The organism is Veillonella parvula, assembly GCF_018378075.1.
GTDB classification, from domain to species: domain Bacteria; phylum Bacillota; class Negativicutes; order Veillonellales; family Veillonellaceae; genus Veillonella; species Veillonella parvula_K.
In genome coordinates this window covers 461,374-519,044 of record NZ_JAGZYE010000001.1, presented here as the reverse complement: position 1 = coordinate 519,044, position 57,671 = coordinate 461,374, and the positions used below count along the sequence as shown (strand labels likewise).

The 57,671-nt window shown below is 38.6% G+C and carries 57 protein-coding genes and 1 tRNA gene (3 of these 58 cut by a window edge); 56 read left to right on the top strand and 2 right to left on the bottom strand.

What is annotated here, in order from left to right; translation table 11 throughout:
* The 30 genes from glyA to KH286_RS02325 form a co-directional block, all read left to right on the top strand.
* Positions 1 to 1,072, top strand: partial view of a serine hydroxymethyltransferase gene (gene glyA, locus KH286_RS02470; protein WP_004697326.1) — the 3' portion only. The gene continues 161 nt to the left of window position 1, outside the view; the window shows 1,072 of its 1,233 coding nt (coding positions 162-1,233); its start codon lies off the left edge, out of view; its stop codon occupies positions 1,070 to 1,072.
* Positions 1,073 to 1,256: 184 nt separating this feature from the next.
* Entirely contained in the window at positions 1,257 to 1,883 is a 627-nt protein-coding gene (gene upp, locus KH286_RS02465) for a uracil phosphoribosyltransferase (RefSeq protein WP_004697164.1), read from the top strand.
* A gap of 239 nt (positions 1,884 to 2,122) precedes the next feature.
* Positions 2,123 to 3,148, top strand: a complete 1,026-nt coding sequence (locus KH286_RS02460) for a sugar-binding transcriptional regulator (RefSeq protein WP_004697235.1) — start codon at positions 2,123 to 2,125, stop codon at positions 3,146 to 3,148.
* A gap of 67 nt (positions 3,149 to 3,215) precedes the next feature.
* The gene (gene gap / locus KH286_RS02455; protein WP_004697289.1) at positions 3,216 to 4,226 is read left to right on the top strand and encodes a type I glyceraldehyde-3-phosphate dehydrogenase; all 1,011 of its coding nucleotides are present in this window, start codon (positions 3,216 to 3,218) and stop codon (positions 4,224 to 4,226) included.
* Positions 4,227 to 4,239: 13 nt separating this feature from the next.
* Positions 4,240 to 5,418, top strand: coding sequence for a phosphoglycerate kinase (locus KH286_RS02450; RefSeq protein WP_278471682.1), 1,179 nt, complete (start codon positions 4,240 to 4,242; stop codon positions 5,416 to 5,418).
* A 1-nt stretch (position 5,419) separates the two neighbouring features.
* Positions 5,420 to 6,190: a triose-phosphate isomerase gene (tpiA, locus tag KH286_RS02445; RefSeq protein WP_278471680.1), complete on the top strand. Its 771-nt coding sequence runs from the start codon at positions 5,420 to 5,422 to the stop codon at positions 6,188 to 6,190.
* A gap of 13 nt (positions 6,191 to 6,203) precedes the next feature.
* Positions 6,204 to 7,730, top strand: coding sequence for a 2,3-bisphosphoglycerate-independent phosphoglycerate mutase (gpmI, locus tag KH286_RS02440; RefSeq protein ID WP_278471678.1), 1,527 nt, complete (start codon positions 6,204 to 6,206; stop codon positions 7,728 to 7,730).
* Positions 7,731 to 7,849: 119 nt separating this feature from the next.
* Positions 7,850 to 9,133: a phosphopyruvate hydratase gene (gene eno, locus KH286_RS02435; RefSeq protein WP_008601191.1), complete on the top strand. Its 1,284-nt coding sequence runs from the start codon at positions 7,850 to 7,852 to the stop codon at positions 9,131 to 9,133.
* Positions 9,134 to 9,321: 188 nt separating this feature from the next.
* Positions 9,322 to 10,332 (top strand): GspE/PulE family protein, encoded by a 1,011-nt coding sequence (locus KH286_RS02430; protein ID WP_004697265.1) that lies wholly within the window; start codon positions 9,322 to 9,324, stop codon positions 10,330 to 10,332.
* Complete coding sequence (locus KH286_RS02425; protein WP_004697309.1) at positions 10,316 to 11,335, top strand: type IV pilus twitching motility protein PilT; 1,020 nt, start codon at positions 10,316 to 10,318, stop codon at positions 11,333 to 11,335. Before KH286_RS02430 ends, KH286_RS02425 begins: the two co-directional genes overlap by 17 nt.
* A gap of 8 nt (positions 11,336 to 11,343) precedes the next feature.
* Positions 11,344 to 12,519, top strand: coding sequence for a type II secretion system F family protein (locus KH286_RS02420; RefSeq protein ID WP_004697121.1), 1,176 nt, complete (start codon positions 11,344 to 11,346; stop codon positions 12,517 to 12,519).
* A gap of 36 nt (positions 12,520 to 12,555) precedes the next feature.
* On the top strand, positions 12,556 to 13,002 hold the full coding sequence (locus KH286_RS02415) for a competence type IV pilus major pilin ComGC (RefSeq protein WP_004697182.1): 447 nt from the start codon (positions 12,556 to 12,558) through the stop codon (positions 13,000 to 13,002).
* A 53-nt stretch (positions 13,003 to 13,055) separates the two neighbouring features.
* Positions 13,056 to 13,598, top strand: a complete 543-nt coding sequence (locus tag KH286_RS02410; RefSeq protein ID WP_004697033.1) for a prepilin peptidase — start codon at positions 13,056 to 13,058, stop codon at positions 13,596 to 13,598.
* Positions 13,577 to 14,038 (top strand): hypothetical protein, encoded by a 462-nt coding sequence (locus KH286_RS02405; protein ID WP_004697487.1) that lies wholly within the window; start codon positions 13,577 to 13,579, stop codon positions 14,036 to 14,038. Before KH286_RS02410 ends, KH286_RS02405 begins: the two co-directional genes overlap by 22 nt.
* 7 nt (positions 14,039 to 14,045) lie before the next feature.
* Entirely contained in the window at positions 14,046 to 14,402 is a 357-nt protein-coding gene (locus tag KH286_RS02400) for a hypothetical protein (protein WP_004697191.1), read from the top strand.
* On the top strand, positions 14,399 to 15,043 hold the full coding sequence (locus KH286_RS02395; protein WP_278471674.1) for a hypothetical protein: 645 nt from the start codon (positions 14,399 to 14,401) through the stop codon (positions 15,041 to 15,043). The genes KH286_RS02400 and KH286_RS02395 overlap by 4 nt, the downstream gene beginning before the upstream one ends.
* Positions 15,024 to 15,431, top strand: a complete 408-nt coding sequence (locus KH286_RS02390; RefSeq protein WP_021148255.1) for a hypothetical protein — start codon at positions 15,024 to 15,026, stop codon at positions 15,429 to 15,431. Before KH286_RS02395 ends, KH286_RS02390 begins: the two co-directional genes overlap by 20 nt.
* 9 nt (positions 15,432 to 15,440) lie before the next feature.
* Positions 15,441 to 16,295: a hypothetical protein gene (locus KH286_RS02385; RefSeq protein WP_278471671.1), complete on the top strand. Its 855-nt coding sequence runs from the start codon at positions 15,441 to 15,443 to the stop codon at positions 16,293 to 16,295.
* A gap of 322 nt (positions 16,296 to 16,617) precedes the next feature.
* Positions 16,618 to 16,875: a hypothetical protein gene (locus KH286_RS02380; protein ID WP_232055008.1), complete on the top strand. Its 258-nt coding sequence runs from the start codon at positions 16,618 to 16,620 to the stop codon at positions 16,873 to 16,875.
* A complete protein-coding gene (locus tag KH286_RS02375) occupies positions 16,865 to 17,272 on the top strand; it encodes a hypothetical protein (RefSeq protein WP_042986426.1) in 408 nt (135 codons plus the stop codon). Before KH286_RS02380 ends, KH286_RS02375 begins: the two co-directional genes overlap by 11 nt.
* 119 nt (positions 17,273 to 17,391) lie before the next feature.
* Positions 17,392 to 18,234 (top strand): shikimate kinase, encoded by an 843-nt coding sequence (locus tag KH286_RS02370; RefSeq protein ID WP_004696128.1) that lies wholly within the window; start codon positions 17,392 to 17,394, stop codon positions 18,232 to 18,234.
* Complete coding sequence (locus KH286_RS02365; RefSeq protein WP_278471923.1) at positions 18,206 to 19,120, top strand: ATP-dependent 6-phosphofructokinase; 915 nt, start codon at positions 18,206 to 18,208, stop codon at positions 19,118 to 19,120. Before KH286_RS02370 ends, KH286_RS02365 begins: the two co-directional genes overlap by 29 nt.
* Before the next feature lie 159 nt (positions 19,121 to 19,279).
* A complete protein-coding gene (locus KH286_RS02360) occupies positions 19,280 to 20,362 on the top strand; it encodes an efflux RND transporter periplasmic adaptor subunit (RefSeq protein ID WP_004696124.1) in 1,083 nt (360 codons plus the stop codon).
* Between the two features lie 12 nt (positions 20,363 to 20,374).
* Positions 20,375 to 21,097, top strand: coding sequence for an ABC transporter ATP-binding protein (locus KH286_RS02355; RefSeq protein ID WP_278471667.1), 723 nt, complete (start codon positions 20,375 to 20,377; stop codon positions 21,095 to 21,097).
* Positions 21,090 to 22,301: an ABC transporter permease gene (locus tag KH286_RS02350; protein WP_021148250.1), complete on the top strand. Its 1,212-nt coding sequence runs from the start codon at positions 21,090 to 21,092 to the stop codon at positions 22,299 to 22,301. The genes KH286_RS02355 and KH286_RS02350 overlap by 8 nt, the downstream gene beginning before the upstream one ends.
* 225 nt (positions 22,302 to 22,526) lie before the next feature.
* Positions 22,527 to 22,991, top strand: a complete 465-nt coding sequence (locus KH286_RS02345) for a PaaI family thioesterase (protein WP_004696117.1) — start codon at positions 22,527 to 22,529, stop codon at positions 22,989 to 22,991.
* Positions 22,992 to 23,027: 36 nt separating this feature from the next.
* Positions 23,028 to 24,050, top strand: coding sequence for a phenylalanine--tRNA ligase subunit alpha (gene pheS, locus KH286_RS02340; RefSeq protein ID WP_008601159.1), 1,023 nt, complete (start codon positions 23,028 to 23,030; stop codon positions 24,048 to 24,050).
* A 9-nt stretch (positions 24,051 to 24,059) separates the two neighbouring features.
* Positions 24,060 to 26,504, top strand: a complete 2,445-nt coding sequence (gene pheT / locus KH286_RS02335; protein ID WP_278617558.1) for a phenylalanine--tRNA ligase subunit beta — start codon at positions 24,060 to 24,062, stop codon at positions 26,502 to 26,504.
* An 88-nt stretch (positions 26,505 to 26,592) separates the two neighbouring features.
* Positions 26,593 to 29,016 (top strand): DUF3656 domain-containing U32 family peptidase, encoded by a 2,424-nt coding sequence (locus KH286_RS02330; RefSeq protein ID WP_278617557.1) that lies wholly within the window; start codon positions 26,593 to 26,595, stop codon positions 29,014 to 29,016.
* A gap of 13 nt (positions 29,017 to 29,029) precedes the next feature.
* Positions 29,030 to 31,408: an endonuclease MutS2 gene (locus KH286_RS02325; protein ID WP_278617556.1), complete on the top strand. Its 2,379-nt coding sequence runs from the start codon at positions 29,030 to 29,032 to the stop codon at positions 31,406 to 31,408.
* A gap of 185 nt (positions 31,409 to 31,593) precedes the next feature.
* Here KH286_RS02325 and KH286_RS02320 read toward each other — a convergent pair whose 3' ends face one another.
* Positions 31,594 to 33,684 carry a transglycosylase domain-containing protein gene (locus KH286_RS02320; protein ID WP_278617555.1) on the bottom strand — a complete coding sequence of 697 codons (2,091 nt, stop codon included), beginning with the start codon at positions 33,682 to 33,684 and terminating at the stop codon, positions 31,594 to 31,596.
* 160 nt (positions 33,685 to 33,844) lie between these two features.
* Here KH286_RS02320 and tyrS point away from each other — a divergent pair, with 160 nt between their 5' ends.
* From tyrS to KH286_RS02280, 8 genes are all read left to right on the top strand, one after another.
* Entirely contained in the window at positions 33,845 to 35,053 is a 1,209-nt protein-coding gene (tyrS, locus tag KH286_RS02315) for a tyrosine--tRNA ligase (RefSeq protein ID WP_105086757.1), read from the top strand.
* 234 nt (positions 35,054 to 35,287) lie between these two features.
* Positions 35,288 to 35,905 (top strand): NUDIX hydrolase, encoded by a 618-nt coding sequence (locus KH286_RS02310; RefSeq protein ID WP_105086756.1) that lies wholly within the window; start codon positions 35,288 to 35,290, stop codon positions 35,903 to 35,905.
* Positions 35,902 to 36,144, top strand: coding sequence for a Zn-dependent protease with chaperone function (locus KH286_RS02305; RefSeq protein ID WP_278617554.1), 243 nt, complete (start codon positions 35,902 to 35,904; stop codon positions 36,142 to 36,144). The genes KH286_RS02310 and KH286_RS02305 overlap by 4 nt, the downstream gene beginning before the upstream one ends.
* Positions 36,145 to 36,147: 3 nt before the next feature.
* The gene (locus KH286_RS02300; protein WP_278617553.1) at positions 36,148 to 36,594 is read left to right on the top strand and encodes a hypothetical protein; all 447 of its coding nucleotides are present in this window, start codon (positions 36,148 to 36,150) and stop codon (positions 36,592 to 36,594) included.
* 175 nt (positions 36,595 to 36,769) lie between these two features.
* Positions 36,770 to 39,151 (top strand): phosphoenolpyruvate synthase, encoded by a 2,382-nt coding sequence (gene ppsA / locus KH286_RS02295; protein WP_105086754.1) that lies wholly within the window; start codon positions 36,770 to 36,772, stop codon positions 39,149 to 39,151.
* A gap of 98 nt (positions 39,152 to 39,249) precedes the next feature.
* A complete protein-coding gene (locus KH286_RS02290; RefSeq protein ID WP_233189877.1) occupies positions 39,250 to 39,879 on the top strand; it encodes a helix-turn-helix transcriptional regulator in 630 nt (209 codons plus the stop codon).
* 10 nt (positions 39,880 to 39,889) lie between these two features.
* The gene (locus KH286_RS02285) at positions 39,890 to 40,711 is read left to right on the top strand and encodes a pyruvate, water dikinase regulatory protein (RefSeq protein ID WP_105086752.1); all 822 of its coding nucleotides are present in this window, start codon (positions 39,890 to 39,892) and stop codon (positions 40,709 to 40,711) included.
* Positions 40,708 to 41,697, top strand: a complete 990-nt coding sequence (locus tag KH286_RS02280; protein WP_105086751.1) for a deoxyguanosinetriphosphate triphosphohydrolase — start codon at positions 40,708 to 40,710, stop codon at positions 41,695 to 41,697. The genes KH286_RS02285 and KH286_RS02280 overlap by 4 nt, the downstream gene beginning before the upstream one ends.
* An 85-nt stretch (positions 41,698 to 41,782) precedes the next feature.
* On the opposite strand, the gene rpmB is transcribed toward KH286_RS02280, so the two are convergent.
* Positions 41,783 to 41,971, bottom strand: a complete 189-nt coding sequence (rpmB, locus tag KH286_RS02275) for a 50S ribosomal protein L28 (protein WP_008601135.1) — start codon at positions 41,969 to 41,971, stop codon at positions 41,783 to 41,785.
* Positions 41,972 to 42,194: 223 nt separating this feature from the next.
* Here rpmB and recG point away from each other — a divergent pair, with 223 nt between their 5' ends.
* Positions 42,195 to 44,237: an ATP-dependent DNA helicase RecG gene (gene recG, locus KH286_RS02270; protein WP_105086750.1), complete on the top strand. Its 2,043-nt coding sequence runs from the start codon at positions 42,195 to 42,197 to the stop codon at positions 44,235 to 44,237.
* A gap of 132 nt (positions 44,238 to 44,369) precedes the next feature.
* On the top strand, positions 44,370 to 44,555 hold the full coding sequence (locus KH286_RS02265; RefSeq protein ID WP_004696087.1) for a 4-oxalocrotonate tautomerase: 186 nt from the start codon (positions 44,370 to 44,372) through the stop codon (positions 44,553 to 44,555).
* Between the two features lie 76 nt (positions 44,556 to 44,631).
* A complete protein-coding gene (guaB, locus tag KH286_RS02260; RefSeq protein ID WP_004696085.1) occupies positions 44,632 to 46,086 on the top strand; it encodes an IMP dehydrogenase in 1,455 nt (484 codons plus the stop codon).
* Between the two features lie 15 nt (positions 46,087 to 46,101).
* Positions 46,102 to 46,824: a WecB/TagA/CpsF family glycosyltransferase gene (locus tag KH286_RS02255; RefSeq protein WP_101928340.1), complete on the top strand. Its 723-nt coding sequence runs from the start codon at positions 46,102 to 46,104 to the stop codon at positions 46,822 to 46,824.
* A 14-nt stretch (positions 46,825 to 46,838) separates the two neighbouring features.
* Positions 46,839 to 47,480 (top strand): phosphatidylserine decarboxylase family protein, encoded by a 642-nt coding sequence (locus KH286_RS02250; RefSeq protein ID WP_004696080.1) that lies wholly within the window; start codon positions 46,839 to 46,841, stop codon positions 47,478 to 47,480.
* Positions 47,473 to 48,144 (top strand): CDP-diacylglycerol--serine O-phosphatidyltransferase, encoded by a 672-nt coding sequence (gene pssA, locus KH286_RS02245; RefSeq protein ID WP_105086749.1) that lies wholly within the window; start codon positions 47,473 to 47,475, stop codon positions 48,142 to 48,144. The genes KH286_RS02250 and pssA overlap by 8 nt, the downstream gene beginning before the upstream one ends.
* A 19-nt stretch (positions 48,145 to 48,163) precedes the next feature.
* Complete coding sequence (locus KH286_RS02240; protein ID WP_004697272.1) at positions 48,164 to 49,426, top strand: glycosyltransferase family 2 protein; 1,263 nt, start codon at positions 48,164 to 48,166, stop codon at positions 49,424 to 49,426.
* A gap of 17 nt (positions 49,427 to 49,443) precedes the next feature.
* Positions 49,444 to 50,205, top strand: coding sequence for a 5'/3'-nucleotidase SurE (surE, locus tag KH286_RS02235; RefSeq protein ID WP_004697320.1), 762 nt, complete (start codon positions 49,444 to 49,446; stop codon positions 50,203 to 50,205).
* Between the two features lie 54 nt (positions 50,206 to 50,259).
* Positions 50,260 to 50,343: transfer RNA gene (locus KH286_RS02230), tRNA-Leu, on the top strand.
* 94 nt (positions 50,344 to 50,437) lie between these two features.
* Complete coding sequence (locus KH286_RS02225) at positions 50,438 to 51,229, top strand: hypothetical protein (protein ID WP_105086748.1); 792 nt, start codon at positions 50,438 to 50,440, stop codon at positions 51,227 to 51,229.
* A 68-nt stretch (positions 51,230 to 51,297) separates the two neighbouring features.
* Entirely contained in the window at positions 51,298 to 51,669 is a 372-nt protein-coding gene (gene acpS / locus KH286_RS02220) for a holo-ACP synthase (RefSeq protein ID WP_105086747.1), read from the top strand.
* Position 51,670: 1 nt separating this feature from the next.
* Complete coding sequence (locus tag KH286_RS02215; protein WP_105086746.1) at positions 51,671 to 53,248, top strand: NAD(P)H-hydrate dehydratase; 1,578 nt, start codon at positions 51,671 to 51,673, stop codon at positions 53,246 to 53,248.
* On the top strand, positions 53,245 to 54,189 hold the full coding sequence (locus tag KH286_RS02210; RefSeq protein ID WP_105086745.1) for a ComEC/Rec2 family competence protein: 945 nt from the start codon (positions 53,245 to 53,247) through the stop codon (positions 54,187 to 54,189). The genes KH286_RS02215 and KH286_RS02210 overlap by 4 nt, the downstream gene beginning before the upstream one ends.
* 245 nt (positions 54,190 to 54,434) lie before the next feature.
* Positions 54,435 to 55,532, top strand: a complete 1,098-nt coding sequence (locus tag KH286_RS02205; protein ID WP_278471640.1) for an N-acetylmuramoyl-L-alanine amidase family protein — start codon at positions 54,435 to 54,437, stop codon at positions 55,530 to 55,532.
* Between the two features lie 3 nt (positions 55,533 to 55,535).
* Positions 55,536 to 56,096 carry a GerMN domain-containing protein gene (locus KH286_RS02200; RefSeq protein WP_105086743.1) on the top strand — a complete coding sequence of 187 codons (561 nt, stop codon included), beginning with the start codon at positions 55,536 to 55,538 and terminating at the stop codon, positions 56,094 to 56,096.
* Positions 56,097 to 56,208: 112 nt separating this feature from the next.
* Positions 56,209 to 57,189, top strand: a complete 981-nt coding sequence (gene thiL, locus KH286_RS02195) for a thiamine-phosphate kinase (RefSeq protein WP_278471637.1) — start codon at positions 56,209 to 56,211, stop codon at positions 57,187 to 57,189.
* Positions 57,179 to 57,671 carry the 5' portion of a tRNA (adenosine(37)-N6)-threonylcarbamoyltransferase complex ATPase subunit type 1 TsaE gene (gene tsaE / locus KH286_RS02190; RefSeq protein ID WP_278617552.1) on the top strand. 2 nt of this gene lie beyond the right edge of the window, so only the first 493 of its 495 coding nucleotides appear in the window; it begins with the start codon at positions 57,179 to 57,181; the stop codon is cut by the window's right edge — 1 of its three bases falls inside, at position 57,671. The genes thiL and tsaE overlap by 11 nt, the downstream gene beginning before the upstream one ends.
* Positions 57,657 to 57,671 carry the beginning of a tRNA (adenosine(37)-N6)-threonylcarbamoyltransferase complex dimerization subunit type 1 TsaB gene (tsaB, locus tag KH286_RS02185; RefSeq protein ID WP_105086741.1) on the top strand. 744 nt of this gene lie beyond the right edge of the window, so only the first 15 of its 759 coding nucleotides appear in the window; it begins with the start codon at positions 57,657 to 57,659; its stop codon lies off the right edge, out of view. Before tsaE ends, tsaB begins: the two co-directional genes overlap by 17 nt.

Here is a 57,671-nt window from a genome sequence, read left to right as displayed (position 1 = left end):
GTATCCTGGTAAACGCTATTATGGCGGTTGTGAAAATGTTGATGTTATTGAAACATTGGCTATCGAACGTGCAAAACGCCTGTTCGGTGCAGAACATGCTAATGTACAACCTCACTCTGGTTCTCAAGCAAACTTTGGCGTGTATTTCGCATTATTACAACCAGGTGATACTATTGTGGGTATGAACTTGTCCCATGGCGGTCATTTGACTCATGGTTCTCCAGTTAACGTATCTGGTACATATTTCAATGTAGTACCTTATGGTGTAGATGCTGAAACACAACAAATCGACTACGATGAGTTCCGTAAAATTGTATTGGAAGCAAAACCTAAGTTGATTATCGCTGGTGGTAGTGCTTATAGCCGTCAAATCGACTTTAAGAAAATGGCTGAAGTGGCACACGAAGTAGATGCTATTTTCATGGTAGATATGGCTCACTTTGCTGGACTTGTAGCAGCTGGTTTACATCCAAACCCTGTGGAATATGCAGATATCGTTACTACAACAACTCATAAAACATTGCGTGGCCCTCGTGGTGGTATGATTCTTTGCAAAGAAAAGTATGCTAAAGCAATCGATAAAGCCATCTTCCCTGGCATCCAAGGTGGTCCTTTGATGCATGTTATCGCTGCTAAAGCTGTAGCATTTGGTGAAGCTTTACAACCTGAGTTCAAAGTGTATGCACAACAAGTTATCGACAATGCAAAAGCGTTGGCTGCAGCATTACAAGAAAAGGGCTTAACAATTGTTTCTGGCGGTACAGATACTCATGTTATGCTTGTAGATGTTCGTAATACTGGTTTAACTGGTAAAGAAGCTGAACACTTACTCGATGAAGTAGGTATTACATGTAATAAAAATACAATTCCATTTGATCCCGCTAGCCCATTTGTAACAAGTGGTATTCGCCTTGGTACGCCAGCTCTTACAACACGTGGTTTGCAAGTGAAAGATATGGAAGAAATTGCTGATATTATTGCAGTGGTTCTTAAAAATCCTGAGGATAAATCGGTCCATGAAGAAGCTAGTAAACGTGTTGCTGCACTTTGTGAAGCGTATCCATTGTACTAATCGATTGTACTAATATTAAATATATATTTATAGTCCTATAAGTTTATAGGTAGTGTAAAAGGGGTGTGCCATTGGCACATCCCTTTCAATATTTTTATGGCATGATTTTCTAATCTGTGATAGAGTAAATATAATAGTTAATCGCTAGAATGGGATATGTATATTGTTTTATAGGAGGACAGTCATGAAAGTTAATGTTATGACACATCCATTGATTCAACACAAAGTTACATTGATGCGTGACGTACAAACAGGCTCTAAAGATTTCAGAGAACTACTTGATGAAATTACTATGTTGATGGGGTATGAAATTACACGCAACTTACCACTTGAGGATGTGGATGTAGAAACACCACTAACTAAAATGACTGGCAAACGAATTGCAGGTAAAAAACTGGGTATTATCCCAATTCTTCGCGCTGGTCTAGGTATGGTAAATGGTATGCTTAGTTTAATTCCAACTGCAAAAGTTGGTCATATCGGTTTGTACCGTGACCCTGAAACTTTGAAACCAGTAGAATACTACTGTAAACTACCATCCGACGTAGGGGAACGCGACTTCATCGTAACTGATCCAATGCTTGCTACTGGTGGTAGTGCAGCCGCAGCAATTACATTGCTAAAAGAAAAAGGTGCTAAACATATTAAATTAATGTGCTTAGTAGCTGCTCCTGAAGGGGTAGAAGCAGTAAATAAAGAACATCCAGATGTTCCTATTTATGTAGCAGCACTTGATGAAAAGCTTAATGATCATGGTTACATCTTGCCTGGCTTAGGGGATGCAGGTGACCGTATCTTCGGTACAAAATAAAATACAATAAAACGACATATTAGAATATAATAAGGGGACATGACGACATATTATTAGATTTGAAATAATAACAAATTATCTAAGGCGTATGTCGTTTTCTCTTATTTAGGGTTGAATAAAAATTACATAAGGTATACAATACAAGTGTAAAAGTATTTTTTTATTTTAGGTGGGACGGATTTTGTTCACATGGGACGAAAAACGATTCATGTAATCTCAACGGGTAAAGGAGGGACCCGATGAACGAATTTCTAATGATATGTGAACGTATTGTTCCTGAAATTGTTAGCGTATTGAAGGAGCGATACAAAATACTAAACCACCTTGTTTATGAAGAGCCTATAGGCCGTAGAACATTAGCTACCGCAACGGATCTTCCAGAGCGAACCGTAAGAAGTCATATTGAGTTAATGCGTGCTAATGGTCTTGTAGACATTTATAAACCAGGGATTTTTCTCACTGATGAGGGACATGCAATTGTTCCAAAGTTACGAAATTTTTTAAATGAGCTAGATCGTATTAACGAGTTAGAACATCGATTGACTGAAGCACTTCATATCGATAGAGTTGTTATTACACCTACAGAAGGAACCTTGATGGTTAAAAAGTTAGGCTTTACAGCGGCAAAGTTATTGCAAGACCTATTGAAACCTAATGCAGTAGTAGCCATCAGTGGCGGTAGCACCATGGCAGCAATAGCTGAAGAAATACCTATCTTACCTTTCAATCCTACTGTGGTACCAGCCCGTGGTGGCGTTGGTGAAGTAGTGGAATACCAAGCTAATGTAATTGCTTCGGTGCTTGCTGAACGACTAAGTGGTTCCTATAAGATGCTCCATTTACCTGATGGACTTTCACAAGACTCATTACATATGCTCATGACTTGTGAACCACAAATTAAAGAAATTGGAGACCTCATTAGTAGGACTGACGTACTATTATTTGGTATTGGTACTGCAATGCGCATGGCGGATCAGCGCCATATTGCCGATGATGTGCGTAAGCAGTTGGTAGATAATCATGCGGTAGGTGAAGCACTTGGCCAATATTGTGACATTGAGGGTAAGTTAATTTATTCTACTAATAATATTGGTTTATCACTTCCCGATGTAGTAAAGGTTCCCAATGTTATTGCTGTAGCTGGCGGACAAGAAAAAGCGAGCGCTATTATAGGTGTGATGCGAGCTTGCCAGAAAGGGATACTTATCATTGATGAGCAAGCAGCCGAAGGTATGCGTCAATTGTTACAAATTTCTGCCTTATAGGCGAATTAGTAGTTATAAATTTTAGTTTGAATATGGTTAGAATTTTTGTTATTAGGAGGATCTAACAATGGCAGTAAAAGTTGGTATTAACGGTTTTGGTCGTATCGGTAAATGTGTAGTTCGCGCAGCGATTAATAATCCTGATGTGGATGTAGTGGCAATTAATGCAACTGGTGATAATGAAGGTACTGCATTATTGTTAAAATACGATTCCGTACACGGTACAATTCCTAATGAAGTAACATTTGATGAAGAAAATATCTATGTTGATGGTAAAAAAATCCGTGTATTCCATGACCGCGACGCTTCTAAATTACCTTGGTCTGAAGAAGGCGTAGAAATTGTTATGGAATGTACTGGTAAATACCGTGATGCAGAGGAAGCAAAGGTTCATTTGAATCAACCTACTGTAAAAAAAGTATTAATCTCTGCACCTGGTAAAAACGAAGACTTAACTATGGTTATGGGCGTTAACCAAGATATGTATGATCCTGCAAAACATCACATTATCTCTAATGCATCTTGTACAACAAATTGCTTGGCTCCATTTGCTAAAGTATTATGTGATGAATTCGGTATCAAACGCGGTATGATGACTACAATTCATTCCTACACAAATGACCAAAAAATTCTTGATGCACGTCATAAAGACCCTCGCCGTGCTCGTGCTGCAGCAATGTCTATCATTCCTACAACAACTGGTGCAGCGAAAGCTGTTGCTAAAGTATTGCCTCAATTAAAAGGTAAATTAGATGGTTTTGCATTGCGCGTTCCTACTCCAGACGTATCTGCTACAGATCTTGTTTGCGAACTTGAAAAACCGGCTACTAAAGAAGAAATCAACGAAGCATTTCGCAAAGCAGCAGCCGGTGAATTAAAAGGTATTCTTGGTGTATCTGATGTACCATTGGTATCCTGTGATTTCAGCTCTGATCCTCGTAGCTCCATTGTTGATGCTGATTTGACAATGGTTATGGATGGCAACATGGTAAAAGTTGTTTCTTGGTATGACAACGAATGGGGTTACTCCGAACGTCTTATCGACATGGCCGCATTTGTAGCAAGCAAAGGCTTATAATCAGGAGGCTTTGATGAAACAAACAATTGAAGGTTTACAAGTAGCTAATAAAATAGTATTTGTTCGTGTTGATTTTAATGTTCCTATGAAAGACGGTGTCATCACTGATGACACTCGTATTCGTAGTGCATTACCTACTATCAATTACTTAATCGAAAAAGGGGCAAAGGTTATCCTTGCTTCTCACTTTGGTCGTCCTAAGGGAGAACGCAAACCAGAAATGTCTTTGGCACCATGTGCTAAGCATTTATCTGACCTTATCAACAAGCCTGTAGCATTCGTAGATGACTGTATTGGTCCTAAAGTTGAAGAAGCTGTAAAAGCATTACAATCTGGTGATGTATTGATGCTTGAAAATTTGCGTTACCACAATGAAGAAACTAAAAATGACCCTGAGTTTGCTAAGCAATTGGCATCTCTTGCAGATGTTGCTATCAATGATGCGTTTGGTGTATCTCACCGTAATGCGGCATCTGTAGTCGGTATTGCTGATTATATCCCTATGGCAGCAGGTTTCTTGCTCAAAAAAGAAATTGACGCATTAAGTGCAGCTATAGTACATCCCAAAACACCTATGGCAGCTATTATTGGTGGCGCGAAAGTTACAGATAAAATCTCCGTTATTTCTAACTTATTGCCTAAAGTTGATGTAATGATCATCGGCGGTGGTATGGCTAATGCGTTCATTAAAGCGCAAGGTTGCAATATTGGTAGCTCCTTATTTGAAGAAGGTCAAGAAGTTATCGCTACAGACCTTGTTATGGAAGCTCGTGTAGCAGGTGCTAAATTACTAACACCTATTGATGCTGTAGTAGCAGATGCTTTCAGCAACGATGCTAATACTAAAATCGCTGATGTTGATCAAATCGAAGATGGCTGGATGATATTAGATATTGGGCCTAAAACCCGCGAACTTTATGTAGAAGCATTGGCGCCAATGAAGACTATTATTTGGAATGGTCCTATGGGCGTATTTGAAATGGAAAACTTTGCAGCTGGTACAAATGCAGTAGCGAAAGCTGTAGCTGAATCTGATGCGATGACTATCGTTGGTGGTGGCGACTCTGTAGCAGCCATTGAAAAAAGTGGTTTAGCAGATAAAATTAGCCACATCTCCACAGGTGGCGGTGCATCTTTAGAATTCTTAGAAGGCAAAATCCTACCGGGTATTGCTGCATTGTCCGAGGCATAATATGAGAAAACCCATTATTGCAGGGAATTGGAAAATGAATGGCACCATTGCATCTGGATCAATTCTGATCGAAGCGTTTAACGGCGTGTTACAAGATATGGAATTGTCCTGTGATGTAGTTGTATGTCCGCCTTTTACAGCTATCGAACGTGCTGTAGTATTGACGAAAAATACAGCTATTGAAGTAGGTGCACAAACTATGGATTATCATGATGCTGGTGCGTTTACTGGTGAGATTTCACCACTTATGCTTACAGAAGTAGGCGTTAATTATGTAATCATCGGTCACTCTGAGCGCCGTGAATATTATGGCGAAACAGATGAGACCGTTAATGCAAAAATTAAAAGTGCATTTCATCATAATTTGAATCCTATTGTCTGTGTTGGTGAAAGTTTAGAACATCGTGAAACGGGTCATACACTTGATTGGATTACGTCTCAACTAAAAGGGGCTTTGGCTGATATTCCGAAAGAACAAGTCAGTCAATTAATCATTGCGTACGAACCAATTTGGGCTATCGGTACGGGCAAGACAGCAACGGCTGATCAAGCTGAAGAGGTATGCAAAGAAATCCGCAATTACATTCGATCTTTATATGATAATGAAACTGCCGATGCAGTACGCATCCAGTATGGTGGTAGCGTTAAATCAGAAAATGCACTAGAAATCCTTGGAGAGCCTAATATTGACGGTGCTCTCGTAGGTGGTGCATCACTTGTGGTCGATGAATTTATTGATATTATTAAAGCTGCAAACCAAGTAAGCGCTTAATATGAGGTTACAAATGGCTAAATTAGAGGCTCCCGTAATGCTAGTCATCCTAGATGGCTTTGGCTTGGGGGATAAATCAGACACAACCAATGCTGTAGTACAGGCGAAGCCGCTCTGTTTTAATCGATTATGGGATATGTATCCACATACAACATTAGAAGCATCAGGGCTTGCGGTAGGCCTTCCAGAAGGTCAAATGGGAAATTCTGAAGTTGGCCATTTAAATCTTGGCTCTGGTCGCATAGTGTATCAAGATTTGACTCGTATTACTAAAGATGTCGAGTCTGGTGAGTTTTATAATCGCCCTGTTATGAAGGAACTATACGAAGTAGCTAAGAAGCAAAGCTTACATCTTATAGGCCTAGTTTCAGATGGCAATGTGCATTGCTCCTTAGATCATATTAAGGCAGTCATCAAGGGGGCTCATGATAATGGAATCGAGCATGTGTATGTCCATGCTTTGCTCGATGGTCGTGATGTAGCTCCACAATGTGCACAAGGCTATTTAAAGGACTTAGAAACGTATATGGCTGATCTAAATTGTGGCAAAATTGCTACAGTTAGTGGCCGCTATTATGCAATGGACCGTGATAATCGTTGGGACCGCGTTGAATTGGCATATAATGCCATTGTGCATGGTCAAGGTGAAATAGCTACATCTGCATGTGAAGCGGTGCAACAGTCCTATGATAGAGATGCGACAGACGAATTTGTACTTCCTACGGTGATTGATGCTACAGGGACTATCAAAGATGGAGATGCGGTTATATTCTGTAATTTCCGCCCAGACCGTGGTCGTGAACTTACAAAGGCACTAGTGTTACCTGATTTTGATGGTTTTAAACGGAAGCCACTATCTATATATATGGCAACTATGACAAAATACGAGGATGGTTTGCCCGTACATATTGTGTATGAAAAGGATACATTATCTGAAACATTAGGTGAAGTTCTAAGTGCAGGCGGTTATCGCCAATTGCGCATCGCAGAAACAGAAAAGTATGCTCATGTTACATATTTCTTCAATGGCGGTGAAGAGGAACCCTTTGAAGGTGAGGATCGCATTCTCGTAAAATCCCCTCAAGTGGCGACCTATGATTTACAACCAGAAATGAGTGCTTATGAAGTGACCGATAAGGTTGTACAAGCGATACAAGATGAAACATATGACATGATTATCTTGAATTTTGCAAATCCAGATATGGTTGGTCATACTGGTAGCTTTGAAGCTGCCGTTAAAGCGGTTCAAGCAGTAGATACTTGTTTAGGTCGTATCGTGGAGGCTATTCGTAGCAAGAAAGGTCATCTGTTAGTTACAGCAGATCATGGTAATGCAGAGCTTATGGTTAATCATGAAACAGGTAAGGTACATACGGCACATACAACGAACTTGGTTCCTTTAATTTTAATGAGCGACAGTTTAAAAACAGCTACATTAGAAGCTGGTAAATTATGTGACATTGCTCCTACATTATTAGACTTAGCTGGGATACAACAACCAAAAGCTATGACAGGTCATAGCTTGGTACATAAAGCATAATATGGAGCTTTCACTATATTAGTAGTTAATTAGAGTTATAAGCCTATAAGGTTTAGCTCAATATATATATAATGGCTGTCAGATGGCAGTTATTCCATTAGATTATATGAGGTGAAGAAATGGCAGTAATTGAACAAGTCATTGCAAGAGAGATTTTAGATTCCCGCGGTAATCCAACAGTTGAAGTTGAAGTATGTTTAGAAGATGGCACTATTGCTACAGCAGCTGTTCCATCTGGTGCATCCACAGGTATGTTTGAAGCCGTAGAATTACGGGATGGAGATAAATCCCGTTATTCCGGTAAAGGTGTTTTAAAAGCTATCGATAATGTAAATGCTAAAATCGGTCCTGCACTTATCGGTTATGATGCGACAGAACAAGTGGCAATCGATAACTTAATGTTGCAATTGGATGGTACCGATAATAAATCTAACCTTGGTGCAAATGCAATCCTTGGTGTATCCATGGCAGTAGCTCGTGCTGCAGCTGAATCTTTGGACTTGCCATTATTTGTATACCTTGGTGGCTTTAATGCAAAAGAGTTGCCAGTTCCTATGATGAACATCTTGAACGGTGGCGCACATGCTGATAATAACGTAGACATTCAAGAATTTATGATCATGCCTGTAGGCGCTAAATCTTTTGCAGAAGCTCTTCGTAGCTGTGCAGAAGTATACCATACATTGAAATCCGTACTTCACAATAAAGGCCTTAGTACTGCAGTAGGTGATGAAGGTGGTTTCGCACCTAACTTATCATCTAATGAAGAAGCATTAGAAGTAATCTGTGAAGCTATTAAAGCTGCTGGTTATGAACCAGGAAAAGATTTCAAATTGGCACTTGATTCTGCATCTTCTGAATTCTACGAAGGTGGTAAATATAACCTTGCTGGGGAAGGTAAAGTTAAAACAGCAGCTGAAATGGTAGATTTTTACGAATACCTAGTAGGCAAATATCCAATCATATCCATCGAAGATGGCCTTGCAGAAGAAGATTGGGAAGGCTGGAAATTGTTGACAGACCGCCTTGGTGACCGCGTACAACTTGTTGGTGATGATTTATTTGTAACTAACACAAAACGTTTGGCTCGTGGTATTGAGCTTGGTGTAGGTAATTCCATTCTTGTAAAAGTTAACCAAATCGGTACTCTCACTGAAGCTTTCGATGCTATGGAACTTGCTAAACGTGCTGGTTACACTTGCGTAGTATCTCACCGCTCTGGTGAAACTGAAGATACATTCATTGCTGATATTGCTGTAGCTGTAAATGCTGGTCAAATTAAGACTGGTGCACCGGCTCGTTCTGAACGTGTAGCAAAATATAATCAATTACTTCGCATTGAAGAAATGTTATACGAAACAGCTCAATATAAAGGTAATGACGTTTTTTATAACTTAAAATAAGATACGTTATATCTAATAGTCCAATAAGGGCGCCCTTTGGGGCGCCTTTTTTGTATGTCTAAAAAAAGAAAAGTTTTCGCTTCGTGGATTTTTAAAAATAAAAGAGGGATTTAGAGGCTGATGTCGAAACCTATAACGCCATACGCTAGTGTGAGGTAAAAACATACCGCAAGGTATTGGAGGTGACCATGTATGTAGACGTAACATTAGACGATATTATCTTGTATGCCTTAGAACACCATGTAAGTGATATCCACTTTGATCCCGTTGAAAGTGGTGCTCATGTTCGGTTGCGACAAGATGGACTGCTGCAACATTACATGACTGTATCATTTGAAGAAGCTGAACTCATTATCAACCGTATTAAGGTTTGTAGCTCTCTAGATATTAGCGAGAAGCGTTTACCACAAGATGGGCGTTGGTCTTGGAGTCATAAAAATAAGTCTGTAACGATGCGTGTATCTACATTGCCTAGCCTATACGGAGAAACCTTAGTATGTCGCCTTATGGGAAATGAAGGGAGTCATAAAGACTTAAAAGAATTAGGCATGCAGCCGGATATCTTTGAGCACATTGAACAATTATTAAAACGTCCTTATGGATTATTACTTATCTGTGGACCTACAGGCAGTGGTAAGACAGCTACTTTATATGCCATGCTTCGCATGTTAAATTTAGACGAAACTAAGCTTATCTGTCTTGAAGATCCTGTAGAAGCCGAAATCAAAGGGGCTATACAAATTGGTATTAATGAAAAGATTGGATTTACCTTTGCCAAAGGTCTTCGCTCTGTATTACGGCAAGATCCAGATACGATTATGATTGGTGAAATTAGGGATAAGGAGACCGCAGAGTTAGCCGTTAAGTCTGCTTTAACGGGGCATCGCGTATTATCTACTATACATACCAATACAGCTATAGGCGTTGTAACGCGACTCATGGATATGGGCGTAGAGCCGTACTTAATACGGGCTACTTTAATGGGGGCTATTGCACAACGGCTAGTACGAAAATTCGATGGTACATCATATCAGGGACGGACTGCTCTATTTGAATACTTAGAAATACCAGCTAATTCAGCTCATTGGGACGAATTAGAAACACATTTATTATTGTCATTAGAAGAGTCTGCTCGTAAGGCCGTATCTCAGCATGTTACATCTATAGAGGAGGTGCATCGTTGTGGACTCATGCTGTAAGAGTGAAAGTTTAGAAACTATTGTAGAAAATGCAATACAACTATCATCAACAGATATTCATCTACAATGTGGTCAGCCTATCTATTTGCGACATGGTGATGGATTAAGGGCTACTTCCTTTATGTGTACTACAGAATTAATCGAGGATATATTGCGTCGTTGCGGTATAGCATCCTATGAGTGGCAGTCTCTTGATGAGGCTTGTTCCTGTTGTGGTGTGCGTATCCGTGTTCATCTATATCGAGCTAATCAGACCATATGTGGTACATTGCGATTACTTTGTCATCAGCAACTTAAGTTAGATGATAATAGTGAAGGTCAGTTATTACAAAAGCTATGTGAAGCACATGATGGTCTATTGCTTGTTTGTGGCCCTACAGGCAGTGGTAAAAGTTTTACCTTAGCTTGTTGTATTGATTATATAAATCAGACTATGGAGCGTCACATTATTACCTTAGAAGACCCTATCGAATTTGAGTTTGTATCTAAAAAGTCTTTAATACATCAACGACAATTAGGTGCTGATATTAATACTATGTCAGATGGTATTCGAGATGCTTTACGAGAGGATCCGGATGTCATTATGGTAGGCGAACTTCGAGATCGTGAAACCCTTGAAGCGGCACTTCATGCGGCAGAGACTGGTCACCTTGTAATGGCAACTATGCATACACAGCGTGCAGTGATGGCGGTTCACCGCATGATTTCTCTATTTCCTGGGGAGCAACAAGAAGAGATACGCAATCAAATATCTCAAGTGTTACGGGCCGTTATATGTCAGCGTTTACTTCGATGGAATAAAAAGTTCATTACTATTCGTGATATTTTGCTAAATACCCATGCAGTAGCAAATTTGATACGGACCCGTAAGGAACCACAAATCATATCTATTCAAGAAACGCAACTACCGATGAAAACATTAGAAATGGCTGTGCGAGATGTAAAGGCACAATATGGAGCCCAACAACAATTGCATACCTTGCTTGATCAACAATTATCGTAGGTGAATATATGGAGGCTTATGAATATGTCGTAAAAAATAATCAAAATGAAACAGAAAAAGGTTTGATGTGGGGGGATTCAGAACAAGAAATTGCAATACGGTTAAAACGAGATGGTTATAGAATTTATAGGATATCGTTGCAGGATGAAAGAAAGAAACATAAATGGAATCATACTATGGTGGTAGATGTGACTTATCAATTAGGTCTACTCATTGAATCTGGTGTTCCGTTACGGCGAGCCTTACAGTTGCTCTGCCAGGGGAAACGAGGACTACTCTATACAGCTTTATATGAATCCATAGAGCGTGGTCAGACTTTATCACAGGCTTTACGAAGTGAAGGATGTCCTCCTATTGCTTTGGCTTTACTAGAAAGTGGTGAAGCAGCGGGCACCTTGGGTGAGAGTTTACAATATATATCCCGTCACTATGATTGGGAGAGGCAGCTGAAACAAAAGGTTATGAGTGCTATTTCCTACCCTTTATTTCTTCTTTTAATGATGAATATATTTTTTCTAGTTACCATTTTGTTTATTATTCCTTCGTTTGAACAGGTATTTACCACTATGCATATTACATTACCTTTGATGACGCGAGCTCTTTTTGCATTAGGACAAGGGTTAAAATCGCATCCTCTAATGGTAATAGCTATACATTGTGTTGTAATAGGTTCCTTAGCATTTGCTTATAAACAGCATAGTATAAAGTGTAAAGTACATCGTTGGCTTTGGCTGTTGGCTCACCGATACCAATGGAGTACTTGTGTGTATTATACAAGTATGTTAAAAGTTTGGGCTCTCTTATTAGATTCTGGTATTTCTATCATTCACACCATGAATATCACGCGCCCTTTGTGGGGGAATATATATGGTGTTGAATGTAGTAAACAAGTGGAAGCAAGATTATTATCAGGACACTCACTGGAAGAAAGCTTACGTAGTGGTCAAATAGGAAACGCTTTTATATGGCAAATGGTGTCCATTGGAGAAGAGAGTGGTGAATTAGTAAAAATGTTAAACCACTGTGGCTACTACTATGAATCTATACTTTCAAAATATATTGCTCGTTTAGAACGATTATTGGAACCAATTTTACTAACCATAATGGGAATCGGTGTTGCCGTATTAGTTGTATCTGTTATGTACCCCTTATTTACGTCCATTGCCAACTTAGGAGGACAATAGACAATGTTATTACTTAACTATTAAAAGGAGAATATTATGAAGTCTGTTATGCATATGATTCATGGAGTGAATCATCGATTAGAAATGTGCGGTCAATGGGTCGTAGATCGACTACATATTTCTCGTGTTCGAGAAGGGTTTAAAAAATCGAGAAAAGGCGGATTTACTCTCGTTGAGTTAATGGTTGTAGTAGCGGTTATCGCTATATTAGCGGCTATTGCGATGCCACAATTCTTATCTGCAGCGGATAAAGCTCGAAACGCTAAAGAAACAGCAGATATTCAAATTATTAAAAATGCCACTCAATTGTATATGATTGATAAGAATGTCGACACACCTCCAACAGTAGAAAATCTATATAAGGAAGGATATCTTACTGAACATGTTAAGACTGCAAAAGGAAAAGAATACACTATTACTTATGAAGTTGTCAGTGGTGGGACTTCAAAATCTGTTGTTGTTAAAGCACCTAATGAGCCTTAATTAACTTGTATAGATTATGAATTACATACGTTAGTTATATGAAAGGACAAGGTATGAAAGGGACCAATTATGTGATAGGACTTTTTGTATATATAGCATCTATATTGCTACCTGTTATAGTTTCATCAAAAGCAATATCTTATACTCACATTGCTTTGTATGCTGTGTTTTCACTCATCATCATAGCAGGTGCTACCATCGATATGCATTACTATATATTGCCTGATGAAGGGGCATTAGTTCTTGTAATAGGTGGCATTATATATAGCTATATAAATGATCAATCTATGTTAGTAACCTTATTAAGTGTTATCAGCGTAGGTACTATTACATATGGACTTCGTTTGATTAGCCATAAAGGCTTTGGCATAGGCGATATTAAATGGTTTTCTGCTATTGCAATATGGCTCACTCCATGGGAAATTATATGTTTCTTTTACGTAACTTTTTGTGTTGGTTCTCTCTATCTCTTACTCACCGGTTATCGTAATCGATATATCCCATTTGGTCCCTTTCTATGCTTTGGCGGATGGTGTGCCTTACATGGTGGTTCCTATATGGAGGTGCTTTATCAATGGTTAAGGTGCAACTTATAAATCGTCAAAGTGGATCTTTATTGGCGGAATGGATTATTACTATTGGTTTAATCTTATTGCTCATTTCTATTGCCTTACCTATTGTGACAACACCTAGTCGTTATACTTTAAATGGTGCTACGCAAGAGGTGGCGTATATGCTCAAGAAAGTTCAACTGTGGTCTATGTTAGGGCATAAATCTAATGGTAAAGGGAGAATGCTTTTTATTTTAAATAAGGACAGTTATACCTTAGAGGAAGATGTTAATCATCATACGGTAAACATATTATTACCGCAAAATATTGAGAATGAACGGTCTATGACAATTATTTCTTTTTCAGCCTTAGGCTTACCTTATGATGGGACAGAAATTATTTTGAAAGATCGTGAAAGTGGTGAGAAAAATCGTATATGGATATCTGTACAAACGGGGCGAATTAGATGGGAAGAAGTGCACTGAAGGATTTATGTATGGTGACGCTTTAATATCAGCCGCTATAATCATGTTCATTTTACCGATTATATTATCTATATTTTGGATGGCTACTCTTACGGTATATAAGGCGTATTATTGGGATCATATATTGCAAGATACCATAACGTATTTAGAAGTGGCTAAAGCTTCTTATTATAAGAATGGAAGAATAGAAACTGGTGTATATAATTCTCAATTTACAATGAGTCCCAGTGAAAAAATTACCTATAAAACACATATAAAGCCTGTAGTGATAGAAGGTGTATCTTTACAACGATTAACAGTAGATGCCATCGACAATCAATCTGTTGTCTATTCTCTATCAGTTGATTTGGAGGGGATACATTGAAGGGCGAGGATATAGAAACGGTAATTGGGAAGAATAAAGAATACAAGCAGAATCCCATAACAGATAGAAATAAAAATAGAAATGATATGGGTTTTATTTTGTATTCTACGCTTATTAGTATGATGATTTCTATCATAGTCCTTACCTTATTGTTAGGTATCCTATTCTATGCAGTTATGTGGGATGCTAAATTACTTGATAGTGTAGCTATGATGGAGGATGGTCGATATACACGGCGTATGGTTGTGGCTCATATGATATGGAATCCTGTGAAGGTTACTGTAGAAGATCGTAATACAAGTTTATATATTCACGATACAAAGCGCACAACCTTAACTGTACAACGTCATGCATTATACAGAAAATTAACGGATGGTAGCTTGCAACCTGTCAGTGGTAGTCGAATTGTAGGAACTACAGATAAAAGAAATGTGGGCTATACCCAAGAATACCCTTTTAGTGTAGATACTAATGGGACCGTGTATTTACGTTGGTATATTAATAATCGTTTTGTTAATGATAGAAAATACACAAGTGGTTATGGAGGATTATCCATATATGAGGTCTCTGTTGGACAAAGTGCTATTTATGATTGGTATACAAGTAAAGAGGAGACAGATTATGAACGTAGGAGCCCATAACGCGGGCTTTATCACTTATATAGCGATACTTACAATGTCCTTTTTATTATTATTAGCTTTTATGGGGCTGCGGATAGGACAAATATGTGAAAGTAATGTGGTAGACGAATTGCATTTGGAAGAGGCTCATTACGCGGCACAGAAAGGTGTTCATTGGTTTGTGGGCTATTGTAAATTAGGAAATGTATGGGACTTTCAAAATAAATTAGTTGTGATAGATGATGAAAATGTAGAGATTACTATTGAAGCAGACCAATCAACAGATAATCCGCGACATATTATGAGTTATGGAAAATTGAAAAATAGTGAAATCGTGAGTCGTGTACATATGTATGTGACCGTAGATAAAGAAAAACATATGCATGTTATAAAGGTAAAACCTTATTGAGGTGATTCTATGAAACGAAAAAAGAGAATACATTCTGGAGTATGTATAACTGATGAACATATTGTATGTGTTACCGCTCATATAGAAAATAAAACAATGGTCATTACTGATGCGTTAGAAATGAAGCGTACAGGACCTATTGATGAAGACGTTACAAAATTTATAGAAACGTATAATTTAGATGAAGGGGCTTATAGTATTGTTGCTAATATTGATACACAAATGCATGTAGCACCTTATGATCCTCATGATTTTGATATGAAGGAGTTTATAAAGTGGAATATAGAGGACTACTTTAGTTTTGAGGGGGATAGTTTCCAAATGGATGCTTGTCGCCGGGAATATCCACGACACAATTATCATATGTTTATGGTGGCTGTAGATCGGCATTCACTAGAGCTTTTGAAGCAAGGTATACGAGATACTTATGCACCCGTTGATGTTATTGATTTTTGGCCTATTCCTATTTGTTATTGCTTGATGCGGCGCAGCGGTACTGTAACAGGTGTTGTGGAAGAAGGCGCCATGCATTTATGGCTTTGGTGGAATGATATATGCATTCAAGAGTGTATTGTACCTATTACTAGTAGCGATGTAGCTGAAGCTATGGATAAGTTAGAAGTGAGATTACAAGACTTTGGTATAGATGAGATACAGGGAATTCGGATGTATGGGTTAGAATCTATAACAAATGAAGAACGGACAGATATGGAAGGTATAATTTCCATGTATGGAGAAACTGAATATATTCCATTATTATTTTTAGGTCGTGGTCGTAATCGTTGCAAGCAAGGACAATTAGATTGGGACATGGCTATCGGTATGGCAGCAAGGGGGCTTAAATGGATTGGATTGGGCTGGTAAGGACAGATGTATTAATTTAATGCCTCGCTCGTTACGATGGCATAGTTTATGGCATACCTATCGATACCTTCTTTATGGGATAAGTCTTATATACATTATAGTAGGGCTTGTTACTATATATAGTTGTTGGTCAAGCTATCGTAGCTATGAAAATCGAAAGATAGACTTTGTGCGATTGCAAGCAAATGCTCAGTATCAAGAAATACATCAACAATATGGTGAATTAATGGAAATAAGAAATAAAATAATAAAGAATAAAATCCTTAAGAATCAAACAGATATATTACCCAATACAATGGTCCTTTATATTCTTGATGCCGCTATGTCAGAACATATTAGTCTACAGCATCTTAGCATTAAGGATGGGCGTATCAGTATAGATGGTATAGGTACGAGTGACGAAATGTGTCGTAAATTTATTGCTATTCTCCAACAAAAATTACTAGGGATGGAGTGTCATGGAACAGTTAAAGCAGATAAAGGTGTTTATACATTCCATATGGACGGATCTAAAAGAGAGCACAACGTATCAGGTCGAGAGAATATTAACGGGCCTAGTGTTGTGGGGGATGCTCATTAGCCTTTCTATGTATGGGCATATTTATTTTGAAGACAAAAATAATAGCTTAAAAAATCAACAAGATAATTATAATATACAAATGAATGCTGAGTCAGATTATATAGTGTCTAATGAAGCAAAACTATTAGAATCTTTTACACGGAACAAGACATCTAATACGAGTTCTAATACAAATATTTTTGATTCCTTGCAAGGAGAACCATTAATGATTGTCAGTACTGATGAGCATGAAGGTATACTAGAATTAACAGTATTAGGTAGTACAGAGCGTATGATTAACTGGATAAATACTGTTGAAGAAAAGGATCCTTCACGCCGTATAGAAATAGAAGATATAGAACGTAAAGGTAATGTAGTTTATGTGCATTGTGCAATTAAATCGATTATAAAACCTTAATGAAAATCGGGTGTACTGTATAGAGACAGATTATAGATTTTATGTCTATAGTCTGTCTTTGTTTTTGGACCATTTTATAGTACAATGAAGGATATGTAATGATAAGGGGCACATAATAGATGATAATAAAACGGAATATTATGCTCATCGGTTCTATGGGAAGTGGCAAAAGTCACTTTGGACGGAACCTTGCAGAACGCAAGGGTTGGCAATTTGTAGATACCGATCGCGTATTAGAAAGTCGTTTTGGGTTGCCCATTGCTGAGATTTTTAAAAAGATAGGAGAAAAAGCATTCCGCCGCGCCGAAATGGATGTACTAAAAAAGGTTTGCTTATACCATGAAGCAGTGATTTCTGTGGGTGGGAATTTTCCTATTGAACATCGCACCTTAAAGGTATTAAAAAAATATTCCTATATTATTGGTATCCGAGCTGCACAATTCCGTATTGTCAGTCGTGTGAATCGCCGTGTTGGGAAACGGCCTACCATGGACTATAGTAATGTGAATGCCTTTGTACATGCTATGATACAATCGTGGAAGCCCGTGTATAAGCAGTGCGATTTTGTACTAGATACAACAAATGGCCGGACCTATGATTTTATACAGCGTATTGAGGATGAATTAGATGCCTCAGATGTGCAATTTAAAGCAAGACGTCAACCCAATGATATAAACGATGTAGATGCTAAAGAAGCATCTGAAGATATACAATTTAATAATCAACAAAGTAGGAAAAAAGAGATTTCTGAAGCAGTATCAAAAAGAGCAATGTCTAATAAAATTCGTTATGATAAACGGTATAAACAAAAGACTTCTAATCAAACGAATAAAAAAGGTAAGGCACATAGTATATCCAAACAACGTACACCACAAGGGGGTAATGGATATGAGAAGAATCGCAATACTAACAAGCGGCGGAGACGCACCTGGAATGAATGCCGCCATAAGAGCGCTAACTAGAAAAGCTATACATGAAGGTTTTGAAATATTTGGTATTGAACGTGGCTATTTAGGTATCATTGAGGAAAAGATATTTCCCTTATCGAATCGAGACGTTGGTGGCATCATAACACAAGGTGGTACGATGCTGAAAACGGCACGCTTTCCAGAATTTCAGAATGAAGAAATTCAACGCAAAGCTTATGATATTTTGAAAACTTATGACATTGACCATTTGGTTGTTATCGGTGGTGATGGCTCCATGCGTGGTGCTACAAGTTTATCTAAACTTGGTATGTCTACTATGACCATTCCATGTACGATAGATAATGACATGGGTGGTACACAATATACGATAGGCTATGATACGGCTCTTAATACGGTAGTTGATGCGGTTGGGCGTATTCGTGATACATCAAACTCCCATGAACGTGTAGCTATTGTGGAGGTTATGGGGCGCAAAGCTGGACATATTGCATTAAAGGCAGGCCTAGCTTGTGGGGCAGAAATAGTTTTGGTTCCTGAAAATCCCATGCCTTTACATGCGGTTTGTCGTCATTTAAAGGAAACACAAATTCGGGGTAAAGAATATAGTGTTATCCTCGTTGCAGAAGGTGCCTATAACAGCGGTGAGGTGAAAGCTTTTATCAAGGAGCATACAGAATTTGATCCTAGCCTAACTGTGTTAGGCTACTTACAACGTGGCGGTGGTCCATCGGCATTTGATGCTATTTTAGCGGCTCGCATGAGTGAAGTCTGTATTAATTTATTGATGAGTGGTGTCGCTAACCGATTAGTAGGTTATATAGATGGTCATATCCGTGCACTATCTTATGAAGAGGCAGAATGTCTTGAATTTCCAATCGATGAGAAGGATTATAGATTATTGTCAATATTGAGTAGTTAATGGCCCGTAAGGGCCATTTTTTATATATCATAATTTATTCATTAATGAAATTATATTGCGTAAAAGCAATTGGTGCTGTATAATTTAAAAATACTATATGTGTTGATATAGAATAAATGTCTTTTTAATATATCTTCATCTTAAAAAAAGGAGATCATAATGAAAGAGTTCTTACAAAAGCATCGTAAACGTATAGTAACAGGTGCTGTTGTTCTTTGTGTTCTTGGTGGCGGCACATATTACTACATGGATAGTCTAAATGCAAATCAAGCACAAACGTTATATACTACTGGCAAGGTTGAAAAGGGTGATGTAAAAACTAGTATCAGTGCCACAGGTACTATTAACCCTGTAAATTATGTAGATGTTTCTACAAATGTTGCTGGTAAACTTGAAAAAGTTTTAGTTAAAGAGAATGATCAAGTTACGGCCGGTCAAGTTATCGCTTATATTGATACACGTCAATTACAAGCATCTGTTGATGATGCTCGTGCAGCGTTAGCCAAAGCAGAACTTGATATGAATCGTTATAAATCCTTGGCGGCTCAAGATGCTATTGCACAACAAACATATGATGATTCTGTAACATCTTATGAACGTGCTAAATCTACTTATGAACGTGCTGCCGCAGATTTAAGTGATGCTACTATTACAGCTCCAATGTCTGGGACTGTTGTTGGTACACCGCTAAAAGCCGGTCAAACTATTAGTACTGGTATTTCCACACAAATGATCATTGCTACCATTGCAGATTTAAAAAATTTAGAGATTTATCTTACTGTAGACGAAACCGATATTGGCAATATCAAACAAGGTGCAAAGGTAGAGTTTACTGTAGATTCTAAGCCAGGTGAAACTTTCACCGGTTACGTTTCTGAAATTGCAAAAGGTACAAAAGGTAATATGGGAACAACAAGTAGTAGCGTTGTGTACTATACTGTTAAGGTTCAAATTCCTGAAAATATTGCAGGTAATTTCTTACCAACTATGACGGCTCGTGCCACAATCTTTGGTGAAGATATTAAAAATACATTGGTAGTTCCTCTTACTGCTGTACGTACGGACAAACAAGGTGAGTATGTATATGTTATAAAAGATGGTCAACCAGTACGAACCGCTGTCTCTACAGGTGTAACTGGGGATACTAATGTTCAAATCTTAAAAGGTTTATCTGAAGGTGATGAAATTATCGTAAGCGGTGATGTGAATGCACCAAAAAATAATGTAGCTGGACCATTCTAAGGGTAGGTGCTTATGAACCAAACAGTAATTGACATACAAGGAATTACAAAAACCTATGTGAATGGCAAATTATCAGTACCTGTTCTACATGGCATTGATTTAGTTGTCAATAAGGGTGAATTTGTATCCATTATGGGACCATCTGGCTCAGGTAAATCAACCTTTATGAATATTCTTGGATGTTTGGACCGACCTACAACTGGTTCTTATCGACTCAATGGAAACGAGGTTGCTACCTTATCTGATGATGAGCTTGCGTATGTGCGTAATAAACAGATCGGTTTTGTATTTCAAAGCTTTAATTTGTTGACAAAATTGACAGCCCTAGAAAATGTAGCGCTTCCTATGATTTATGCCGGTGTAAATAAAAAGATGCGCATTGAACGGGCCACTCAATTATTACAGTCTGTCGGCTTGGGCGAGCGTATGGACCATTTGCCATCCGAGTTGTCTGGTGGGCAACGTCAACGTGTGGCGATTGCTCGTGCATTGGCAAATAATCCTGCTATTATCATGGCTGATGAACCGACAGGGAATCTTGACTCTAAGTCAACCATCGATGTTATGAACATCTTTCGAGGCCTTCATAATGAAGGCCGTACGATTCTTCTAGTTACACATGAACCGGATATTGCTACGTACGCGAGTCGTAATGTAGTCTTGAAAGATGGGATAATCGTAGAGGATTCGATCAATTCTAATATGACTCCTATAAAGGAGGTGCCTAATGTATAAAGAAAGTTTTCTAATGGCATGGGCTTCCTTGATTGCTAATAAATTGCGCTCCCTCTTGACCATGTTAGGTATCATTATCGGTGTAGCAGCTGTTATTGCCTTGGTATCTATCGGTAATGGGGTGAAGCAAGATATTGAGAATTCTATTTCTAGCTTAGGCTCTAACTTGTTGGTAGTTCTGCCAGGGGCGCCGCGGACGCCAGGTGCTAGATCTTCGCAGGGGTCCATGAAATCGTTGAAAATATCTGACTATGAAGCTATTGCTAAGTTAGAAGGTGTAAAAGCCGCCAGTCCTATGACAAATGGCTCTTATGTGGTGATTTATCAAAATAAAAACTGGACTACATCTGTTGCGGGGGTTAATTCTAACTTTCAGGACGTAAATAATTGGACTATGACATCTGGTCGATTTTTCTCCGATAAAAATGTTCAGAACCGAGAACGTGTAGCGGTTGTGGGACAAACGGTAGTAAAAAATTTGTTTGCTGATGAAGATCCTGTAGGCAAGGAAATCCGTGTTAAAAATATTCCATTCCGTGTCATTGGTGTTCTCAAAAGTAAAGGGAACGGAACCATGGGTAATGACCAAGACGATACGGTGTTAATTCCATATACAACATCAATGGAGCGCGTAGAGGGCATTGACTATCTTCGCAGGGTGTATGTTGTGGCTAAGGATGATGGGGGCATTGACCGTTTGCAGGCAGATATAGAGAATTTGTTGCGTGTTCGTCATAATATAAAAGATACAAATTTGGATGATTTTAATATTCAAAATATGAAATCTATTATGGAAACAGTGGCTCAGACGACGGGAACATTTACGTTATTCCTAGGGGCTGTAGCTGCGATTTCACTCGTTGTAGGTGGTATTGGTATTATGAACATCATGCTTGTATCTGTAACGGAACGGACTCGAGAAATTGGCGTGCGTAAAGCTTTGGGGGCTACGTATAGCGTAATTGTTACACAATTCTTAATAGAAGCTGTTGTAATAAGTTTGATGGGGGGCTTTATTGGTATTGCTTTCGGTATAGGAGCCTCAAAAGTAATCGGAATGGTATCTGGAATGAGTACAATTGTATCTGTTCCAACAATCATAATGTCCTTTGCCTTTTCCATGGCTATTGGTTTGATTTTTGGTATATACCCAGCCCGTAAAGCGGCTAAGCTCAATCCAATCGATGCATTGCATTATGAATAGTTTTGAATTTATAAATGTGTTTTCTTAAGAACATACCATATAATTAGATAGAGTTATTCGCATATGGTGCGTTGCATGATACAATATGTATGATGTAACGCACCATTTTTATATGTTTGTATTGAATTTTGACATATAACTATAAAGATTTTCATACAGGTAATGTAATAGACTTAGTATTTAGATTAGTTAATCTATGGGTATGTATATAGAATGGAGAACCTTATGGCTACAACATTGTTAGAATATTTCAACGAATTACGAGATCAAAACCCATTTTCTTGGGTGAAAGATTCTGAGATTACAGCAGTGGAACCAGGTCATGCGGAAATGACATTGCAAACAAATGAAACAGATTACTGCAATTTTAGAGGGGATTTGCATGGTGCCGTATGTATTGGCTTAGCAGATAGTGTGATGGGGACTGCTTGTTTTACATTGGGAAAATCTGTTAGCACCATTGATCTTAATGGTAACTATGTGAAAGCTGTTAAAGGCGGTGCTGTATTGCGTGGTGTAGCCAATGTAGAGCACAATGGTAAAACTACTATGGTTGCTACCGCTCGTATTTATAATGAATTAGGTGAACTTGTTCACTTGGCACGGGGTACATTTTTTGTACTAGAAGAGAAGCCATTACCTGATTTACCATGGCGTTTTATTGAAGAAGACAACCCTGATTTGGTATAATATAAGTTAGACTTTTACAAATAGGAGGATGCTTGAATGGAACAAGAATTACAACGTATTAAGGCAGAAGCCCTTGATGCCATCAAAGACGCTGCTGATCAACAAGCGTTGCAAGATATACGTGTTAAATATTTAGGTAAAAAAGGCGAGGTAACGGCTTTACTAAAAGGTCTTGGTAAATTATCTCCAGAAGAACGTCCGAAGGCTGGCGCCCTCGTTAATGCTGTTCGTGAAGCGTTAGAGGCTGAAATTGATACAGTTAAAGCTCGTATGGAAACTGCAGAGTTAAATGCTCGTTTAGAAAAAGAGCGCATCGATATTACATTGCCTGGCCGTGCACAAAAAGCTGGTCATATCCATCCATTAACAAAGGTTAATGAAATGATTGAAGACTTCTTCATGAAAATGGGGTATACCGTTGAAGAAGGTCCAGAAGTAGAGCAAGATTACTACAACTTTGAATGCTTAAACTTGCCTAAAGATCATCCTGCACGTGATATGCAAGATTCCTTCTATATTACAGAAAACTTCTTATTGCGCACGCATACATCTCCAGTACAAGCTCGTACAATGCAACGTCATGAACCTAATAGTCCAATCCGCATGATTGCACCTGGTAAGGTTTACCGTTGGGACTATGATGCGACTCATTCCCCTGTATTCCATCAAGTAGAAGGCCTCATCATCGATGAGCATATTACATTTGCTGACTTAAAAGGCACATTAGAGTCCTTCTTACGTCACATGTATGGTGATGACACAAAGGTACGTTTCCGTACAAGCTTCTTCCCATTCACAGAACCATCTGCAGAGGTAGATATTTCTTGTGTAATGTGTGGTGGTGAAGGTTGCCGCGTATGTTCTCATACAGGCTGGCTTGAAATTTTGGGCTGCGGTATGGTTCATCCCGATGTATTGCGTATTAATGGGTACGATCCTGAAAAGGTTAAAGGCTTCGCCTTTGGCATGGGCGTAGAACGTATTGCTATGCTTTTATATGGCATTAATGATTTACGTCTATTCTTTGAAGATGATGTACGATTCTTGGAACAATTTTAGGAGGAACTCATGAAAGCAAGCTTACAGTGGATGAACGAATACGTGCCTGTGGATATGAATCGTCCTGCACAAGAATTGGCCGATGAATTAACACAAGCTGGTATTCCTGTAGAAGATGTCATTGCTATGGATAATGGCATTAAGAAAATTTATACTGGCAAAATCGTGGAGATTACAAAACATCCAGATGCAGATAAATTACAAGTATGCCAAGTTGAATGCCTTACAGAAGAAGGTGAACCTGTTACAAAACAAATCGTAACGGCTGCTACAAATGTTGCTGTAGGCCAAATCGTGCCTGTAGCATACCATAAATCTCGCTTAGCTGATGGTACAGAAATTAAAAAAGGTAAATTGCGTGGCGTTGTTTCTGAAGGCATGTTCTGTTCCGTTGCAGAATTTGGTATCTCTAGCGACTTAGTATTGCCAGAAGAAGCTCAAGGAATTTACATTTTCCCTGAAGGAACACCAATTGGTCTTGATGTAAAAGATGTTTTAGGCTTAAATGATACAGTATATGAATTTGAACTCACCGCTAACAGAGCTGATTGCTTCTCAATGGTTGGTTTGTCCCGTGAATTTGGAGTCATGACAAATCAAAAAGCTTTATTCCCTGTTATTATGGTTAACGAGAATGGCGAATCCATTGAAGGCAAAGCATCTGTATCTATCGAAGCTGATGATCTTTGTACGCGTTTTACAGCTCGTGTAGTAACTGATGTTAAGGTTGAGCCATCTCCATTGTGGATGCAAAACCGTTTACGTAATAGCGGCATTCGTCCTATTAATAATGTAGTAGACGTAACAAATTATGTTATGTTAGAACTTGGTCAACCTATGCATGCCTATGATTATGATCATGTAAAAGGTCATAAATTAGTGGCGAGACGTGCTAAAAATGGTGAAGTGCTTGTTACACTTGATGGTTCTGAACGCGAATTGAATGACTCCATGCTTATTATTGCTGATGCTGAACGTCCAGTAGGTGTAGCAGGTATCATGGGTGGCTTTGATAGTGAAGTGACAAACGAAACGACCACAGTTATGTTTGAAGCTGCTGTATTTAATGGTCCATCTATTCGACGCACTGCTAAAGCTCTTGGCATGCGCTCTGAAGCATCTGGCCGTTTTGAACGTGGTGTAAATCATAAATACACCGCCTATGCTATCGACAGAGCGGCGCAATTATTGCAACAAATTTGCCCTACTTGTAAAGTTGGTGTAGGCGTAATTGATGTATATAAAAATCCTGTAGAACAACATACAGTTACTTTCACAGCAGCACAAATCAATGATTACTTGGGTACAAACATTGAAAAAGACGAAATGGTTCGTATTTTGACAGCCCTTGAGTTCGTTGTAACCGAAGACGGCGACAAGTTGTCTGCCCTCGTTCCAACATGGCGTGGTGACGTAACAGTGATGCCTGATATCGCTGAAGAAGTAGCTCGTATTTACAACTACGATAATATTGCGCCTACAATTCCGGTAGCCGTATTATCCTCTGGTGGTATGACACCTAAGAAAGCTCTTACTAAAGAGGTAACTCATGCATTGGCTAAATTGGGTATGACTCAAATCATTACATTTAGCTTCATGCATAAAGATGGTCTTTCCAATATGATGCTTCCTGAAGGGGATAGCCGTTATACAGCCATTCCAATCTTGAACCCTATTTCCGAAGAATTCCCTTATATGCGTACTACATTGGTGCCGGCTGTTATCGAAGCAGCAAAACGCAATATTGCACAACAAAATAAGGATCTTTGGTTATTTGAAACGGCTAATGTGTATGAACCAAAAGATTTACCTTTAACAGAAGTACCTCATGAACGCCCTATGGCTTGTGGTATTTTGATGGGGAAAGCAAACCAAGCTGGTTGGAATCAAGCAGAACGCACTACAGATTTCTATGATGTAAAAGGTATTGTAGATGCGTTGTTAGCTGAAGTAGGCGTTACAAGCTATGAAATTAATCGTGGCACTGAGCCATACTTTCACCCAGGTGTGAGTGCTCAATACGTAGTTGATGGTAAAATGATTGCTCAATATGGTGAATTACATCCACAAGTGAGCAAAAACTTTGACTTACCTGGCAAAGTATATATGTTTGAAATCGATTTGGAAGCCGTATTATCCTTAACGATTCCACCGTTCCGTTATACATCCTTCAGTAAATTCCCAGGCACTAGCCGTGACCTTGCTATCGTTGCACCTGTGTCCGTATCTAGTGGTGAAATTTTATCTATAATTAAAGAACATGGTGGAGAATATTTAGAAAGTGCATCTATCTTTGATGTTTATGAAGGTGAACATATCGAAGCTGGTTACCGCAGTCTCGCATACAACTTACAATTCCGCTCTATGGAAGGTACGTTGAATGATGAGGATATTGACGGTAATATTCAAGCTATTATTGATGCATTAGCAGAAATTAACTGCAGATTACGTTAATTTTAAGTAGTATATTGAAAGGGTTTACCGTATGGTAAACCCTTTTAGTACTATAGTTATGCCTTTAGTTAGGTAGAAAGGACTGTCCATGGAATTATTGGCTCCTGCCGGTACGATGGAAAACTTTATAGCCGCTTTAGAATCCGGGGCTGATGCCATTTATCTTGGTGGCAAAGGTTTTAATGCCCGAGCTCATGCAGCAAACTTTGGAATTGAGGAATTAACCGAGGCTATTCGCTTGGCCCATATTCTAGATGTGTCTGTATATGTAACGGTAAATATCCTCATAGGTGACTCCGAATTATCTGCTCTTGAGGCATATTTAAAGGACTTAGAGCGCATCGGCGTGGATGCTATCATCGTTCAAGATTTAGCAGTGGCTAAATTGGCGCAGCGAGTGGCTCCTAAATTACACTTACATGGCAGTACACAAATGACTGCAGCTACGCTCGATGCGGTTCGTTTTTATGAAAGTCTCGGTTTTACACGTGTCGTTTTAGCTCGTGAATTGAGCCTCGCTGAAATTGAACATATTTGCAAGAACTGTACAGCTGAAATCGAAGTCTTTGTACACGGTGCGTTGTGCGTATGTTATTCTGGTCAATGCTTAATGAGTTCCTTCATCGGTGGTCGCAGTGGTAACCGTGGTGCTTGTGCACAGCCTTGTCGGTTGCCTTATGAGCTATTGGATTCTTCAGGTACTAGCTTGTTGCCAAAACACGAAGCCTATCTATTAAGTCCAAAGGATCTTAACTATAGTGAATATATGAATGAACTTGTGGCGACCGGTGTTACGTCCTTTAAGGTAGAAGGGCGTATGAAAAAGGTTTCCTACGTGCGTCAAGTTATTGGAACCTATCGTCATATTTTAGATACGGCTCATATAGATTCTACTGATGCCGATGCATTAGCTTCTGGATTTAATCGTGGATTTTCTACGGATTATTTAACAGACCATGTAGGAAAATCAATGATGACCGTGGTGGCCCCAAATAATCAAGGGAAATTGATTGGCAAAGCAGAGGTCAAAAAGGGTCAAGTTCATTTATTCCTAACAGAACCAATTGAAAAAGGATCACTCTTAAAGGTCATGCAAAGTTCTGGTAGTATTACGTACTATCAAATCGATCAGAACTGGTCTCTAGTGGATGAAAAGCATATTGTAGGTAAACCGGATGAAGGCTTTGCTGCGGGGCAAGTATTCCTTGCATCAGGCCCTAAAGCTCAAAAGCAACGGGGACTACAAGACTTTACCGCTAAATTAGAGGTACATGGTTATCTATCTATTAATACTGAACGAGAAATACCTTATACAGAACTAACCTTTGTATTGAATGATGGTCGTACTGTGACTATATCTAACGAGTTTGAACCTGTTTATGCTAACAATAAACCGACTACATTAGAGAAGGTTAGAGATCAAGTAGGTAGATTAGGGAATACATTATTTACACTAGGCTCTATGTCTATTCCTGATGGACCGTACATGTGGCCCGCTAGTGTTTTAAATGCATTGCGTCGCGATGCTGTAGAGGCGCTAGAAAACTTGTTGATTACAGACCATGAAGCAGCTTGGGCAGAACGTGCTGTAGAACCCCGAAATATGTCATCGTTAGTAGCTAAAAGTAAGGTTCAATACACAGAGCCTATGGTGAGTGCTCGCGTTGATGAACTCGATGGTGTAAAAGCAGCAATCGAAGGTGGTGCTAAGAAGATTATCTTTGGTGGTGACCGTTTGCAACGTAAGCCTTATGAAATTAGCATCTACGAGCAGGTAGCCAAACTTTGTAAAGAGCATAATGTGCTTTGTGTATTTGCTACGCCTCGCGTCGTTAAAGATGATGAGGTAGACGCGTACATGAATACGCTTAAGGCCATAGTTGAGTCTAAACCAGATAGCATTTCTATTCATATGCCACAAGCTCTATTATGGCTTCGTGAGTTAGGGTATTCAGGTGCTATTGAAGCTGATACAGGTCTTAACATATTCAATGGCTCTGCACTACAAGTATGGCAAGATTTTAATATGAGTAGTATAGCTCCATCCTTAGAGTTGACCTTGGCACAACTAGTGAACTTACAAAAATCTGCTCATTTGCCATTAGAGGTAATGGTACACGGTTATACAGAAATGATGATTTCTGAGTATTGTGCCATCGCTAGTTTTGTGGGCACTGGCAAAAAGGAAAACTGTCCTATGCCATGTGTAACAGAGGACTATGCATTGAAGGACCGTAAAGGGGAAGTGTTCCCATTGCGTACCGATCCTTATTGCCGCATGCACATCATGAATAGTCATGAAATGGATATGCGTGCTTACGTGCCCGAGTTACATCGTAAAGGTCTACATATCTTGCGCATCGATGGGCGTCATATGGATCCACATCGATTGCGTAACATTGTAGCAGATTATGTATCTATTCAAAATGGAACAAAAGAGGCTCCTCCTAAGAGCGTAGGTAAGGATGATACGCCTATTACAAGGGGCCACTATTTTAGAGGTATTTTATAAAAGAGGTAGTACATTGTTTAACGAAGATGTATTAGACTTTCACCATATAAAAGAACAATTACAACAACATTGTAGTTCTACCATTGCTAAAGAATTGGCTATGCATATTGAACCAATGACGGATGCTAAAGCTATTCAAGAGAACCTTGATGAAACAGCAGAAGCCATGCGTTCTTTGCAAACTGAGGTAAAACAACCGTTAGGTGGTACGCGAGATATTCGTGAATCATGTAAAAAGAGTCGTAAAGACTTTGTTCTTACTCGTGAAGCATTGTGGGATATTTACTTGACCATTGGTGCTTATAAGCGGATGACAAAGTTCTTTAGAACAAAATATATGGAATATCCATTGCTATCCCTATGGGTACAGGATATGCCGAATACAGACCGCATTGAAAACAGTTTTAAACGCGTCTTTGATGAAAAAGGGGAATTGCTTGATACAGCATCTCCTAAATTGGCGAGTCTTAGAAACACGATTATTAAAACACGTGAAAAGATTAAAAATGATATTCAAGCTATCTTGCACGACAAGGATAATCAGAAGTATTTCCAAGAAACGATCATTACACAGCGTAACAATCGCTACGTAATCCCTGTAAAACAGGAATATCGCCAATATTTTGATGGTCTTATTCACGACCGTTCTGCAACGGGTCAAACACTCTATATTGAACCGATGCGCTTGGTGAATCTAAATAATGAATTACAAGAGGCTTTGATTGGTGAAGAGCAAGAGGTATTGCGTATTTACCGTGAATTATCAGCCCTTGTAAAACAACATAGTAATGATTTGATGGATGCCTGTGAAAAGGTATCACACATCGAATTTGTATATGGTAAGGCGAGCCTTGCTATTTCTTATAAGGGTGTACCGGCCATCTTGAGTACTGATAGAACAGTTAATCTCATGAGAGCTCGTCATCCATTAATTCCACCAAATGTAGTAGTGCCTACAAACATTCAATTGGGCACATCGTACCGTATTTTATTAATCACTGGTTCTAATACAGGTGGTAAAACAGTATCCCTTAAAACATTGGGGCTATTGAGTTTAATGAACCAATGTGGTTTATTTATACCTGCTGATCACGGCTCTATGTTGCCAATATTCCATAATATCTTTGCCGACATTGGGGACGAGCAAAGTATTGAGGCCAGCCTTAGTACGTTCTCTGCTCATATGACACAAGTTATTTCTATCATTAAACATTGTGGTCCTAATGACTTAGTCTTACTGGATGAGTTAGGTTCTGGTACAGACCCAGAAGAAGGTAGTGCACTTGCTGTATCCATCCTTGAGTTCTTCCGTAAAAAAGGCGCTCTCATGATGGTAAGTACCCATTATAATGAGCTTAAAAATTATGCATACCATACGGAAGGTATTGAAAATGGTCATGTAGAGTTTGATGAGCGCACATTAAAACCAACGTATCGACTCCATATCGGCGTAGCCGGTAGTAGCCATGCATTGAGCATTGCTGCACGCTTAGGCTTACCAAAGGATATTGTGACGCGCGCAGCAGAGTATAAATCTCAATTTGGTAGTCATGAAATGGAAGAGGTTCTTTCAGATTTGAATGAACAACTTCGTAAAGCCTCTGAACGTGAAAGAGCGTTAAAGAAAGAGCTGGACGAAACACGTCGCATGCGCGGCCAATTAGAGAAGGAAAAGAAACAGTTTAATGAAAAACGTAAACAAATCTTAGCCAAGACTCAAGCAGATGCAGAATCTATGAAACGTAGTTTACGCGTCGAAGGGGAAGCGATTATCAAGCAATTGAAAGCACAATTCTCTGAAACGAATAAGGATAAGCGTCAATCTGCTATTAATGCTGCACGTAAGGGTATCTCTAATGTACATATACCAGAATCTCCAGTAGATGATGATCGTAAATCTTTGACTGCAGATGCTATTAAGGTAGGCCAAGCAGTATATGTTACATCTTTGCGCTCATTAGGTACCGTATTAGCTATCAATGGCAATCGTGTAAATGTAGATATTAATGGACTAACAGCTACTGTAAAGGTTAGCGAATTACAATCTACTACACGTGAAGAAGGAAATAAGCTTGAACGGGAACAAAAAGCAGCTATGCCTAAGACTAGAAAGCGTATGGGTGGCTCTGCCGTACAACGCCAAAAAGAGGTTCGTACTGAAATCAATATTCTTGGACAAACGGTAGATGAAGCGACAGTTTCTGTTGGTAGATTTATTGACCAAGCTTTACTTGGTGGTGTTAATCAAGTGCGCATTATTCACGGTAAGGGGACTGGCGCATTACGTGAAGGTGTACATCAATATTTGCGTACCTTACCGCATGTAGCTCATTTTGAAACGGCAGGCTATGACGAAGGTGGTGCAGGAGCTACCAATGTAGTTCTGAAATAAAGCTACACAATAGTGATATAGTTATATATAATACAGTAAATTATTATCGTATATCAAATTGGTTATGGGGTATAGCTATATACATATATAGAAATAGAAAAGGTAGTAAGTTCTTTGAACTTACTATCTTTTTTTACGTAAAAGAAAGGAGCGGAACACATGTTCCGCTCCTTTAGCGTATGAGATTAACGATCTTTTTTACTAGACTTTTTACTTTTGGATGAATTAGATTTTTGTTCAGTTGCATCATCTTTTGAGCCACTGTCATCTTTTACAGCTTCATCTTTTGACTTGTCTTTATCGTCTTTTTTGTCTGCTTTTTCGTCCTTAGCAGCTTCTTTTTTAGGCTGTGCTTTTACAGGATTATAATAACCTTCAGAAACAGCTGATTGAGCGCTAGCAGGAACGGAGAAGTCAGATGCAGGGGTATTGGCAAGAGCATTTGCCATGAATTGGCCCCACATAATAGCAGGTGTGTCACCACCGGTGATGCCTCGTAATGTTTCCGAGCCATAGTCATCACCAATCCAAACGGCAGCTACTAAATCAGGCGTGTAACCAACGAACCAAGCATCCTTGGAATCATCTGTTGTACCAGTTTTACCTGCTGCAGGACGACCGATTGCGGCATTACCACCAGTACCGCCATTTATAACGGATTCTAGCATATTTGTAATGATTGCTGCATCTTTTTCGTCTACAACGCGTTTTTCTTGGATGGAGTGTTCCTCCACAACTTGACCGTTGCGATCTACAATTTTAAGGATTGCCGTAGGTTGAACTTTGATACCGCCATTAGCGAGTACACCATAAGCTTGTACCATTTCAAGAGGGGTAACACCATGTGTTAAACCACCAAGTGCTGTAGACAAGTTGTAATCTTGATCAGTTAGAGTAGAGATACCCATTTCTTTAGCAAGTTTAATAACCTTAGTCATACCCACTTCATCAGCAATTTTTACTGCTGCTACGTTGCGAGAATGTTGTAATGCGTAGCGGTATGTAATGCTACCTACGTAGTCATTTTCATAGTTTTTAGGGCTCCAGCTACCGAAGCTAACAGGACTGTCTTCAACGATAGAGCCAGGAGTTTTACCAGACTGAATAGCCGCCAAGTAAACGAAAGGTTTCATAGCGGAACCTGGTTGACGTTCTGCTTGTGTAGCACGGTTGAAAGCGTCATCACCGCGACCGCCTACCATGGCTACGATGTAACCATTGTGAGGGTTCATTGCTACGATAGCACCTTGCGGTTGGTGCAAACCATTTTTATCAGTATAGAAGTCTGGTAAGTTTTGCATCGCTGCAACTGCAGCATTTTGAGCATCCATATCGAGAGTTGTATAGATTTTCAAACCATCTTTATAGATTGCATCATCGCCATATTTCTCAGAAACTTGAGCAATTACGTAATTGATGAAGTAAGACGCATTAGATTTTTCGTGGGTTTGTTCTTGTTTAGCCACTAAGCCTAAATCTGCTTGACGTGCTTGATCAGCTTGCTCTTGTGTAATGTAACCGTATTTAACCATTTGGCCTAATACAACGGCTTGACGTTTTTTACTAGCTTCCAAATCATTGAATGGAGAGTAGTAGTTAGGACTTTGTGGTAAGCCTGCAATGAGCGCTGCTTGAGCAAGCGTTAATTGGCTAGCATCCTTACCAAAGTACACATGAGCTGCAGATTGTACACCGTATGCACCTTGACCAAAGTAAATTTGGTTCATGTACATTTCTAGGATTTCATCCTTAGTGTAGTGTTGTTCAATTTTTAGTGCTAGTAATGCTTCAGAAATTTTACGTTTAAATGTTCTGTCTTGAGACAAGAATGCATTACGCGCTAACTGTTGAGTGATAGTAGAACCACCTTCAGATACGCCACTATGAACAAGGTTAACCCATACAGCACGTAAGATACCAACTGGGTCGATACCGTGATGGGAGTAGAAGCGAGAGTCCTCAGTAGCAACAAAGGCATTTTGTAAATCCTTTGGTACATCTTTTAAAGGTACAGGTAATCGATTCTCTGTGGAATGAACCGTTGTGATGAGATTACCGTGCACATCGTAAATTTGAGACGATGCAGAAGGACGTACATTGGATACATCTGGTAGGTTAGACAGTGTGGCACTGATAAAACCACAGCCACCTCCGGCTACGATGAGTATAAGGAGAAGGGCACAAATCCAAAATAGACGCTTTGGACTTGTTTTCTTCGGTGTAGAGCCGCTACCGTTAGAACGGCGGCTGCTTCTCGCATTTGAGTTATTACTCATAGAGTCACCTCTTTTTTCTTTTGTTAGTAAATATAACGTAAATTCTATTACGCAGTTATAAATATTATATCATAAATGGTTTAAATCCAATACTATATATAATTGTGAAAGTTTTTAGATAATGGTATACTTAAACAATAGTATTTCTAGGAGGATTATCATGATTAGTGCTCAAGAACAAGTGCGCCAAATTAAACATGGTGTAGCGGATTTAATTAACGAACAAGATCTTGTAAAAAAAATAGAGAAATCCATTAAGGAAAATAAACCACTAGTTGTAAAACTAGGTTTGGATCCAACGGCTCCAGATATTCATTTGGGACATACTGTTCCTCTTCGCAAGCTGCGTTTATTCCAAGAATTTGGTCATCAAGTAGTGATCGTCATCGGTGGCTTTACTGCTCGTATTGGTGATCCTACTGGTAAAAGTGTTACTCGCCCACCATTAACAAAAGAAGAAGTATTGAAAAATGCTGAAACTTATAAAACACAAATCTTCAAGGTATTAGACCCAGAAAAAACAATCGTTCGTGACAATAGCGAATGGTTAGAATCTATGAACTTTGCTGACGTACTTCGTTTGGCTAGCTCCTATACAGTTGCCCGTATGATGGAACGCGATGATTTCAGCAAACGCTTTAAAGAAGGTCGTCCTATTGGCGTGCATGAGTTTATGTACCCATTGATGCAAGGTCACGATTCTGTTGCATTACATGCAGACGTTGAATTTGGTGGCACAGACCAAACTTTCAACCTGTTGATGGGGCGTCATTTACAAGAGTTAGAAGGTCAAGAGCCACAAGTTGTTATTACAATGCCATTGCTTGAAGGACTTGACGGCATTCAAAAAATGAGTAAATCTTTGGGCAATTATATCGGTATTGATGAAGAACCTAAAGAAATGTATGGTAAAGCGATGTCCATTCCTGATGAATTGATGATGCGTTATTTCATGCTCGTTACAGATATGTCTATCGAAGAGCAAGAGGACATGGCAAAACGTCTAGAATCCGGAGAGTTACATCCACGTGATGCTAAAATGCAATTGGCTCGTACCATTGTTCGCTTGTACCATGGTGAAGAAGCTGCTCTCGAAGCGGAAGAAGAATTTAAACGGGTGTTCCAACAACGCGCCATGCCTACAGATATTCCTGAGTACGCTATGGATGCACCAACAGAACCAATCTTTGTACCACAATTCTGCACAGATGCTGGTTTAACCGCGTCCAATGGTGAAGCACGTCGATCCATTAAAGCAGGTGCTTTCAAAGTAAACGGTGAAAAATACACGGAAGAAAACCTTAAGCTAGAAGATGGCATGATCGTTCAAGTTGGGAAACGTAAATTTGTAAAAATTAAATTTAACTAATAAAAAACTGTGATGAGGTTTAGATTTCTCATCACAGTTTTTTCTGTCTATTTTGTTTATAAGATTATTTATCTACTGAACCTGTTGTTTGTGAAGCAAGAAATTGACTTACAAGTTAATGTATAATGAATATACAAAGACAATATAAATATAAAAATAAAATACAAATTTGATACATAAAAGATTTTTACAAATATTGTATAAAATAGATTATAACTTGTGTGAGGACCATTTATGGACAAGAAATTAAGTAACCTTTTATCACAACGAGAACATTCTGTTCTTACAGATATTGATGTTATTACAGCTGCAGTAGCCGTGCCTCTATTAGAAATCGATGGAGAAGATCATGTGGTGTTTACCGTGCGTAGTAATACATTGCGACGTCAACCCGGTGAAATCAGTTTCCCTGGTGGGCACTGTGAACCTAATGATAAAAGTGGTGCTCATGCAGCCATGCGTGAATGCTCTGAGGAACTTGGTATAGACTTAGATCAAATTGAACTGCTAGGAAATTTAGACTGTTTAGTATCTGCTATTGGTGTAAAACTATATGCGGTCGTCGTGCGCCTACATACAAGTGATTTAAAACCAAATTCTGATGAAGTAGGTGAGGTATTTACAGTTCCCTTACAATATCTATTAGATATGGAACCGACCGTAGGTCACCTAGACATTGGAACTAAGCCGTTAAAAGATTTTCCATTTCATCTATTAGAAGGATATAATATCGACTGGAAAATTAGACAAAACTATTCCGTCTATTTCTATCCCTATAAACAATACACCATATGGGGGCTTACTGGACGAGTATTGAAGAATTTTTTAGATATATATAGGGTGGTTAAATGAAACCTGAATTTTTTCCATGGTTATGGATTATATATGTAGCGTATGTATTATATAAGAGACATAGAGAAAACAATCATTTAGAAAAATCTATACTTATACTAGCTAGTATAAGTTTAATTATTGTTAGTGGTGGTTTTTCTTTATTAACTTATTATAATCTTTCGCCTGAATTGCAGCTTATGTTAAATATATTAATTATAATAGTATTGTTTATAATGAAAACATTATTTGGAGTGTAGCAGATGGAAATAATACAGTTGTTTGGTTATACAATGATTCCTATTTGTATTATCATTTCAATATTATTAATGATATATGGAAAGACTAGACATATTAAATATTTGGATCTAAAGGTACCATTAGGACGTTTATTCTATTTTTTCGGCAATGCATTTTCATTTATGTGTTGTATTTTATTAATTAGTTTTGGTAGTTATGTAATACAATCTAAAGATATTGCTGAAGGGATTAAATATTTAATCTTAGGTTATTCTTTTGGCATTTATGGATTTACATTCTTTTTTATGACTGGTATGAGAAGAGCCTATGATATAGGATTTCCATTTTGGGTATATCCAATTTTTATAGCTTTAATACTTTTAAGTCTTTTTATCAATGATACTATTTTTGAATTCTTGATACTTGGAATGTATCTATTTTTATTACAGCCAGGTAGAAATAACAATTAAGTAATAACTACATGTTAAAAGATGATTGCCTAGTATTAGGCAATCATCTTTTAGTTTTTTATCATTTTTATTTGTATAATAATCCTCATATAAATTGACAGATTTTAAATTAAGGTATACTATTTATGTGTAAAAGGTTTAATGTGTTGCACTAATTAATCTAGGAGGTTCTCACATGAATCGCGAAACAGCATACGTACTTTGGTTTGATGAATTACAACGTGAAGATGTTAATTTAGTAGGTGGCAAGTCTTCTTCTTTAGGGGAATTGACATCCTCCACTAATGTACCTGTACCTTATGGCTTTGCAACAACTGCCCATGGTTATCGTGAGTTTATGAAAGCTACAGGTTTGGAAGATAAAATCCGGGCTGAGCTTGATGCTTTAGATGATGTAGAAAATTCTGCATTATTGCGCGAAGTGTGTGCTAAGATTCGCCGCATGATTTGTCAGGAAGAAATGCCAAAAGACTTGGCAGATGCTATCCGTCATGCTTATGAAGAACTTGGTAAAAAAGTGAACGAAGAAAATCCATTTGTGGCTGTTCGTTCTAGTGCAACAGCAGAAGATTTGCCAGATGCAAGCTTCGCAGGCCAACAAGATACATATTTAAATGTACGCGGTGCTGACGTAATTATCGAAAAAGTAAAAGAATGCTACGCATCTACATTCACAGATCGTGCAACATATTATCGTGTAAAACAAGGCTTCGATCATATGACAGTAGCATTGAGTGCTGCAGTTCAAATGATGGTATTCTCTAAAGCAGCTGGCGTAATGTTTACTGTTGACCTTGTAACAGGCAATGATAACAATATTCTTATTGAAGGCTCTTGGGGTCTTGGTGAATATGTTGTACAAGGTACGGTTACACCAGATAATTTTCGTGTGGATAAAGAAAAGATGGAAATTACGGACCGTATGATTAACGATAAACATGTCCGCCTTGTTCGTAAAGCCGATGGTGACTGTGTTGAAGAAGTGGTTCCAGCTGACGAAGCAAAACAACAAGTTATTACAGATGCTCAAGTTTTGGAACTTGCAGAATATGCAAAAGCAATTGAAAAGCATTATGGTTGCTATATGGATATGGAATGGGGCGTAGATGAACGCAATGACAAGATTTGGATCTTGCAAGCTCGTCCAGAAACAGTTTGGTCCCGCAAAGAAAAATCAGAAACGTCCGAAAAAGCTAGCACATTAGATGCAGGTAATCGCGATATTATTGTAAAAGGTTTGCCAGCATCCCCTGGTAATGCAGCAGGTAAAGCTCACGTTATCATCAATCCCGAGGATATCGATGAGTTCAAAGAAGGCGAAATCCTTGTTACAGCTATGACAGCTCCTGATTGGGTGCCAGCCATGAAAAAGGCAAAAGCAATTGTTACTGACGCTGGTGGTATGACTTGTCATGCGTCTATCGTTAGCCGTGAGCTTGGTATTCCTTGTATCGTAGGTACTAAGAGTCGTAGTCATGAAGCGACTACCTCTATTAAAGATGGTCAAATGATTACCGTTGATGCTACAAATGGTATTGTATACGATGGCGTATTAGAAGATATCGTTAAAAAGCCTGAAGCTCAAGTTTCTACAGGGGTAGCAGCTGAATATGTACCTGTAACAGGCACTAAGATTTATATGAACTTAGGTGATCCTGATTTGGCTCAAAAATATGGTGTACTACCATGTGATGGCATTGGTCTCATGCGCGAAGAGTTCATTTGGACAACCTTTATTCATGAACATCCATTGCACCTTATCGAAACAGGGCGCAGTGACTTCGCTGTAAATACATTGGCGGAAGGTATGCGTAAAGTATGCCAAGCATTAGCCCCTCGCCAAGTAGTAGTTCGTTTGAGCGACTTCAAATCTAGTGAATACCGTGACCTTAAAGGTGGCGATAAATATGAACCACATGAATCTAGTGCATTACTTGGCTGGCGTGGCGCATCTCGCTACTATGATCCTAAGTACACACCTGCTTTCAAATTAGAATTAGAAGCAATCAAAAAAGTACGTAACGAATTTGGTTTTAAAAATCTACAAGTTATGATTCCATTCTGCCGTACTGTGGAAGAAGCTGAATTAGTAACTAACTTAATGGCTCAAGAAGGTCTTGCACGCAGCAAAGACTTTAAAGTATGGCTCATGGCTGAGATTCCATCCAATATCATCTTAGCTGATCAATTTAATAAATACGTAGATGGTTATTCTATCGGTTCTAACGATTTGACTATGCTTGTACTCGGTTGTGACCGCGATAACGAAACAGTTCAACATATCTATGATGAACGTAATTTAGCGGTTCGCAGAGCAATTCGTCACCTCATTGAGGTGGCCCATAAAGATGGTAAGACTGTATCTATCTGTGGCCAAGCGCCAAGCGTATACCCTGAACTTTGCGAATTCCTTGTGAAGAGCGGTATCGACTCCATTTCTGTTAACCCAGATGCAGTAGTTAATACTAAGAAAATGGTGGCTCAAATCGAACAACGAATTATGCTCGATGCTATGACTGGTCGTGGTCGTCAAGAATCTGACGAACTAATTTGGTAATAATATAGTTATAGTGAAAGAGGAGGCCTGTGGGTCTCCTCTTTTTCTGAATGGTAACTTAGGATATAATACAAACAGAGATGAAAGGGGGTTACCGTGTGAAACTGTCGAAACGACAAGAACAAATTGCTCAAATCGTTCGCGAAGAAGGTCCTGTAACAGGTAGTGCCATTGCTGAACATTTAGAGGTCACAAGATCTGCGTTGCGCTCAGATTTATCTGTATTGACCATGTTAGGTGTGTTAGATGCACGTCCAAACGTAGGCTATTACTATGTAGGACTTTCAAAGGAAACACAAACGGCTGAGCGATTAAAGTCATTTCTGGTAAGTGATGTATTATCTCAAGCAGTTGTGGTCAATGGGGATACGAGTTTGTATGATACAATTGTCACATTATTTACAGAGGATGTAGGTACCATATTAGTGTGTGATGGTTCATACCTAGTAGGTGTGGTATCTCGAAAAGATTTACTACGCGCCTCTATGGGACAAACAGATTCGCATACCATGCCTATATCTATGATTATGACCCCTGTAAGCAAGGTTATAGCGGTGGAGCCTACCGATACTTTGGTAGAGGCTGCACAGAAAATGATAGATTATGAAGTAGATTGTTTACCTGTCGTCGCTCGTGAGGATATAGGTAACAAGAAGCGTTTAAAGGTTGTGGGCCGTGTATCAAAAACGACGGTAGCAAAAGTATTTTTAGAATGTAGCACACACTGAGGTTGATAGAATGGCAGAAAAAATTATTTATGCAATATCGGATTCCCTGGGGGAAACTGCTGAGGCTGTAGCGAGAGCTACGGCGAGTCAATATGATAAGGAGCAAATTGAAATTGTCCGTGTTCCTTATATTGATAGTGAAAGCCAAATTGATGAGGTTATAGACGACGCAAAATGTGGAAATCATGTTATTTGCCATACCATTGTATCTGCGTCTTTACGTAAGTATTTACATGAGAAGGTGGCTGAATATAATATTCCGGCTGTGGATATCATGGGCCCTGTTCTCGATGCAGTTGGTACTATCGCGACTACTAAACCTCGCATGACAGCAGGTATGGTTCATAAGCTCGACCAAGAGTATTTTAAAAAGGTTGAAGCTATTGAGTTTGCCGTGAAATATGACGATGGTAAAAATCCATCTGGTTTTGAAAAGGCCGACATAGTTATTATTGGTGTATCTAGAACTAGTAAGACACCATTGTCCATGTTCTTGGCGTACAAAAAGATTAAAGCCGCAAATTTGCCACTAGTTCCAGAGGTACCGTTGCCAGAGGAATTATTCAAAATTCCGGCAAAAAAAATCGTGGGCCTTATTATAGATCCATATAAATTAAATAATATTCGTAGTGAACGTTTACGCGCTATCGGTCTTGAAGACGAAGCAAATTATGCATCTATTGAGCGTATTCAATCTGAATTGGATTATGCTAAGGCTATTATGCGTCGTTTGCACTGCCAAGTGTTAGATGTTTCTAATAAATCTATTGAAGAAACAGCTTCCCTTGTTATGCAATTGATTGATAAAAATCGCGCGTCGGAGGGTAAATGAATATACGTGAACAAATAGAGGAGAGGGAGGCTTTGCTTCTGTCTCCCTATGCAGCTAAAAGCCGCGATGCAATCCGTGATATAGCAGAAAAGCCTGATCCACTTAGAACTGCGTTTCAACGCGATCGGGATCGCATCATTCATAGTAAATGTTTTAGACGGTTAAAGCATAAGACACAGGTATATATTGCGCCAGGTGACCATTATCGGACACGCATGACTCATACCCTTGAGGTAGGTCAAATCGGTCGTACTGTGGCTCGTGCATTACGTTTAAATGAAGATCTTGTGGAAGCTATTGCCATGGGCCATGATGTGGGGCATACACCATTTGGTCATGTAGGTGAATATGCATTGCGAGATATGGTAGGGCACTTTAATCATAATGAGCAAAGCTTGCGCATGGTTGAAGTATTAGAAAGACATGGTGATCATCAAGGTCTCAATTTAACCACCGTTGTTCGAGATGGCATCGTAGGTCATACAGGGGCTACAATTCCTGTAACTTTAGAGGGTCAAATTATTCGTATTGTAGACCGTATTGCGTATTTGTGCCATGATTTTGATGATGCACAGCGAGCAGGTATGTTGACGGCAGAGGTGTTGCCTTTTGAAGTGCGCGAACATTTTGGTATGACTCCATCCAGTATGATTACTGCAATGGTAGAGGATATGGTACGCGAATCCTTGGATAAGCCAGCTATATCTATGTCTGCTGATGTGGAAATGACGATGAATCTATTCCGTCAATTTATGTTTAAACATGTATATTTGGCACCAGCTTTAATTCCGGATCGCAAAAAGGCATCCCATGTGGTAAAAAATCTATTTACTCACTTCATGGAACACCCTGATGATATGGAAGGTTGTGAAATAGGTAAAGCGTTTTACTCTACACGTGATGTAGTTGATTATGTAGCAGGCTTAACAGATCAATATGCTATTAAGTTATTTAAGCAATATTATATTCCAAATATTACATTATAAATAACAAAAAAAGCAGTTAGTTCAAAATGAACTAACTGCTTTTTTTGGGGCTCTAGAACCCCAAAGAGTACATGTACTTTTTATTTTACGCGCGTGTAACTTTATTAGAACGAAGGCAACGAGTGCATACGTTTACTTTTTTAGTAGCACCGTCTACAACCGCCCGTACTCTTTGAATGTTCGGTTTCCAAGTTTTTCTTGTGCGAATGTGAGAATGACTCACGTTCATACCGCTAGATGTGGATTTACCACATACTTCGCAAAGGTTTGCCATAGTTTCCACCTCCAAGCTTAATCTATAACATAACAAAAGTATATTATCATAAAGAATAGCTTAAAGCAAGTATTTTTGTCGTATATATTGCTCTTTTTATGAAATATACTACAATATAAGGTATACTATATATCATATTCTAAGATATAAATGGACTTTTACACAAGGATATACAAAAATTGGATATATCTCATGTGTTTATCGTATATTTAAAGGAGTTTTTATGGATGAACGATTGACGACTATAAAGGGAATTGGTCCTGGTCGCGAGAAACAATTGCATAAATTGGGAATTACCAATGTTACATCCTTATTGACTTACTTTCCCAGAACCTATGAAGACCGGCGTACGATTTATAGAATTAGTGATTTAAAATCAGGTATGACAGGTGGTGTCGTAGGTACTGTTATTGCTGTACAAGAGAAACGCCCTCGCCCTCGATTGTCTATTTTAGAGGTAGTCATTGCAGATGGCACAGGACCTTTGAAGATTGTTTTGTTCAATCAAGGGTATAAAAAGAACTTTTACAAAAAAGGACAGCGTATATATGCATATGGTAAGGCTGAGTTTCAATATGGTTCCATGCAAATGAATACACCGCAAATGGAAAACTTAGGAGACGGTGGTGAACCAGATCGAGGTATCGTTCCTATTTACGCACTTGCTGATGGGGTATCTCAGTTTGTGGTTCGTTCATCTGTACGTAATTGGTTCGCGGCTAACCATGAATTACCAGAGATTTTACCTGTGGAGGTTCGTGAAGATCATCATTATATGAGTCGCTATGATGCTTTTAAGATGATGCATTTCCCAGACTCCTCAGAGCTCTATGAAAAGGCTCGTTATCAATTGGCTTATGAAGAGTTGTTCGTCATGCAAGCTGGCCTAGCTTTGTTGCGAAATAAAGAACAATGCCATAGAGGGCCTAAAATGGGACCAAATGGGGAACTAATGGCTCAGTGTATAGAGAATTTACCGTTTTCCTTAACAGGTGATCAACAACGAGCGTTAGAGGATATTCGTATTGATATGGAAGATGAACGACCTATGCAACGTTTGTTGCAGGGAGATGTAGGCTCTGGTAAAACTATTGTGGCTACCTTGAGTTTATTAAAAGCTATTGAAAATGGGTATCAGGGGGCATTGATGGCCCCTACGGAGATTCTAGCGGCTCAACATTACGAAGGGATACGAACTGTATGTGCTAATTTAGGTATTACCATAGAATTATTAACGGGATCCTCTACGAAAAAAGAGAAAGAATGCATCTATGAGGGCTTAGCAGATGGCAGAATCCAAATGATTATTGGAACGCATGCCCTTATCCAAGAGGGGGTTAATTTCCATAATTTAGGCCTTGTTATCATTGATGAGCAACATCGCTTTGGTGTAGATCAACGGGCGAGATTGCAACAGAAGGGAACATATCCTCATGTACTTATCATGACGGCTACACCAATCCCTCGTACCATGACATTATCCGTATATGGAGATTTAGCAGTATCTTTAATTAAAGAAATGCCACCAGGTCGAAAACCTGTTAAAACATATGCTGTAGATAGTTCTTATAAAGAGAGATTACGCACTTTCTTTGGTAAGGAAATGGCGGAAGGGCGTCAGGTCTATGTGGTGTGCCCTCTTGTAGAAGAATCCGAAAAATTAGACTTGCAAGCTGCTGAGGAATTGTATCTAGAATTAAAAGAGTACTTTTATAAGACCTATGAAGTGGGCCTCGTTCACGGTCGTATGAAGCCAAGTGAAAAAGATGAAGTGATGAATGCCTTCCATAGGGGTGAAATTTCATTACTTGTTTCTACAACAGTTATCGAAGTGGGGGTTAATGTGCCAAATGCGACCATTATGTGCGTTGAAGGGGCAGAGCGATTTGGTCTGTCTCAGCTACATCAGCTGAGGGGACGTGTAGGCCGTGGTGCTCATCAGTCCTATTGCATTCTTGTTAGTGATTCTAAAAATGATGTAAGTCAAGAGCGTTTAAAGTTGATGGAACAAATCCAGGATGGATTTGAGCTTGCAGAGCAAGATTTATTGATTCGTGGTTCAGGACAATTGTTTGGATTAGCTCAATCAGGACTACCTGATTTGCGTGTTGCTAATATCATCAAAGATATTGAGATTTTAGTAAAGGCTCGCAAGGATGTGCTAGATTTTGCAAATCAATTCGGAATAGAAAAATTAGAATCTATCATGAAAGAAGAATTAGAAAAAAGATTTGGTGAAAAATTTCTAAGAATATTGTATAATTAAGAGGTAGGATTAATAAGTATATAAGCATCGATAATATTAGATTTTATCTGGCTTTTTTCCTTGTTTATATGTCCTTCATACCGTATAATAGAACAAACAATTTATTTCATTTTTTCATCTATGGAGGTTAATATGCCAATTATTCATGTAGAGCTCGTCGAAGGGCGTACAAAAGAACAAAAGAAACAATTAGGTGAAGCAATTACAAAGGCTGCGGTTGATATCGTAAATGTTCCTGCTGATGCAGTAAAAGTTATCTTCGTAGATATGAAAAAAGACGATTATATGGAAGGCGGCATTTTGCGGTCTGAACGCTAAGGCTACGACTGACCGCCTAGTCCATAGGGACTAGGCGGGTCGTAGTTTTGTTTTATTATACGGAAAGGAAAGAAATATGAGAGACGATAAATTCGGTATGCGTGGACTAACTTTTGATGATGTATTATTAATACCAGCAGCTTCGGATATACTGCCTAATCAAGTAGAGTTAAAAACTCAATTAACTCGTGACATTACATTAAATATTCCTATGATTAGTTCTGGGATGGATACGGTTACTGAATCACGGATGGCGATTGCTATGGCTCGTGAAGGAGGTCTTGGCGTTATCCACAAAAATATGTCTATTGAAGAGCAAGCTCATGAAGTTGACAAGGTAAAACGCTCTGAACACGGTGTTATCGTTGATCCTATTTTCTTAAGCCCTCAAAATTTACTATCCGATGCAGCAGAACTTATGGAAAAATATAAAATTTCTGGTGTACCTATCACAGAACATGGTAAACTAGTAGGGATCATTACAAATCGCGATATGCGTTTTGAAACTGATTTAAGCCGACAAATTGGGGAATGTATGACAAAAGATTCCCTAGTTACTGCACCGGAAGGTACATCTCTTGAAGCGGCGAAAGCTATCTTAAGCGAACATCGTATTGAAAAATTACCTCTTGTAGATGGCGACGGTAACTTAAAAGGCTTAATTACGATTAAAGATATTGAAAAAGCGACTAAATATCCAAATGCAGCAAAGGATGGTAGTGGCCGATTATTAGTTGGTGCTGCAGTAGGTGTTTCTCAAGATTTGTATGATAGACTTGATGCGCTTGTATCTGCTAAAGCTGACGTAATTATTGTTGATACTGCCCATGGGCATTCTGCAGGTGTTCTTCGAACGTTGAAGGACATTAAACAAGCGTATCCTCACATTCCTGTAATTGCAGGTAATGTGGCAACTGCAGCAGGCACTGAGGCTCTTATCGAAGCTGGAGCTGATGCAGTTAAGGTTGGTATAGGACCTGGTTCTATTTGTACAACTCGTGTTATTGCTGGCATTGGGGTACCTCAAATTACAGCAGTCTATGAGTCTGCTCAAGTGGGGCGTCGTTATGGAGTTCCTATCATTGCTGATGGGGGTATTAAATATTCTGGAGATATTGCTAAAGCTATTGCGGCTGGTGCTAATGTAGTTATGATGGGTAATATTTTAGCGGGTACTGATGAAAGCCCTGGAGAAACAGTGATTTATCAAGGCCGTTCTTATAAAGTATATCGAGGCATGGGTAGTCTAGGGGCTATGAAACTCGGTAGTAAAGATCGATATTTCCAAACAGAAGCTAAGAAATTAGTTCCTGAAGGTATAGAAGGTCGTGTACCATATAAAGGTATGCTGGCCGATACAATTTTCCAAATGGTTGGTGGTTTGCGTGCAAGTATGGGGTATTGTGGATGTCATAACATCCAAGAAATGATTGAAAACACTCAATTCATTCAAATTACAGCGGCTGGTTTGAAAGAAAGTCATCCGCATGATGTAAGCATTACCGTTGAAGCACCAAATTATAGTGGTTGATAATGGAGTATTACATTGAATAAACGTATTTCTGTTTTATCTGTGCCTATCGATTGTGTCACAATGGATGAGGCAGTCCAACGTATTTTACAATTAACTGAACAGCCGGGGCTACATTTAGTAGCAACGGCTAATGCAGAAATGGTTATGTTGGCTAATGAAAATCCTACATTGCACTCCATATTGAATAATGCTAGTCTCGTCGTTCCCGATGGGGCTGGCATTTTGTGGGCTGCAGAGCGTCAAGGAGAACATGTGCCTGAACGCGTAACAGGTGTAGACGTAACTATGGAATTGTTTAAAGTTGCGGCGACTCATCAAATTCCTGTATACTGCTTGGGGGCGGCACCTGGTGTTGCTCAACGAGCGATTGATAATGTATCTGCTCAGGTAGGTGCATTAAATATAGCAGGAATTCATGACGGATTCTTTGATAGTGCAGAGGAACAAGAAATCATTAAATCTATAGCTGAATCTAAGGCAAAATTGGTATTTGTTGCCTTAGGTGTGCCAAAGCAAGAACAATGGATTGCAGAAAAGTTGAGTCACCTCGATGGCGTAGTTGCCATTGGAATTGGTGGTTCCTTTGATGTCTTGGCAGGTAATATTCCTCGGGCCCCAGAATGGATGCAACGAAATCGACTTGAATGGTTGTATCGATTATATTTAGAACCTCAACGGATTGGCCGTATGTTGGCTATTCCAAAGTTTATGTGGACCGTTATTAGAAATAAATAGAGGAGTGTTGAATCGTGCCTACAGGACCAATAATTAAGGAAGGGTTTCCTCTGATAGGAGCTATGCTCATTATCACTGTGGTGTTAGGATATTTAGGACATTATGTAATTGCGATTATTTCATTTATTCTGGCATTATTTTTCGTTAATTTCTTTAGAAATCCTAAACGTGTAATCCCTCAAGATCCAGATTTGATTTTATCCCCAGCGGACGGTAAAATCATGGATATTTCTGATGTATACGAAGATATTTACTTACATAAAGAGTGTAAAAAAGTAACTATTTTCTTATCTGTTTTTGACGTGCATGCTAATCGTGCGCCTATTGATGGTAAAATTACGTACCGTCACTATACGATGGGTAGTTTCCTACCAGCATTCAAAGATGATGTAGGTTTTGAAAATGAACGTCATACTATTTGTATTGAAAATGATCGTACTTCCGTATTAGTAACGCAAATTGCGGGCCTTTTAGCAAGACGTATCGTATCTTGGACAGACCTAGATAGTGTACTTGAACGCGGTCAGTTGTACGGGATGATTAAGTTCGGTTCCTGTACTGAGCTCTATATGGATAAGGATGTAGAGTTGTTCGTTGAAAAAGGTCAACATATTACAGGCGGTGATACTGTTATCGGGAGGTTACGACATGAATAAATCTATTATTCCAAATTTATTTACTAGTGCAAATTTAGCATTTGGTGTTCTTGGTATTACGTTGTCTGCTACAAATAATACCTTCTGCGCAGCTATATGTATATTATTGTCTCTAGTAGCAGATGGATTAGATGGGCGTGTAGCAAGAGCTTTAGGAGTTGCAGGACCAATGGGCCGGGAACTTGATTCTCTGTCTGATGTAGTGGGATTTGGTGTAGCGCCTGCGTATATGCTTTATATGAAAGAATTATATGGTTTAGGATGGATTGCATATGTGCCACTATTAGCCTTTGCAGTGCTTGGTGCATTTCGTTTAGCGCGATTTAATATTAAAACTGACGAAGTTCATGGCTATTTTGAAGGTTTACCAATTCCAGCCGCTGGATGTTTAGCGGCGACTTACGTATTGTGTGGCGTATCGGTACCTCAATTTGTGTTGGTAGTTTGTATGATTGGTATAGGTCTCCTTATGGTTAGTGAAGTTAAATATCCCGATTTTAAAGGTAAAAGTGAGATTTATATCAATAAACTTTCTATTGTACTCACAGCCATATTTGTTATAGCTTGTCTCGTGTATGATTGGCATACATGGGCCGTTATGATTTTTGCTGGCTATGTAATGTTTGGGCTTATTAACGGGGCTTTAAATATAGTACGTAAATAGATGTGTGGAGGAGAATAGTATGAATTACCTACTGGATCTATTACTGATTCCTATGCAGGTAATAATCGTAATTTATACGGTTTATTATTTTATACTCGCTGTCGTAGGTATGTGGCGATCGCGAGTACATAAAAATTATACCCCTAAAAATTCCTTTGCCATCGTTGTATGCGCTCATAATGAGGAAGCTGTTGTTGGTGAGTTAGTTAAAAACTTACGTGGCCTAGATTATCCTGATGATCTATACGATATTTTTGTAGTTGCCGATAACTGTACAGATAAGACTGCGGAAGTAGCAAGTGCTGCTGGCGCTAATGTACATGTACGTGAAAATAAACAAGAAATAGGTAAAGGTTATGCCATGGGGTGGATGTTTGATCGGGTAGAACAAATGGATCGGAAATATGATGCATTCCTGATTTTTGATGCCGATAATTTAGTACATCCTCAATTTATGTTAGAAATGAATGATCATCTTGAAAAAGGTGAGTCTGTAATTCAAGGTTACTTGAACTCTAAAAATCCAACTGACTCTTGGGTAGCCGGTACGTTCTCTATCGCCTTTTGGATGGTTAACCATATGTGGCATTTAGCAAAATATCGTCTTGGATTATCTACGGCTTTAGGTGGTACAGGCATGTGTATTCGTACATCTATTATTCGCGAATACGGTTGGGATTGCAATAGCTTAACCGAAGATATGGAATTTTCCATGAAACTATTGACTCATGGTATCCGTACTTGTTGGGGGCATGATGCTATCGTATACGATGAAAAGGTTACGACTATGATGGCTTCTTGCAGACAACGTTTACGATGGGCTCAGGGGCAATTTGACTGTGCGGGTCGATATATTCCTAAATTATTTGCTATTGGTATCAAAACAGGGAATATTATGATTTTGGATGGTATATTCCAAGTGAGTCAACCTTATTTCTTATTGTTGACAACCGTATACTTGGTGTTATCCTACATCAATGCGTATACTCCAATTTATACAAATATTTTGTATCAAATTATGCCTATGTCTGTATGGACAATTATAGGTGTTGGTCAATATCTATTCCCATTAATTGTATTGTTGAAAATCAAGGTACCACCAAAGATTTGGTTCTACTATTTACTATATCCATTATTTGTTTACTCTTGGATTCCAGTAAATATTTTAGGGTGGTTCCGCCGTCATAATAAGGTATGGTCTCATACAGTCCATACGAGAGCTGTGGGCTTAGATGATGTTAAATTAACACGTATGGGCAATATGAATAAGAATGAAAAATAGAATCTGTAGGAGTGACTATGCATATTTTAATGTGTAATGACGATGGCATTTTAGCAGATGGTTTACGTCATCTTGCATCGTATTTAAGTCAATATTATAGAATTACCGTTGTAGCACCTGCTAATGAGCAAAGTGCTAAATCCCATGCATTGACGACCGAGGTTCCATTGAAATTAGATGCTTGCAATGGCGAGGATGAAAATCCTCGCCTTTATGCTCTAACGGGAACGCCGTCCGATTGCATGAAGTTCGGTCTCAGTTATTTATTGACTGATGATATGCCAGATCTTGTAATTTCTGGAATTAATCATGGATTTAATTTAGGCTCTGATGTATTGTATTCCGGCACTGTTTCGGCAGCTATGGAAAGTGGTTTTTACGGTATTCCCGGTTTAGCATTATCTGTTGAGAGATATTCTGTTGAACGGGGAGACGAGATGCATCCATTTATACATGAATTGATTGAGAAAATTTATGTGGCGGGTCAGTTTAGCGGTTTACTAAATGTGAACTTCCCATTACGTGGCACATGTGATTGGGATCATTTTAAAATGGTGAGCCAAGGCTTACAAACCTACAGTAATATTATCGAAGCTCGCATTAATTCAAGAGGACAGGATTATTATTGGTTAGCTGGCGAGCTAGACTATGGTGCTGAAAGTGTTCCTACAGATGTAGAATTTGCCCGTAAAGGCTATATTACAGGTGTCGCACTTACATGGAAACAACAATGTGATACGGATATGAAAAGGGTTCAAAATATTTTAGATGAAATATAAAAAATATGTTGACATTGCTTAGGGATGTCTGTATAATAACAAATGTTCCGATACGCCGGAGTGGCGGAATGGCAGACGCACTTGACTCAAAATCAAGCGGGTAACACCGTGTGGGTTCAAGTCCCACCTCCGGCACCAACATTAGGCGGTAAGACTTTTGTCTTACCGCCTATTTTTATATTTATGAATTTATATACTATAATATACATTATTAATTTCGTGAGGTGACAGTATGGATCAAGGTATAATTGATTATATTACAAATATTTTTGATATTCCTAAACTTACTCAACAGGTTAGCGCTGTACAGATGCCATTGCCATTATCTCGCTTGGCAGAAATACCATTAGATGGATCTGTAAATCAGTGCCAAGGATTTTGTTATAATTCCAAAAAAGACGTTTTTGCTTTAGCTTGTATTAATTCAGATAATACGAAGCAAATTATTTATGAAATTAATCCAAAAACTTTTACTGTTGTTGCAAAATATGAGTATAGTTATAAAAGTTTATTAGGTCATATGAATACCTTAACTTATAATTCTGTCAATAATCGTTACTATACAACAAATGCTGTTGTAAATGGATATAACCTTACTCCTATTGAAGCGGATAGCATGATTGTTGAAGCACCGATTAAACTAAAAGAGAAAGTTTTTAATTTTGCATATGATAAAGTACGCAATGAATATGTATCAATTGTGCCTTTAACAAACTCTGAACGGACAATTAATTATTACGACTCCAATTTTAATCGTATTCGTTCTTATAAAATTGATGCTAATCATACAAACTTAAATAATAACGGTGCTTACGCAACTAATGGAAATACTTTATTTACGACGTTGACAACCTTTGTATACGTCGATGAAGAGGGAGTTGTTAAAAATATTAGCCCTTATGCTTCTGGAATGGAAGTAGAAGACATGGATTGTCGAAATGGTCAAATGTATATGGCGGTCAATCGCAAAGGTAAAGTTGAAATTTATAGTTTGTCTAGCCTACCATTTTCGGTAAATGTCTAGATACTACCTATGTTTTAATCCCCTTTATGAGTGTATAATAATAGTATTAGAGTATTTTAGGAGCTATTATGAAATTAGGGAATGATATTATAGAGATTGACCGTATACGTCAAGCTATAGAGAAATCAAGTTCATTTAAAGTGCGCGTTTATACGATTCATGAGATTGAATATTGTAAAAGTCGGAATAAAGGATGCTACGAATCCTTTGCAGGTATATATGCTGCAAAAGAGGCTTTTATTAAAGCTTTAGGTATAGGGATGAGGTATGGATCATGGCAAGATATAGAGATTTATCATGATGAATGGGGCGCACCCTTAATTCGTTTACAAGATACTTTCAAAGATATTTACGAAACATCAGGTTATACTGATATTCATGTATCGATTAGTCATTGCAAGGATTATGCAATGAGTACAGTTATACTTGAAGGAGCATAAGATGAATATTTTAACTACAGAAGATGCTCGATTTATAGATCGAGAGGTTCCTAAGCAATTAGGAATTTCTTTAGAAATCCTCATGGAAAATGCTGGACGTGGTATCGTAGATGCCTTATGGGGAGAGTACGATTTATTTTCCCTGAATAATGGCCGTTCCATAAATAGTTTTGTTTTATTTATATGTGGTACGGGTAATAATGGGGCAGATGGCCTTGTAGCGGCTCGCCATTTGATGGAGCAAGGCGTACCAGCACAAATTGTACTAGTAGGAGATATAAACAAGTGTAGTGATCTTTTTGCAGTGCAAATTGAGCGCTGCAAAGCTATGGGCTGTAGCATCGATATGTATGATGAATTCAATGATTGGTCCAACGTAGCCATCGCTGTGGAAGGCATCATGGGAACGGGCTTTACTGGAAGGTTAAGAGAGGTGACCATCGATATATTGAATGATATTGATACTATGCGTAGTCAGTATAATTTTGATTTGTGGGCTATTGATGTACCTGCAGGTTTGGATGCTACTACTGGTCATGTAGCAGAAGGCACACTGACCTATGATTATACTGTTACTTTTGGAGCTATCAAACAAGGTTTGTTATTATATCCCGGAAAGGCTGTAGGAGGAACCGCTGTGGTTGCTCCATTGGGTGCTCCTTGGCAGCAGGTACTGGGTGAACGTGTTAGAACTATAACCATTGATTCTGATTTAGCAGAAAAAATTATCAACTATCGTACTCCAATGGCGCATAAAGGTGTCAATGGAAACACTTTAATTATTGGTGGTTCAAATGATATGATAGGAGCCCCTATTTTGGCTGCTGAAGCGGCAGTTCATAGTGGTGCTGGTAAAGTAACATTAGCTGTACCCAAAATAATTAAACAGATTGTACAAAGCCGTGTCATACCTGAGGTGATGGTTACTTCCACAGAGACTAATAAAGAACTTTTTGATTGTCGTCAAGTTGTTGCTATGGGACCTGGTTTAGGTCGCACCCGTGAAATCTGTGATTTAGTGGATCATATCTTAGATGCTTACGAAGGAGCATTAGTACTAGATGCTGATGCTTTGTATGCAGTGGGACATGTTGGTTGTGTTAATAAAGATGCTTTGCGAGATGGTGATATTGAGTCTGCATATACAGTGGAAAGAGAACTTCCATATTGTGTTATGACACCGCATTTAGGTGAATTTAGTAGACTTATTGATTTACCTATTAAATGGATTGAGCGTCATTATATCACGTTGGCTAGAGAATTTGCTAAGGCTCATCAAGTTATTCTTGTACTAAAAGGAATTCCTTCAATTGTGGCATTCCCTGATGGAACGGTGTATGTAAATACTATCGGTAATGCGGGCATGGGTACTGGCGGTATGGGAGATGTGCTGACTGGTGTAATTGCTGGTTTTATAAGTCAGGGTTATTCACTACAAGATAGTGCTATTCTCGGTGTTTATGTACATAGTCGTAGTGCAGATATTCTGAATGAAACAAAGAGTTGGGGTTATACTCCGAGTGATGTCAGTGCTTCTTTAGGCTTCGTGGTTAGTGAATTATTGGGAGATTATGAATGACAAATAGAATACAACGCTTTATAGCTTTCTTGTTGGTATTATGTATTCCTATCTTCGCCATTGCAGGCTGCACAAATAATGATGTAGCAAACGCAGCAAATCGAGTAACTACTAACGCTAATGGGACTTACTCAATCGATACTAAAACGACTACCCCTGAAGGTAAGCTAGATGTATATATGCTAGATATTGGTCAGGGGGATGCTATATTACTTAAGGTAGGCGATGAGTATAGCATGATCGATACTGGTGACATAGAACATCGTGAAAATATTGTAGCTCAACTTAAAACTATGGGTGTAACAAAGCTAAAAAATATTATTATCACGCATCCTCATGCTGATCATATGGGTGGTTTCTATGCTATTGCAAAGGCTATGCCTATTGAACATGTATATGATGATGGTATTGCCGTTGATAATAATATGTACAAAACTTATGAAAAGTGGATTGAGAAAAATAAAATTCAACGAACTACTTTGAGAAATGGAGATGTAGTTGATTTTGGACATGGTGCTGTCTTTGTAGTATATGCTCCTTGGGTTGAACCTTTAACTGATAAAAAAGGGGAGACAGATCTTAATAATAATTCTATTGTAGGTAAATTAATCTTTGGTAAATTTTCTATGCTCTTCACGGGTGATGCTGAATGGCAAGAAGAGAAAAAACTTATAAAAGAGCAGAATTCCAGATTGTTTGCTCGTATTCTTAAGGTAGGTCATCACGGTTCACGTACAAGTAGCTCTGAAGATTTTTTGAAATCTATTAAGCCTGAAAGTGCATTAATTTCAAATGGCATGTATAATAAGTATGGTCATCCTCACGATGTGACATTACGACGCTTGCAGGAAAATAATATTGCTATTTACCGTACAGATACGATGGGACGTATTCATATTAGTACGGATGGGAATAAATGGCAAATTACAACTGAACGTTAGTTTTGATTACTTATACAAAAAATTATTTTTATGAAACTGTTTTTTGTGTATTCTGTATAAGGTCTTTATATAGTAATATGTGTAATCGGCATACTAATCTTCATGTTTGTATGAAATAATCTATTTATAATCTAACATTAGTTTATGGATAGATTGGAACGATGAGATTTTGATAGATAAAAATATCATCGACTCATCTCTATGGTTTGGACACTATGTATGTCAGTTAGATTGGAGTGAATGTATTGCGTAAACTATTTTTAATGTGCCTTGCAGTCTTGATGGCGATACCTTTATTATTGACTCAAGCAAAGGCAGCTAATTTGGAAGATGCTCGATGGGTGACTAGAACAGATGCACCTGTACCATATGTTCGTATTGTTATGGACTTATCGGCACCTATAAAGGCATCTGCATCAATTAGCAAAGATGGGAAAACTACGACTGTTACTTTAAAGAATACAAAGCTAAAGACGGCTAAAGAGAACATTTCTATGGACTCAGCTATTGCTAGCTCTGCTAAACTTTCACAAGATGGCAGAGACGTTAAAGTAACAATCAAGACACCTTCATCTATTGATACTAGTGATGTAAAGGTTTTTTCCTTGAAAAAGGATACGGTTAATAAGAAACCGTATCGTATCGTTGTTGATGTTCAGAAAAAAGGTGCTGTAGCTAAGCCTGCTTACTATGGTAAAAAGCCATCTCAATCTGCGCATCCAGCAAAAAATGTACCTACAGGATCTGGCAAATACTCTACTAGCGGTGGTTTATCTGGCAAAACAATTACTATTGACCCAGGACATGGTGGTAGTGATTCTGGTGCTATTGGACCTCACGGTGTACAAGAGAAAAACATTACACTACCGATTTCCATGTATTTGAAAAAATCTTTAGAAAATCGTGGTGCTAAAGTGCTTATGACTCGTACTACCGATGTAGATGTATATGGCCCTAATGCAAGCGGTGTTGATGAATTGGGGGCTCGTGTTAACGTGGCTAACCGTAGTAATTCTGATGTTCTTGTGAGCGTTCATATCAACGCATTTAATAATCCTAGCGTTGGTGGTATTGCAACATATTACTATAGCAAAACTGGTAACGATGCTCGATTAGCACAAAAGGTACAATCTCAAATTGCTAACACACCTGGTTTCAATGGTGATCGTGGCATTCAAGAGGGTAACTTATACGTGTTGAGACATTCTAATATGCCTGCAATTCTTGTAGAGCTTGGTTTTATCTCTAACCCTAATGAGGAACGTGTGCTACAATCTCCTCAAACTCAAGAAGACTTTGCTAACCGCATTGCAAATGGTATTGCTAATTACTTTGGAGGTTAATCGATGAAATTACGTAAACAAGTTCTATCGATTCTCTGTGTAGGTATGCTGGCATTTGTAGTGGGTTGTACACATGAACAAGCTCCTACAACAGGTAAAAGTGAACCTACGCAAGAGACGAAAGTCAATAAGGATGCAGAAACAAGTAAAGTATCTCAAGAAAAGGTTAAGATGGCCTTCTTTGTTCCTACGGAGGATGGTTCTGGGGTAAAACAAACTACCGTTGAGATAGAGGCGAATAAAGTTACGCCTAAAGCAGCTCTTTTAGCGATGTTAAATGTTGATAGAGCACAAAAATATCCAGTCTTCTCTAAGGATATTGAAATTACATCTGTTACTGTAAAAGATGGTATTGCTTCTGTTGAAGTAAATGATGCATTCGTAAAGGGTAATGGCGGAGACTTAACTGTTAAGTTACAAATGGCTGCTATTGTAAATACATTGACATCCTTTGATAATATTAATGGTGTTCTATTCGTCAATAATGGTAAAAAGGTGCCAACTGTAGGTTCCTTTGATACTAAAGAACCTGTTAAGAGAATGACGAATCTAATTAAAAAATAATTCTTTTAAGGACATTTATAGCAGATAGTTGATATATCAACTATCTGCTATTTTTGTTGTCTTTTATATATGTTACAATACAATAAGTAATAATCGGAAATTAGGTGATCAGATGCAATTAAAAGATGTAGGGGAATTTAATTTCATTCGTCAAATTCAAGATAACACGATTTATAATCCTAATACTGTAGTGTACGGTATTGGTGATGATTGTGCTATTTATAAAGCAGATCAAAATACAGAGCAATTGATAAGCACTGACACAATGGTGGAAGGTGTTCATTTTAGCTTTCACTATATGATGCCCTATGATGTAGGGTATCGCCTTATGACGGCTAATTTAAGTGATGTTGCGGCTATGGGTGGCATTCCTAGACAAATTGTATTATCTGTAGCCGCACCAGACCATGTTAATACAGTCATTCTTGATGAAATTTATAGGGGAATTAAAGATCAATGTATGAGATATCAACTCAATATATTGGGTGGAGATACGGTACGTACGGAAGGCCCCATGGTTTGGACTGTAACAATTATCGGAGAGGTTCCTAAAGGCACTGCGGTTATGCGAAGTGGTGCGAAAGTAGGAGATGTTGTAGGTGTTACAAACTATGTAGGTTATGCAGCTACAGGTTTAGGAGCATTATCTTATAATTTAGTAGGCTATGATATGACCAAAGTGGGGCATCAACGTCCTGAACCACAGATTGAATTGGGGCAAAAATTGCGACGACTTGGTATTCATAGTATGAATGATATTAGCGATGGACTAGGTAGTGAATTGAATGAAATCGCTGTAGCTAGTAATGTTTCCATTGTATTTGAAGAACAAGCAATCCCTTTACACGAGGAGACTTACGCATTAGCTAAGCATTTACAAACTAATCCAGTAGATTATGCTTTGTATGGTGGAGAAGACTTTCAGTTAGTCTTTACAGCGCCAAAATCACTACTTTCGGAATTGGAAAAGCTAGCAGGCATTACGTTGATTGGGGAAGTTTTATCTGGCCCTCCTCGGGTTCAAATGGTAACACTTGATAAAACGATTAAGACCATAGAAGCGAAAGGATATAATCATTTTCATGAAGGATAAGGTACAGGTTCATTTAAAGACTCATACAGTAGAAGACACACAACAATTTGGCCAATTATTAGGCGAATGGGTTAAACATAATGGGCATCCTCTTTGTATAGCACTAGTTGGTGACTTGGGGACAGGAAAAACACATTTGTCGCAAGGCATTGCAAAGGGCTTTGGGGTTACTGAAGAAATTACAAGTCCTACCTTTGCCATAATGAATACCTATGATGTGAATCGAACTCATTTATATCATTTTGACGTATATCGCTTGGAAGATATTAGTGAACTGGAAAATATTGGATTTTATGAATATACAGAAGACTGCGTATCCATTGTAGAATGGGCAGATAAATTCCCTCATGAATTGCCTGATGAAATGCTATGGATTCATTTAACACGTATTGATGATACAAGCCGTTCCATTACATTAACTAGTGATTACCTTACAACGGGTGATTTAGTAGAAATAGGAGGCCCATATGTGGTTGGGAATT

Bases quoted from the DNA above. Each gene is read 5' to 3' on its own strand.
- upp (WP_004697164.1), top strand. From the start codon at position 1,257: ATGAAAGTTAATGTTATGACACATCCATTGATTCAACACAAAGTTACA.
- KH286_RS02460 (WP_004697235.1), top strand. From the start codon at position 2,123: ATGAACGAATTTCTAATGATATGTGAACGTATTGTTCCTGAAATTGTT.
- gap (WP_004697289.1), top strand. From the start codon at position 3,216: ATGGCAGTAAAAGTTGGTATTAACGGTTTTGGTCGTATCGGTAAATGT.
- KH286_RS02450 (WP_278471682.1), top strand. From the start codon at position 4,240: ATGAAACAAACAATTGAAGGTTTACAAGTAGCTAATAAAATAGTATTT.
- tpiA (WP_278471680.1), top strand. From the start codon at position 5,420: ATGAGAAAACCCATTATTGCAGGGAATTGGAAAATGAATGGCACCATT.
- gpmI (WP_278471678.1), top strand. From the start codon at position 6,204: ATGGCTAAATTAGAGGCTCCCGTAATGCTAGTCATCCTAGATGGCTTT.
- eno (WP_008601191.1), top strand. From the start codon at position 7,850: ATGGCAGTAATTGAACAAGTCATTGCAAGAGAGATTTTAGATTCCCGC.
- KH286_RS02430 (WP_004697265.1), top strand. From the start codon at position 9,322: ATGTATGTAGACGTAACATTAGACGATATTATCTTGTATGCCTTAGAA.
- KH286_RS02420 (WP_004697121.1), top strand. From the start codon at position 11,344: ATGGAGGCTTATGAATATGTCGTAAAAAATAATCAAAATGAAACAGAA.
- KH286_RS02415 (WP_004697182.1), top strand. From the start codon at position 12,556: ATGAAGTCTGTTATGCATATGATTCATGGAGTGAATCATCGATTAGAA.
- KH286_RS02410 (WP_004697033.1), top strand. From the start codon at position 13,056: ATGAAAGGGACCAATTATGTGATAGGACTTTTTGTATATATAGCATCT.
- KH286_RS02405 (WP_004697487.1), top strand. From the start codon at position 13,577: ATGGTTAAGGTGCAACTTATAAATCGTCAAAGTGGATCTTTATTGGCG.
- KH286_RS02400 (WP_004697191.1), top strand. From the start codon at position 14,046: ATGTATGGTGACGCTTTAATATCAGCCGCTATAATCATGTTCATTTTA.
- KH286_RS02390 (WP_021148255.1), top strand. From the start codon at position 15,024: ATGAACGTAGGAGCCCATAACGCGGGCTTTATCACTTATATAGCGATA.
- KH286_RS02385 (WP_278471671.1), top strand. From the start codon at position 15,441: ATGAAACGAAAAAAGAGAATACATTCTGGAGTATGTATAACTGATGAA.
- KH286_RS02380 (WP_232055008.1), top strand. From the start codon at position 16,618: ATGTCAGAACATATTAGTCTACAGCATCTTAGCATTAAGGATGGGCGT.
- KH286_RS02375 (WP_042986426.1), top strand. From the start codon at position 16,865: ATGCTCATTAGCCTTTCTATGTATGGGCATATTTATTTTGAAGACAAA.
- KH286_RS02370 (WP_004696128.1), top strand. From the start codon at position 17,392: ATGATAATAAAACGGAATATTATGCTCATCGGTTCTATGGGAAGTGGC.
- KH286_RS02365 (WP_278471923.1), top strand. From the start codon at position 18,206: ATGAATGCCGCCATAAGAGCGCTAACTAGAAAAGCTATACATGAAGGT.
- KH286_RS02360 (WP_004696124.1), top strand. From the start codon at position 19,280: ATGAAAGAGTTCTTACAAAAGCATCGTAAACGTATAGTAACAGGTGCT.
- KH286_RS02355 (WP_278471667.1), top strand. From the start codon at position 20,375: ATGAACCAAACAGTAATTGACATACAAGGAATTACAAAAACCTATGTG.
- KH286_RS02350 (WP_021148250.1), top strand. From the start codon at position 21,090: ATGTATAAAGAAAGTTTTCTAATGGCATGGGCTTCCTTGATTGCTAAT.
- KH286_RS02345 (WP_004696117.1), top strand. From the start codon at position 22,527: ATGGCTACAACATTGTTAGAATATTTCAACGAATTACGAGATCAAAAC.
- pheS (WP_008601159.1), top strand. From the start codon at position 23,028: ATGGAACAAGAATTACAACGTATTAAGGCAGAAGCCCTTGATGCCATC.
- pheT (WP_278617558.1), top strand. From the start codon at position 24,060: ATGAAAGCAAGCTTACAGTGGATGAACGAATACGTGCCTGTGGATATG.
- KH286_RS02330 (WP_278617557.1), top strand. From the start codon at position 26,593: ATGGAATTATTGGCTCCTGCCGGTACGATGGAAAACTTTATAGCCGCT.
- KH286_RS02320 (WP_278617555.1), bottom strand. From the start codon at position 33,684: ATGAGTAATAACTCAAATGCGAGAAGCAGCCGCCGTTCTAACGGTAGC.
- tyrS (WP_105086757.1), top strand. From the start codon at position 33,845: ATGATTAGTGCTCAAGAACAAGTGCGCCAAATTAAACATGGTGTAGCG.
- KH286_RS02310 (WP_105086756.1), top strand. From the start codon at position 35,288: ATGGACAAGAAATTAAGTAACCTTTTATCACAACGAGAACATTCTGTT.
- KH286_RS02305 (WP_278617554.1), top strand. From the start codon at position 35,902: ATGAAACCTGAATTTTTTCCATGGTTATGGATTATATATGTAGCGTAT.
- KH286_RS02300 (WP_278617553.1), top strand. From the start codon at position 36,148: ATGGAAATAATACAGTTGTTTGGTTATACAATGATTCCTATTTGTATT.
- ppsA (WP_105086754.1), top strand. From the start codon at position 36,770: ATGAATCGCGAAACAGCATACGTACTTTGGTTTGATGAATTACAACGT.
- KH286_RS02285 (WP_105086752.1), top strand. From the start codon at position 39,890: ATGGCAGAAAAAATTATTTATGCAATATCGGATTCCCTGGGGGAAACT.
- KH286_RS02280 (WP_105086751.1), top strand. From the start codon at position 40,708: ATGAATATACGTGAACAAATAGAGGAGAGGGAGGCTTTGCTTCTGTCT.
- rpmB (WP_008601135.1), bottom strand. From the start codon at position 41,971: ATGGCAAACCTTTGCGAAGTATGTGGTAAATCCACATCTAGCGGTATG.
- recG (WP_105086750.1), top strand. From the start codon at position 42,195: ATGGATGAACGATTGACGACTATAAAGGGAATTGGTCCTGGTCGCGAG.
- KH286_RS02265 (WP_004696087.1), top strand. From the start codon at position 44,370: ATGCCAATTATTCATGTAGAGCTCGTCGAAGGGCGTACAAAAGAACAA.
- guaB (WP_004696085.1), top strand. From the start codon at position 44,632: ATGAGAGACGATAAATTCGGTATGCGTGGACTAACTTTTGATGATGTA.
- pssA (WP_105086749.1), top strand. From the start codon at position 47,473: ATGAATAAATCTATTATTCCAAATTTATTTACTAGTGCAAATTTAGCA.
- KH286_RS02240 (WP_004697272.1), top strand. From the start codon at position 48,164: ATGAATTACCTACTGGATCTATTACTGATTCCTATGCAGGTAATAATC.
- surE (WP_004697320.1), top strand. From the start codon at position 49,444: ATGCATATTTTAATGTGTAATGACGATGGCATTTTAGCAGATGGTTTA.
- KH286_RS02225 (WP_105086748.1), top strand. From the start codon at position 50,438: ATGGATCAAGGTATAATTGATTATATTACAAATATTTTTGATATTCCT.
- acpS (WP_105086747.1), top strand. From the start codon at position 51,298: ATGAAATTAGGGAATGATATTATAGAGATTGACCGTATACGTCAAGCT.
- KH286_RS02215 (WP_105086746.1), top strand. From the start codon at position 51,671: ATGAATATTTTAACTACAGAAGATGCTCGATTTATAGATCGAGAGGTT.
- KH286_RS02210 (WP_105086745.1), top strand. From the start codon at position 53,245: ATGACAAATAGAATACAACGCTTTATAGCTTTCTTGTTGGTATTATGT.
- KH286_RS02200 (WP_105086743.1), top strand. From the start codon at position 55,536: ATGAAATTACGTAAACAAGTTCTATCGATTCTCTGTGTAGGTATGCTG.
- thiL (WP_278471637.1), top strand. From the start codon at position 56,209: ATGCAATTAAAAGATGTAGGGGAATTTAATTTCATTCGTCAAATTCAA.